The 57671-nt window shown below is 43.7% G+C and carries 46 protein-coding genes, 1 tRNA gene, 1 other RNA gene, 2 pseudogenes and 1 other annotated feature (2 of these 51 only partly in view); of the genes and pseudogenes, 34 read left to right on the top strand and 16 right to left on the bottom strand.

Annotation, left to right across the window (positions count from 1 at the left end; genetic code table 11):
* Together fabA and SDEN_RS12780 are read right to left on the bottom strand one after the other, a co-directional pair.
* Positions 1-49, bottom strand: partial view of a bifunctional 3-hydroxydecanoyl-ACP dehydratase/trans-2-decenoyl-ACP isomerase gene (gene fabA / locus SDEN_RS12785; RefSeq protein WP_011496896.1) — the start only. The gene continues 467 nt to the left of window position 1, outside the view; the window shows 49 of its 516 coding nt (coding positions 1-49); it begins with the start codon at positions 47-49; the stop codon falls past the left edge of the window.
* A 72-nt stretch (positions 50-121) separates the two neighbouring features.
* Entirely contained in the window at positions 122-1921 is a 1800-nt protein-coding gene (locus SDEN_RS12780) for an AAA family ATPase (protein ID WP_011496895.1), read from the bottom strand.
* A 265-nt stretch (positions 1922-2186) separates the two neighbouring features.
* Here SDEN_RS12780 and SDEN_RS12775 point away from each other — a divergent pair.
* Positions 2187-2277, top strand: a tRNA-Ser gene (locus SDEN_RS12775).
* A 389-nt stretch (positions 2278-2666) separates the two neighbouring features.
* On the opposite strand, the gene SDEN_RS12770 is transcribed toward SDEN_RS12775, so the two are convergent.
* Together SDEN_RS12770 and lepB are read right to left on the bottom strand one after the other, a co-directional pair.
* Positions 2667-3917 carry a hypothetical protein gene (locus SDEN_RS12770; protein WP_011496894.1) on the bottom strand — a complete coding sequence of 417 codons (1251 nt, stop codon included), beginning with the start codon at positions 3915-3917 and terminating at the stop codon, positions 2667-2669.
* Positions 3918-4112: 195 nt separating this feature from the next.
* A complete protein-coding gene (lepB, locus tag SDEN_RS12765) occupies positions 4113-5027 on the bottom strand; it encodes a signal peptidase I (RefSeq protein ID WP_011496893.1) in 915 nt (304 codons plus the stop codon).
* Between the two features lie 256 nt (positions 5028-5283).
* Between lepB and SDEN_RS12760 the strand changes: the two genes are divergently transcribed.
* The 7 genes and pseudogenes from SDEN_RS12760 to SDEN_RS12735 all read left to right on the top strand — a co-directional run bounded on the left by SDEN_RS12760 (position 5284) and on the right by SDEN_RS12735 (position 12863).
* Complete coding sequence (locus tag SDEN_RS12760; RefSeq protein WP_011496892.1) at positions 5284-6072, top strand: hypothetical protein; 789 nt, start codon at positions 5284-5286, stop codon at positions 6070-6072.
* Between the two features lie 47 nt (positions 6073-6119).
* The gene (locus SDEN_RS12755; RefSeq protein WP_041405807.1) at positions 6120-6737 is read left to right on the top strand and encodes a hypothetical protein; all 618 of its coding nucleotides are present in this window, start codon (positions 6120-6122) and stop codon (positions 6735-6737) included.
* Between the two features lie 620 nt (positions 6738-7357).
* Positions 7358-7518: pseudogene (locus tag SDEN_RS20865) on the top strand (transposase); the annotation flags it as partial.
* A 302-nt stretch (positions 7519-7820) separates the two neighbouring features.
* Positions 7821-9272, top strand: coding sequence for an SLC13 family permease (locus SDEN_RS12750; RefSeq protein WP_011496890.1), 1452 nt, complete (start codon positions 7821-7823; stop codon positions 9270-9272).
* A 322-nt stretch (positions 9273-9594) separates the two neighbouring features.
* On the top strand, positions 9595-9936 hold the full coding sequence (locus SDEN_RS12745) for a hypothetical protein (protein ID WP_041405806.1): 342 nt from the start codon (positions 9595-9597) through the stop codon (positions 9934-9936).
* 78 nt (positions 9937-10014) lie between these two features.
* Positions 10015-11061 carry an SEL1-like repeat protein gene (locus SDEN_RS12740; protein WP_011496888.1) on the top strand — a complete coding sequence of 349 codons (1047 nt, stop codon included), beginning with the start codon at positions 10015-10017 and terminating at the stop codon, positions 11059-11061.
* A 914-nt stretch (positions 11062-11975) separates the two neighbouring features.
* On the top strand, positions 11976-12863 hold the full coding sequence (locus SDEN_RS12735) for an IS982-like element ISSde7 family transposase (protein WP_011496887.1): 888 nt from the start codon (positions 11976-11978) through the stop codon (positions 12861-12863).
* A 155-nt stretch (positions 12864-13018) separates the two neighbouring features.
* Here the strand turns inward: SDEN_RS12735 and trpA are convergent, their stop codons facing one another.
* From trpA to SDEN_RS12705, 6 genes are all read right to left on the bottom strand, one after another.
* Positions 13019-13864: a tryptophan synthase subunit alpha gene (gene trpA / locus SDEN_RS12730; RefSeq protein WP_011496886.1), complete on the bottom strand. Its 846-nt coding sequence runs from the start codon at positions 13862-13864 to the stop codon at positions 13019-13021.
* The gene (trpB, locus tag SDEN_RS12725) at positions 13857-15062 is read right to left on the bottom strand and encodes a tryptophan synthase subunit beta (RefSeq protein WP_011496885.1); all 1206 of its coding nucleotides are present in this window, start codon (positions 15060-15062) and stop codon (positions 13857-13859) included. Before trpB ends, trpA begins: the two co-directional genes overlap by 8 nt.
* A 61-nt stretch (positions 15063-15123) precedes the next feature.
* Positions 15124-16659 (bottom strand): bifunctional indole-3-glycerol-phosphate synthase TrpC/phosphoribosylanthranilate isomerase TrpF, encoded by a 1536-nt coding sequence (trpCF, locus tag SDEN_RS12720; RefSeq protein ID WP_011496884.1) that lies wholly within the window; start codon positions 16657-16659, stop codon positions 15124-15126.
* Between the two features lie 2 nt (positions 16660-16661).
* Positions 16662-17747: an anthranilate phosphoribosyltransferase gene (trpD, locus tag SDEN_RS12715; protein WP_011496883.1), complete on the bottom strand. Its 1086-nt coding sequence runs from the start codon at positions 17745-17747 to the stop codon at positions 16662-16664.
* Positions 17741-18463 (bottom strand): aminodeoxychorismate/anthranilate synthase component II, encoded by a 723-nt coding sequence (locus SDEN_RS12710; protein ID WP_011496882.1) that lies wholly within the window; start codon positions 18461-18463, stop codon positions 17741-17743. The genes trpD and SDEN_RS12710 overlap by 7 nt, the downstream gene beginning before the upstream one ends.
* Positions 18460-20100: an anthranilate synthase component 1 gene (locus tag SDEN_RS12705; RefSeq protein ID WP_011496881.1), complete on the bottom strand. Its 1641-nt coding sequence runs from the start codon at positions 20098-20100 to the stop codon at positions 18460-18462. The genes SDEN_RS12710 and SDEN_RS12705 overlap by 4 nt, the downstream gene beginning before the upstream one ends.
* A 79-nt stretch (positions 20101-20179) precedes the next feature.
* Positions 20180-20283: a sequence feature (Trp leader region), on the bottom strand.
* A 298-nt stretch (positions 20284-20581) separates the two neighbouring features.
* Between SDEN_RS12705 and rnm the strand changes: the two genes are divergently transcribed.
* From rnm to SDEN_RS20550, 17 genes are all read left to right on the top strand, one after another.
* Positions 20582-21442, top strand: coding sequence for an RNase RNM (gene rnm / locus SDEN_RS12700; RefSeq protein ID WP_011496880.1), 861 nt, complete (start codon positions 20582-20584; stop codon positions 21440-21442).
* Entirely contained in the window at positions 21439-22059 is a 621-nt protein-coding gene (locus SDEN_RS12695) for an L-threonylcarbamoyladenylate synthase (protein ID WP_011496879.1), read from the top strand. The genes rnm and SDEN_RS12695 overlap by 4 nt, the downstream gene beginning before the upstream one ends.
* A gap of 222 nt (positions 22060-22281) precedes the next feature.
* Positions 22282-23070, top strand: coding sequence for a segregation and condensation protein A (locus tag SDEN_RS12690; protein ID WP_011496878.1), 789 nt, complete (start codon positions 22282-22284; stop codon positions 23068-23070).
* A gap of 15 nt (positions 23071-23085) precedes the next feature.
* A complete protein-coding gene (gene scpB, locus SDEN_RS12685) occupies positions 23086-23694 on the top strand; it encodes an SMC-Scp complex subunit ScpB (RefSeq protein ID WP_041405805.1) in 609 nt (202 codons plus the stop codon).
* 146 nt (positions 23695-23840) lie between these two features.
* Positions 23841-25736: a DUF6531 domain-containing protein gene (locus SDEN_RS12680; protein ID WP_157599859.1), complete on the top strand. Its 1896-nt coding sequence runs from the start codon at positions 23841-23843 to the stop codon at positions 25734-25736.
* Positions 25737-25777: 41 nt separating this feature from the next.
* Positions 25778-27763, top strand: a complete 1986-nt coding sequence (locus SDEN_RS19885) for a DUF6531 domain-containing protein (RefSeq protein ID WP_011496875.1) — start codon at positions 25778-25780, stop codon at positions 27761-27763.
* An 82-nt stretch (positions 27764-27845) separates the two neighbouring features.
* Entirely contained in the window at positions 27846-30632 is a 2787-nt protein-coding gene (locus tag SDEN_RS12670; RefSeq protein WP_083759655.1) for an RHS repeat domain-containing protein, read from the top strand.
* Positions 30619-30912 (top strand): hypothetical protein, encoded by a 294-nt coding sequence (locus tag SDEN_RS12665; protein ID WP_041405803.1) that lies wholly within the window; start codon positions 30619-30621, stop codon positions 30910-30912. The genes SDEN_RS12670 and SDEN_RS12665 overlap by 14 nt, the downstream gene beginning before the upstream one ends.
* Before the next feature lie 157 nt (positions 30913-31069).
* Positions 31070-31984, top strand: coding sequence for an RHS repeat-associated core domain-containing protein (locus tag SDEN_RS20950; RefSeq protein ID WP_083759654.1), 915 nt, complete (start codon positions 31070-31072; stop codon positions 31982-31984).
* 9 nt (positions 31985-31993) lie between these two features.
* The gene (locus SDEN_RS12660) at positions 31994-32461 is read left to right on the top strand and encodes a hypothetical protein (protein WP_011496871.1); all 468 of its coding nucleotides are present in this window, start codon (positions 31994-31996) and stop codon (positions 32459-32461) included.
* A 130-nt stretch (positions 32462-32591) separates the two neighbouring features.
* Positions 32592-32795 (top strand): RHS repeat-associated core domain-containing protein, encoded by a 204-nt coding sequence (locus SDEN_RS20265; protein WP_083759689.1) that lies wholly within the window; start codon positions 32592-32594, stop codon positions 32793-32795.
* Positions 32796-32838: 43 nt separating this feature from the next.
* The gene (locus SDEN_RS12655) at positions 32839-33963 is read left to right on the top strand and encodes an ISAs1-like element ISSde9 family transposase (protein ID WP_011496870.1); all 1125 of its coding nucleotides are present in this window, start codon (positions 32839-32841) and stop codon (positions 33961-33963) included.
* Entirely contained in the window at positions 33963-34451 is a 489-nt protein-coding gene (locus tag SDEN_RS20260; protein ID WP_011496869.1) for a serum amyloid A protein, read from the top strand. The genes SDEN_RS12655 and SDEN_RS20260 overlap by 1 nt, the downstream gene beginning before the upstream one ends.
* Positions 34452-34611: 160 nt before the next feature.
* A complete protein-coding gene (locus SDEN_RS12645) occupies positions 34612-36684 on the top strand; it encodes an RHS repeat-associated core domain-containing protein (protein WP_011496868.1) in 2073 nt (690 codons plus the stop codon).
* 18 nt (positions 36685-36702) lie between these two features.
* The gene (locus SDEN_RS12640; protein WP_041405801.1) at positions 36703-36978 is read left to right on the top strand and encodes a hypothetical protein; all 276 of its coding nucleotides are present in this window, start codon (positions 36703-36705) and stop codon (positions 36976-36978) included.
* A gap of 534 nt (positions 36979-37512) precedes the next feature.
* The gene (rluB, locus tag SDEN_RS12635) at positions 37513-38385 is read left to right on the top strand and encodes a 23S rRNA pseudouridine(2605) synthase RluB (protein WP_011496867.1); all 873 of its coding nucleotides are present in this window, start codon (positions 37513-37515) and stop codon (positions 38383-38385) included.
* Positions 38386-38663: 278 nt separating this feature from the next.
* Entirely contained in the window at positions 38664-39839 is a 1176-nt protein-coding gene (locus SDEN_RS20550) for a methyl-accepting chemotaxis protein (RefSeq protein WP_011496866.1), read from the top strand.
* A gap of 139 nt (positions 39840-39978) precedes the next feature.
* Here the strand turns inward: SDEN_RS20550 and panP are convergent, their stop codons facing one another.
* The gene (panP, locus tag SDEN_RS12625) at positions 39979-41628 is read right to left on the bottom strand and encodes a pyridoxal-dependent aspartate 1-decarboxylase PanP (protein ID WP_041405800.1); all 1650 of its coding nucleotides are present in this window, start codon (positions 41626-41628) and stop codon (positions 39979-39981) included.
* A gap of 464 nt (positions 41629-42092) precedes the next feature.
* Between panP and ffs the strand changes: the two genes are divergently transcribed.
* An RNA gene (ffs, locus tag SDEN_RS20000) (signal recognition particle sRNA small type) lies at positions 42093-42190 on the top strand.
* A gap of 98 nt (positions 42191-42288) precedes the next feature.
* Here ffs and SDEN_RS12620 read toward each other — a convergent pair.
* From SDEN_RS12620 to dinG, 5 genes are all read right to left on the bottom strand, one after another.
* Positions 42289-42633, bottom strand: a complete 345-nt coding sequence (locus SDEN_RS12620; RefSeq protein WP_011496864.1) for a late competence development ComFB family protein — start codon at positions 42631-42633, stop codon at positions 42289-42291.
* A gap of 292 nt (positions 42634-42925) precedes the next feature.
* The gene (locus SDEN_RS12615; protein ID WP_011496863.1) at positions 42926-43630 is read right to left on the bottom strand and encodes a DUF2057 domain-containing protein; all 705 of its coding nucleotides are present in this window, start codon (positions 43628-43630) and stop codon (positions 42926-42928) included.
* 9 nt (positions 43631-43639) lie between these two features.
* A complete protein-coding gene (locus SDEN_RS12610; RefSeq protein WP_011496862.1) occupies positions 43640-44302 on the bottom strand; it encodes a primosomal replication protein in 663 nt (220 codons plus the stop codon).
* On the bottom strand, positions 44299-45069 hold the full coding sequence (locus SDEN_RS12605; protein WP_011496861.1) for a TSUP family transporter: 771 nt from the start codon (positions 45067-45069) through the stop codon (positions 44299-44301). The genes SDEN_RS12610 and SDEN_RS12605 overlap by 4 nt, the downstream gene beginning before the upstream one ends.
* A 15-nt stretch (positions 45070-45084) precedes the next feature.
* A complete protein-coding gene (gene dinG, locus SDEN_RS12600; protein ID WP_011496860.1) occupies positions 45085-47160 on the bottom strand; it encodes an ATP-dependent DNA helicase DinG in 2076 nt (691 codons plus the stop codon).
* Between the two features lie 287 nt (positions 47161-47447).
* Here dinG and SDEN_RS12595 point away from each other — a divergent pair, with 287 nt between their 5' ends.
* The 8 genes and pseudogenes from SDEN_RS12595 to SDEN_RS12565 all read left to right on the top strand — a co-directional run.
* Positions 47448-49913 carry a DNA polymerase II gene (locus SDEN_RS12595; RefSeq protein ID WP_011496859.1) on the top strand — a complete coding sequence of 822 codons (2466 nt, stop codon included), beginning with the start codon at positions 47448-47450 and terminating at the stop codon, positions 49911-49913.
* A 316-nt stretch (positions 49914-50229) separates the two neighbouring features.
* Entirely contained in the window at positions 50230-53130 is a 2901-nt protein-coding gene (locus tag SDEN_RS12590) for a TonB-dependent receptor domain-containing protein (RefSeq protein WP_011496858.1), read from the top strand.
* A gap of 181 nt (positions 53131-53311) precedes the next feature.
* Positions 53312-53502 (top strand): annotated as a pseudogene (locus SDEN_RS21050) (ISAs1 family transposase); the annotation flags it as partial.
* Positions 53503-54117: 615 nt separating this feature from the next.
* Positions 54118-54900 (top strand): DUF3450 domain-containing protein, encoded by a 783-nt coding sequence (locus SDEN_RS12585; protein WP_011496856.1) that lies wholly within the window; start codon positions 54118-54120, stop codon positions 54898-54900.
* Positions 54900-56252, top strand: coding sequence for a MotA/TolQ/ExbB proton channel family protein (locus SDEN_RS12580; RefSeq protein ID WP_011496855.1), 1353 nt, complete (start codon positions 54900-54902; stop codon positions 56250-56252). Before SDEN_RS12585 ends, SDEN_RS12580 begins: the two co-directional genes overlap by 1 nt.
* On the top strand, positions 56252-56779 hold the full coding sequence (locus SDEN_RS12575; protein WP_011496854.1) for a MotA/TolQ/ExbB proton channel family protein: 528 nt from the start codon (positions 56252-56254) through the stop codon (positions 56777-56779). The genes SDEN_RS12580 and SDEN_RS12575 overlap by 1 nt, the downstream gene beginning before the upstream one ends.
* Before the next feature lie 13 nt (positions 56780-56792).
* Positions 56793-57197, top strand: coding sequence for an ExbD/TolR family protein (locus SDEN_RS12570; RefSeq protein WP_011496853.1), 405 nt, complete (start codon positions 56793-56795; stop codon positions 57195-57197).
* A gap of 1 nt (position 57198) precedes the next feature.
* Positions 57199-57671, top strand: partial view of an energy transducer TonB gene (locus tag SDEN_RS12565; protein ID WP_011496852.1) — the 5' portion only. 151 nt of this gene lie beyond the right edge of the window; only the first 473 of its 624 coding nucleotides appear in the window; it begins with the start codon at positions 57199-57201; its stop codon lies off the right edge, out of view.

Genomic DNA, 57671 nt, shown 5'->3' with positions numbered 1-57671 from the left:
GGCCGCAGGCAATAAGTTGTTCTTTGGTGAAACTGTTCGCTTTTTCCATTTAAATCATAACCACTAATAGCATTCTAAGTGACCACAAGATAGCGAACAGGTGTACGCTAAACAACTCCGATCACTGTGAAAGTCTGAGTTTCAACATTAATTTAGTCCAAAACCCGATTGAGATCTCATCGTGTCCGGCCATTTTATCTAGCCTTTGCTGAACCAAGCCATAGAGAGATTCGGCAGGGAAGTCATTATCTTCATCGGCAACACCTGCATAGACCTGCATTAACAATTCAACGGCTTCATCCATATGGCTGATGCCATAAATGTGGAATTGCCCCTTTTGCACCGCATTAATCACTTCGGGGGCGAGATTGAGTTGTAATATATTGGTCTTGGGGATGATGACCCCTTGCTCGCCCGTTAAGCCTCGACGTTGGCATAACGCAAAGAAGCCTTCGATTTTTTCATTGACACCGCCAATGGCTTGTACATTGCCAAATTGATCTAAGGCGCCTGTTACGGCTAAAGATTGAATAATAGGTTGCTCGGCGATGGCCGACATTAAGCAGCAATATTCGGCGAGCGAAGCGCTATCGCCATCAATTTCTTGATAAGACTGCTCGAACACTATGCTGGCATTAAGATGAAGCGGGGCGTCGCGACCAAAAATTCGGTATAGGCACGCAGAAAGGATCATCATACCTTTAGTGTGAATGTTGCCGCCAAGCTCTGACTTTCTTTCTATGTCAGCGACTTCACCGTCACCATAATGCACTGTGGTGGTGATCCTAGCAGGCTCTCCATAACTGTAATCACCACTATCAATAACAGTGAGAGCGTTAATCTGACCCACCATCGCACCTGTGGTGGGGAGATGGATAAAATTATCATCGAAACTTTGCGCCGAGAAAAACTCGGAGCTGTCATGGCGAAACTTAAGCTGAGTTAATGCCCTAGCCACACATTGAGCTGTGAGCCCTTTGGTGAGCTCAGAAGTCGTACTGGGTCGATAGGCCTTGGCCTGAGCCATAAGTTGAGACAGTTGCAGCATGGACAGGCTCAGACGCTGTTGATGCTCTGTCAGGCGGGCACTATACCAAAACAGGGGTAATAAACTCGATGCCTCTAAGGTGACTGCTTGATTTTGGGCAAGGGCCATCAAATATTGGCAATATTGGCTTTCGGTGTATTTAGTGAGATCCAGCTCATTACTGAGCTCAGCAAGCAAAGGAAAGTGCTCCATAAATTGCCTGTCTTCGCCTCTGAGTTGGCTATAGAAATGCCCTGAACCTATCAATACTATTTTACAATTCAGCGGAACGGGGGCGATGTCATGAGCAATACGATACTGCTTTTCTCTAAGGATTTGCATAAGCAGTTCCCAGAGGCCCTCACGTTTCCACAATGATTCAGCGCAGATAAATACATAATGATGTTTGCCTAAGGCACCCACCTTATATTGGCTATTTTTATCCGTCTTAAGCATTTTACCTAACAGATCGACACGGCGAATAGGCCCAGATAAATAGCAGGCCGAGGTGTCTTGGCTTGCCATTATGCCCACTTGTTCATGGGGAAGGGCGCTTTGCCAACGAAATTGCACTTCAGTGGGGTAATCAGTCGCTTTAGAGGCCACAAGATACTGAGTGATAGGCTCAGGCTTTTGTGTCATCAAGGCATCTATCAATAAGCTGCGGTCAACGCCAATGAAATCGGCCACAAATAAATGTTGGTTTGCAACCTTAGTCATTAACTTGAAGGCATTCACGGCTCGCTCTTGGCCTAATAAAATTGCACTAAGTGCCACACTTGTATTAAGGGTGCTGGGCAAGGAATATTGTGGCGCCAACTTAGCCGCAGCAAGTGCGGTTGGGAGAATAAGCTGAGTCGTTTCTGAAGTCGTTGAGAGTAAGGTTGAATTCATAGTGGCATTTATCTGAAATAATTAGCGCTATTTTAGCATAAACCTTGGCTATGTCGCTTATTTGATACTGTTTTTGCTAAGCAGTCTTCAAGGTGGTTAATAAAGAAAATTTTCAGAGGCGAATCACTAATTTTATTAAAAAGGCGCAATACTGGCTATAAGAGCAGATAAATGCATCGTTTTGGCTGTTTGCTGAGCACTTGTGCATTAATTTTAAAATTACGGTTTACAACGCATCCGGTTACTTATATTATTTGCGCCGTTCGGAGGGATGGCAGAGTGGTCGAATGCACCGGTCTTGAAAACCGGCAAGGGTTTATAGCCCTTCTAGGGTTCAAATCCCTATCCCTCCGCCACATTCAACGAAAAAGCCTTATCAGAAATGATAAGGCTTTTTTGTTGGGCGAACTGCTTGAAGAAAGAGTGGATTTGAACCCAAGGGTTCCTTTTTATGAAGAGCTAAGCTATCCCTCCCGCACATCAAAAGCTAAATGAAAAGAAAAATCTGAGCATAAATGCAGGGCTTTTTTGTTGGGCGAAGGAAGGGGGTTTGAACCCAAGGGTTCCTCTTACTTTTTGTTATCAAGTGCTTATAAGTTTATTGCCAATGAATCTGAGGATTTAATCAAGGTCTTGGAACGGCATGCTAAAACTTAAACAAAAGGTTAACTTTTGCGAGTTAACCTTTCAAATGTCTTGCAAGGTAAAAGCCGACCCAACAGATCAGGGCCGACTAATTAGACTATCAGTTTTGGGTATTTGCACAAATCTCGTAATACCATAAGTCAGAGTAGGGATGGGACACTTGTGCACCTATAGTGAAGACATTGCCTTCCGCATCAGTGATAGAGTTAGTGCCAATCGGTGCGTCACCTTTGGACTCTCCATTCCACATGAATCTATTGGTACCGTAGCTGGTGTTGTGATAAACAAAGGTTTGTCCTGTAAAGCCTGGATCATTACGACCCTGATTGTCTCCAGAAAAAGCGCATTGTGGTGCAATTTTTACATTGTCTGGCGTAAAGCTGAAATTGCTAAACGAAGCATAATAACTCGATGACTTTGTTGTGCCCCAAGTTAAGAGTTCAAACACATCGCCAGCATTCACTTTTATTCCTCGAGCAGAACCTGAAGCACTGCCTGCTGTAGAGAGATTGTAGTTAACGCCATTAATCACGTATCGGATGACATCGCCATATTGACCAGCGGAATTGACTGTCATGTTCCAATCAAAGTTAATGGTTCCATTTGCAGCAATAGTGTTCGAAGCCGTTACACCTCCTCCGCCGTAATTCACCGAGGCGGTCAATGCCGATTCAGACATGTTCGACGTCGCTACCCCTGAAATGTTCCAATTAACCGGTGCGAAATCGTCTTTGAATCCATATGTAGTACCTTCACTGTAAGCACCACATTTATAGTGATAGCGCATTGTGTTACCGCTTGGCCTTTCAAGCCTCAGGTAACTGAGTATTTCATTGTTTGGACAGCTGACATAATGCCTATCGAGATAGACAGCATTACCTCCTCCGTCCTCATTGGCTGGTGTGAAATAGTCATTGAGATTACTGAGGGCTTTATCACTACACTTATATCGATATTGCACTGTGGTGGCAGAGGTTCTCTCCAAATGCATGAATTGCATGCCTTTCCCTTCACAATTGAGAGTGTGGCGATCTAAGAAGATGACATTGCCCGCGCCATCATCATTCGCAGGTGTATACGCATCAGTGCTGCCAGCATTACTGAGTTGAGTACAGCTATACTCAAAAGCAATTTGAGTTGAGGTGGGTCTCAAAAGATGAAGTGAACTGAGGCCATTATTGCCACAATCGACATGATGCCTATCAAAGAAAACAAAGTTGCCTTGCCCATCATCATTGGCGGGCGTGGCCTGTTGATAAGTTGCAGCGTTGGCGAGCGGTATTGAAGACGCGAGTAACAAGAGTGCAGTAGATGTAAAAGCTCCAAGCTTTTTTTCTAAACGTAATTCCATGTCATTTCTCCAAATTAATGTTCCGTTACAAACATTAGCAGAGGCTTAAATTAATTTTATTACGTCTTATTACACCTCGTCACAATGGCACATTATGTTATTGTTTTATAATGGCTGAGCTGATTTTTGAAATTTTTTTGATAGTGGCAAACCCGATAAACGTTAGGCAGATTAACAAGACTTGCCAGCGGCTATTTAGCTAATCGCGCCAATTCGCTCAAAACGTACTCCACTGGGGATCCAGGCGGGGATCCAGCTATCAGCGCCATGTTGGTATTCAAAGCTCACCCAAATAGCCACGGCTTTACCCACTAGATTTTCTTCAGGGACAAATCCCCAAAAACGGCTGTCTGTGCTGTCATCTCTGTTGTCGCCCATGGCGAAATACATGCCTTGAGGGACTAAAAACTCGCCGGTGTTAAGACCAGGTTGCCTAAAGTAGTGCGAACTGGCTTCAGGCCTAGCTGGGTTGATTAACACATGGTGTTGAATATCACCGAGCTGCTCCCTTAAGCGAATTAACGGCACTCCTGATTTGCTAAATTCGCCGCGATTAACTTGCACCCTATCTATGACCATGGCTTCAGGGCAGTTTTCTTTATTATTACAAGCAGGCGTTATCACTAACTCTTTATTGTTGTAGATAACCTTATCACCAGGAAGTCCTATGACCCGCTTTATGTAGTCCATTTTAGGATCTTCAGGATACTTAAAGACGATGGCGTCGCCACGCTGAGGTTTGCCGGTTTCAACTAACTGAGTACGCCATACAGGATCTTTTAATCCGTAGCTGAATTTTTCCACCAAAATAAAATCATCCACCAGTAAGGTCGGCATCATAGAGCCAGATGGAATTTGGAATGGCTCATAAAGAAACGAGCGTAACACCAGTACAAAAGCAAAAACGGGGAACACCCCGTGAGCCATTTCAACCAAGATTGGCTCACGAGTCAGTTTATTGATGGCATCATGGGTTAAGGGCACATTCTTAGCTTGCAATAACGTCAATGCCGCGCGGCGTTTAGGCGCAAAAATTTGGGCATCGATTAACCAAATGATGCCTGTGATAGAGGTGATGATAACTAAAATAATAGAAAAATAGGCAGCCATTGCAGGTGATGCTCCAGTGGAATATGGTTCAGATTAACGCCGATGAAAAGTAACGTTTTTTAGAACAAGATAACAGCATTAAACTGTTACCAAATATAGCGAAGCTGTCGTTACTCGAAGTGTTTCCTCGTATTCCTATATATCAGAACACTTAGAAAGTTTGATTAACTTTCTCCTTGTTAATTCGACATTGAATGATTATTATGCCGACCCAGATAAATACAAATAGTCAAACATCGAATCGCAGGGAGATATCTTGAATTATCTAATCGTTATTATCATCAGTATTTTTACTTTTGGTTGTTCTTCGACGCCTTACAAAGTAAGTAAAAAAGTTATTCAAGATAATATTACAAGTATTGCTGTAATAAATTTTTATTCCCCGAATCCCTTGCACTATCGAAGAACTGAGCTAACGAGCATTATCACTCCAAAAGTCGTGAGCACCCTAAAATCAAAAGGTTACAAAGTCATAGGGACTGAAATTACAGAGCCTATATTCGAGCAAGTAAATCAGGACTTGGGGGGGTATACCGACTCAACGTCAGGAGTGTTTGATCAAGAAAAATATAACAAAGTGTTATTGGAAACATATGCCAGAATTCAACGTGATTACGGTGCTAACGGGTTTATTTCACAAGAAATTTCAATTAGAGTGATTAATTTTAATCATAATATTGCAATGTGGGATGGTGTTCGCGAAAACGTTTTGCTTCGGGAACCTAATATAGTAGAGCAGGTGCTGACAAGTATGTTTGTGAATCAGCATGGCACAATTAATGGGTTATCTTACTGTTCTGAACTTGTAGATATAAACAACCAACAGCTTTACATTGATTGTGGTGGGCTCGAGTTAATTACAAAAATAAAGGTTGAATCATTAGATGATGATAACTCGAAACGGCTCGTTCATAATAATGTTAAAAAAGTGCCCAAGACCAAATCAAGTTTCGTAGCTATTCCTGTCCCCGAGACATTGAATGATCACAGAAAAATTACCGACGCTGTAGAGATATCCTTAGATAAATTAGTTGGAGTCAAATGATAAGATTGTTAATACTATTTTTTAGCACATTTATATTTGGATGCAGTATGGATCATGGTATTCCTACTGTTGTTACTAAAAATAATTTAATTTTTAAAAAAACTTACCCTAACATAGTCGTCGTTAATCGTTCGATTAATAATTTAGTAAAACCTTCAGAATTTGAAAGATTAATCACAAGCGAAATAGAACGAAGCTTGAACCATTTAGGCCAAGGGATTACACCGAATCAAATAGCTGAGGCAACAAAAAGTAATCTATTAGGCAGCATGTCGCCGTTATTTGATTCTATATCAGGTCGTCCTATCACCAATAAACTGGAGCTTTACAATAAAAAGTTGCAACAGCTTTACTTAAATGAGCTTAAAATAGATCTAGCTATTATCATAAACTTGATACGCGGTTCTACGTCAGTAAAAAATAATGTCGCCAGTTGGGATAATGTTGAGCAACGCTGTGGTGGTGAGTTCTTGACTTTTTGCCAAGTAGTTAGCACTTACTCCATTAGTGTGCAATATGTTGATTTACGCACGAAGGAAAGTATGACCAAGCAAGTAGGGTTATCTATTACAAACGAAGATGATAAATATAATCATGAATTACTTTCCTATAGAGCGATTTTTGACGAAATAGTCAAGCCTCTGCGGGTTTCGAAAGGTTTATAATCAAACTGTCTTCAATTACAGTTTGATGGCAAAGATACTTCTGTCCATCGGCTGCTGAAATCGCTGAATATGTAAATCAATATATTGAGCCAATTAACACTAGGCGCAGTCGATATTTAGAAGGTTTGAACCCTGACCAACTTGAAAGTTTTATGAGCTCCAAAAACGCTATCCAGCTTTCGGAATGCTAATGTGGTTAATGGTTATGGGGGTAAGCGCCCACAATATGCAGTTATCGGACTTGTATGTATTGATGAATATAAACCGAAATCCATAGAAGCTGTGGGTGATGAGTTTACTTTAAATTCTGATGCTTATAGAAACTTTCTAAGTGAGCTTTGTGTAAAAAGAGTTTGAACTGGTCACTGGGAAGGCTTTTCGATAGCTAAAATCAGGTTGTTAATCTTTTTAAGATTAACAGTGCCAGCCACACTCATGGAAGGTCATTATCTTTTAAGCTAGGCTTAAGACTTGGGCAGACATTAACGAAGGTGAGTGTGGGATTTTCGTTTAAACATTAGACCCATGTATCATTGCAGTAGCCGCGTAGTGCCCTTTGTTGTAAAAGTAGCGTGCGGTGATAAAAATCCATATCAGCCGCAACAGCCAAATCAAATCTGCTCAATGTTTCTGCCGATAACTGGCTTAAAATCATCAATGAATTTGGCAAGTTATTCAAAGATCCAGTAGACACATTGCAAGAATTAACCGCATATTGTGAACACCTTGAAAAGGAAGGCGACATTACTGCAACGCTTGCCTGCACCTAGCTGCGAGCTGACTCGCTGGGACAAAAAACACCGATGAAATAACACCAATCCTTTATTGGATCATTTGTCACACCTGGACTGGAAGACTTTTGTATTTATTGGCCTAAAACACTCTTGATTTGAAAGTAAAACTTGATTTAGAGGTGCAATAATCTCCCCAAGGAGGCACTCTTAGTGTGAAGCTCCATTTTATACAGGTAAACTTGACCCTTTCTATCAATGGTTGGCAGGTTTAATCTCTCACTTAGCCCTTAACACTTCAGATGACAGTAACATTGGTTTTGGTTTGCAATACAACTTTTAGGATAAAATCATGAGTAATATTCAGGCAAAAACGACACCGATCATAATGTTATTGATGGGGCCATTGTTAATGGCGATCACCTTAATTTTCCCTGTGCCATTTGAAGGAATGAATGAACTGGCGTGGTACACCTTAGGTTTGACGTTATGGATGGCAACTTGGTGGGTGTCAGAGGCTGTACCTGTTGAAGTCACCGCCTTTTTGCCTTTAGTTGTAGTGCCTTTGGTTGGGATTGCTTCGATTGAGGCTGTGACTGCACCCTATGCTAATCCATTAATTTTCCTATTTTTAGGTGGCTTCTTAATTTCCATCGCGATGGAGCGTTGGAATTTACACAAGCGTATCGCATTGACGGCAATGACATTAGTGAGTTCGAAACAGAGTCATCAAATTGGCGGTATGATGGCAGTGACTGCTTTTTTATCAATGTGGATGTCCAATACTGCCACTACCGTGATGATGTTACCCATAGGGTTATCTGTGATTGAAATGGTCAAAAGCCATAGTGGGCAAGCAAATCAAGCATTTTCTAAAGCCATGTTATTGTCGATTGCTTTTTCTGCATCCATTGGTGGCTTAGCGACATTAATTGGAACGCCGCCAAACGCCTTGATGGCAGCTTATTTATCTGAGACCTATCAGATAAAAATTGGTTTTGCGCAGTGGATGATAATCGGTGTGCCATTATCCCTGGTGATGCTGGTACTTTGTTGGTTGATTTTGACTAAATTCTCTTTCAATTTAACCAATGACAGTGAAGTAGATACTCGCTCGATGTTTAAGCAAAAGCTTACGGAACTTGGGGGGATGAGTAAAGGAGAAAAGTATGTGTTAGCCTGTTTCGCACTCGCAGCAATGGGGTGGATATTTAGGCCCTTGATAACCAAAGCGACAGGTTTAGCCATTAGTGATACAGGTATTGCCATGTTTGTGGGCTTATTGCTGTTTATTGTGCCCATTGATCGTAACAGTGACACACGTATTTTAGTGTGGAGTGATACTAAAAAACTTCCTTGGGGCGTATTAATGCTTTTCGGTGGTGGATTATCACTAGCTGCCTTAATTAATCAATCAGGATTAGCGGCATATATTGGTAATCTATTAGCAGGTGCGGATAATTTCTCGATTTTAGTGGCTGTTTTATTGGTGACTATTACTATCATTTTCTTAACCGAAGTTACCAGCAATACCGCTACAGCGGCGAGTTTCTTACCATTATTAGGCCCTATCGCTGTAACGTTAACCGATGATCCTTTGACGTTAGTCATCCCTGCGGCATTAGCGGCAAGTTGCGCATTTATGATGCCAGTGGCAACACCACCGAATGCGATTATTTTTGGCTCCGGCCAGTTACGAATTGTTGATATGGCCAAAGCTGGTTTTTGGCTTAACATTGCCGCGGTTGTGTTGATTGTAGCCATGATGATGACCTTCATCCCCAGTGTGTTAGCAAGCGAGTAAAGGTGTTTACATCTATAAGGATAGGACAAGGTATCGATGGGCTCGCTGTTAGCATTTAGCGGTGGGCTAACGCACAGGCACAAAAAAATGATGAAATGACACCTATCCTTATGAGGATTATTTGCCACATCTGGACGGGGAGACTTTTGTATTCATTGGACTCATATAGCACTGATTAGAAAGTAAAACTCGATTTAGAGGTGCAATAATCTCCCCAAGGAGACGCAATTTAGCCTTAAGCCCTATTTGATAAAGTTAAACTTGACTCTTTTTGGCATGGATGGCAGGTTTAATCGATTTAATCATTTAAAAGGGTGTGAGTATGGAACCGTTGAGTGTGGCTAAGCCTAAAGAAGATGGAATGATATGCAGGCTGGTTACCGGAAAAATAGGGTTAGTTGATACATTTTGGGGCGCCTATATGTTAGGTGGGATGCTATTTAATATCACTATTGCTGCGGTGAATGATACCGACGTACTTTTCATTCTTAACATGCTTTATGCCGTTTATATTTTGATTGTGTGCATCGCGGTGTGGAAGGCTGCAAGTCTTTTTCAAGGAAAGATTTACTGGGCTATTCTCGCTAAAATAGTCGCAGCTCTTTCAATAGTTCATGGTTTAATCCTCTTGATAGCTTTGCCGATAGCAATGATGGGGCATTAAAGTTTAGTTCGTTTGAATGTTACTAGTTTTTAATTGGTTAATTATAGACTTTTTAAAAGATTAGATTACGGAAAAGCAATGAAAAAATTTATCTGTTTTATTTTGATGTGTATTGCATCATTTAACTGTTATTCCAGTGTTGAACATGCAGAGTTAGCAATGAATAATGGTGATTATGTGACTGCATTTGAAATCATTGAGTCTTTAGCTGGTGAAAAAAATCATGAACCCATTAATTATTTAGCTAATTTCTATGATGAAGGTCTGGTTGTTGATATGGACCAGCAAAAAGCCGTTATGTTATATAAACAGGCTGCAGAGCTTGGCAATATAAAGGCGCAGTTTAACTTGGGACTTTCTTATTATGGAGGTCAAGGAATTGACATTAATTATGAGTTAGCGTTCGAATGGCTGCTTAAGACGGCAAAGCAAGGATTTGAACCTGCTTATGATGTTGTTGGGTCAATGTATTCAAAAGGACAGGGTGTTGAAAAAAATATAAACGAAACTGTTAAATGGTATCGACTTGCGGCGGAAGGTGGTTCAGGTGCTGTGAGTTACGTCCTCGCATCAATGTACTATTACGGTACTGATATACCTAAAGACTTGGCGCAAGCAGTAAAGTATTTTTCTAATGCCGCGAACTTAAATTATGCTGATGCCCAGTACACCATGGCTTTGTTGTATGCCAGAGGTGAAGGTGTTGATGTAGATACTCAAAAGTCCATGGAATTATTGTTAGCCGCTGCCGAACAAGAACTTGTTGATGCACAATTTTTCCTAGGTGAGATATTTCGTACTGGAGAGTGGGGGGACAAGGACCCTAAAGCTTCATGTCGTTGGCATCAATTGGCTGCAGATCAAGGTAATTTCAATGCACAATTTAGAGTTGGACTTTGCTTCTATACTGGAAAGGGTAAGCCGCTAAATTATGAGGAAGCTGTTAAGTACTTTCAGCTTGCGGCTGAGCAAGGGCAAAATAATGCGCAGTATCTCTTAGGTTTAATGTATACAACAGGTATGGCTGGCTTATCGATAGATTATGTTGAAGCTAGGAAATGGCTTATTTTATCCGCAGAGCAGGGAAATGTTAAAGCTAAAGAAAAATTAGAAAATATGCGATAAACCCTTAACTGATAAATTTAATCAGCTGGCTCAGAGTATGAATAAGCAAGAATGAATATTGAATGAATATTGAACACCCAACACTAATCGCGTAATTTAGTTCCTTCTATTAAACTTAGAAAAATTACGGATAATTTAACGGTGGCACCCATTGTTAAATTTAGAAAGTAGCATTTAAGTCAACTGATAACACCAATGCTAAAAAGGTGAGTCATGAGTGTTTGCGAGACGACCGTCCATCCCAAGGACGGGATGTTCGAGCCCTCATGGATGGCTCTTGATCTCACAAGAAGTCGGCGTGTCGTAGAGACTCTTTATGTAAGACATGGGGCATGGCAAGCCTGTATGCAGAATTTTCAGTGCCTGACTTTGTGAACCCACATGGATGACTCTGGTTTTAATCCAAAGTGCGGCGTGTCGGTGAGATTCTTTATGTAAGAATTGGGCCATGGTAAGCCTTGAACGGTGAAATTAAATTAAACTCCTTGAAGTTAATATTTATAAATATTTTAAATCAACGGTTTGATTTCATGTTGGTTGCGTGGAAGATACAAGGTTAATACCAATTACGATTTAAGCCTTCCCAACGTCATGGTGGCTTTGGGCATCAAAATCACAGTCTGAAATTTGATATTCAATGATCGACTCATCATTGCATTTGCTCGTCGACACGCGTGGATATGTCCCTATAGCTCTCTTCGACGTCCTGTCTCAGAAGGTCGTCTCGCTAATTGCCATTATGAGCCTATTAAATTGAGTGTCACTAATGAGTTTTTAAAAGCTACTCCTCAACTAGATCACACTTCAATGCTAATTGGTATAATTAACCTCAACTCGGGATAAAAAACTGAACTAATCGCCCTCTTTGTGATCAGATCTTTCGACCAAGAAGGAACAAATCACGCAGAGGGCTTATGGATAATTTAGTGGATGTATTTTGTGATGTCGATGATTTTTGTGCTGTATTCATGCCGCAATGGAAAAAACAATGCGTAACAGATGGCACGCGTAAGCGCCAACGTTCAAGCAGAATGGACATGAGTGAAATAATGACGATTATCATACTCTTCCATACATCTCATCATCGTGACTTCAAAAATTACTACACTGGATATCTTGCTCGTTTTTTCAAATCTGATTTCCCCCACTTACTCAGCTATACCCGTTTTCTTGAGCTTATGCCGACAGCTGTCGTGCCACTATGCAGCTATTTCTCCAGCATCAGAAGTCTACCTACGGGGATTGAATTCGTCGATTCGACCAGTGTAAAGGTTTGCCACAATTTGCGAATTCCACGACATAAAACGTTATCTGGCCTTGCTCGCCGCGGAAAAGGGACCATGGGGTGGTTCTACGGGTTCAAGCTTCACCTCATCGTTAACCATAAGGGGGGGATTGTTGCCGCCAAAATTACTCCAGCCAATACCCATGACACTAAGCCTGTTTCAGGCATGGTGGTGAATGCTATGGACAAGCTGTATGCGGATAAAGGCTATATCAGTAAAGCGTTGGCAAGCGAGCTACTTGAGCAAGGCGTAACACTAGTAAACAATGTTCGCAAGAACATGAAAAAGAAGGTTTTATCACTGTGGGATAGGGCAATGCTTTCACGAAGATTTATTATAGAAACGATCAATGATCAGCTTAAGAATATCTCACAAATCGAGCATTCGAGGCATAGAAGTGTGCATGGTTTTATGCTGAATATGATTGGCGGTTTAATTGCCTATCAACTCAAAGAGAGTAAGCCACAACTTAATATCACAGATGTCGATTTCAATGCGATTTCTGTTATGGCTTAAACCGATCTCAGGTTAATTAGCAACTCCTAATTGCCTAAAAACAAAAAAGCCCCGAGTGATGATTCACTCGGGGCTTTGTTTTATGTATGGGAACTATGTGTCTCTTACGCCTATATCAAACTGCTTGAAAGCCTTCGATTTCTTCCTACTGCTCGCTACTTATAAGTTGCGGCTTTCATGGCTTTGATGAAGTCGCTTAAAGTAGATAGCAGCTTGGCTTCATCATCCTTATGGGCTTCGATAATTTTAACCACGGCGGAGCCTGAGATAGCACCTGCGGCGCCGGCTTTGATAGCGGCGGCCACTTGGGCAGGTTCGGCGATACCAAACCCAAGCAGGGGCGGGGGGGCGTGAAATTCGCTCAGCTTTGCCAAGATGGCTTCTATGGGCTCGCCCGCTTTTGATTCTGTGCCTGTGACGCCTGCGCGGGACAGTAAATAGGTGTAGCCTTCGCCTTTACTACTGACAGCGCGTAAGGTGTCGTCATCGGCGTTTGGCGGGGCGATAAAAATCGGGGCTATGCCATGCTTTTTGGCAGACTCAATAAAGGGCGCAGCCTCTTCCACGGGCACATCGGCGATAAGCACTGAATCGACCCCAGCTTCGCTTGCCTTGGCGTAGAAATTATCTATGCCGTTACCAAACACTAAGTTAGCGTATAAGAGCAACCCTATGGGTAAATCTGGGTGGGCGGCGCGAGTTTGGCGGATAAGCTCAAAGCAATCTTTGGTCTTCATGCCGGCCTCTAACGCCCTTAAGTTGGCACCTTGGATCACGGGGCCATCTGCGAGAGGATCTGAGAAGGGAAAGCCGAGCTCTAGGGCATCGGCGCCACTTTCTATCAAGGTATTAATGATTTTTTGTGACAATTCAAAGCTTGGGTCGCCCAAGGTCACAAACGGCACTAGCGCGCCTTGATTTTTGGCATTCAGGGCTGCAAAAGCTTGCTGATATCTGTTGCTCATTTCGTGAGTCATTGCGTTAGTTATTGTGTTAGTCATTGCCGCTCTCCTGTTCTTTGGCCGCTAAAATGTCAGACACAGTGAAGATGTCCTTGTCACCGCGCCCCGATAAATTAACCACGAGAATGGTTTCCTTGGTGGCAGTTTTGGCAAGTTTTACCGCATACGCTAACGCGTGGGCCGACTCCAACGCTGGGATGATGCCTTCACAGCGGGCAAGCTGCTGGAACATGGCTAAGGCTTCATCGTCTGTGGCTGACTCATAGCGGGCGCGGCCGATGGCGTTAAGGTGCGCATGTTGTGGCCCCACTGACGGGAAATCAAGACCTGCTGAGACAGAGTATGACTCTTCAATCTGGCCGTCTCTGTCTTGCATTAAGGGGGCCTTCATGCCGAAGAATATCCCGGTTTTACCATGCTTTAACGGCGCGCCGTGCATTGGGGTGTCTATACCTTTACCAGCGGGTTCCACGCCGATAAGCTCAACACTCGGCTCATCAATGAAATCCGCGAACATGCCGATGGCGTTTGAGCCGCCGCCCACACAGGCGATGACCGCATCGGGCAAACGGCCTTCTTTTTCTAATATTTGCTGCTTGGTTTCTTCACCTATCATGCGCTGAAATTCACGTACTATGGTAGGGAAAGGGTGCGGACCTGCGGCCGTGCCTAATAAATAATGGGCCTTATCATAACTTGCTGACCAGTCGCGCATGGCCTCATTACAGGCATCTTTTAAGGTGGCAGAGCCTGAGGTCACAGGAATAACTTCAGCGCCCATCAGCTTCATGCGAAACACGTTGGGGGATTGACGCTCAACATCTTTTGCGCCCATGTACACTTTACATTTAAGCCCCAACAGCGCGCAGGCAAGGGCGGTGGCAACGCCGTGCTGCCCCGCGCCAGTTTCTGCAATAATCTCTTTCTTACCCATACGCTTAGCGAGCAATGCCTGACCTAACACTTGGTTAGTCTTATGGGCGCCGCCGTGGAGTAAGTCTTCACGCTTTAGGTAAATTTTCACTAGCGGATTAGGGCTTAAGTTACGGGTTAAAGTTAGCGCCGTTGGGCGACCTGCGTAGTTTTTCAGTAAATCGGTAAATTCTGCCTGAAATGCTGGGTCTTGCTGGGCGTCCACAAAAGCGCTTTCCAATTGTTTAAGGGCGGGCACCAGAATTTGCGGTACGTACATGCCGCCATATTCACCAAAATAAGGGTCAAGCTTAAGCTCTGTCATGGGTATTCCTTGTATCAATATTCAAAATTCAATGCGTTAGGTGCCATTGAGACATCTTCGATTAATTTTTTCTGGGTTCACTTTGCTTAAGTACAGCAAAGGCCTTAGCTATCTTGCTGGCGTCTTTGATGCCTGGGCTTAGCTCAAGCCCAGAGTTAAAATCTAAGCCATAAAACCCTTGTTGTTTGGCATGGGCTGTGTTGTCTGCATTAAGTCCACCTGCCAGCATGGCGCGGGATTTTTCATCGGCAGTGAGCGACAATTGCTGCCAATCAAAGGTTTGCCCCGTTCCTCCAAACTGAGCACCGCCAAATTGAGAGTCTCCAAATTGAGCACCGTCAAATTGAGCGCCGCCCATGTTAGTGGCAGGTGCTGTTTTACTGTCGAACAAATAACGGCTGGCGCCAACAGGTCTTGGCCCTAGCTCGCCGCTTTGGCTGTCCACTGCGACGGCTTTCCAGATCTCGCATTCAATATTTTTGGCCTTTAATGTCTGGGCCAATTGAGCGATATCTGAAGCGGTTTCTGCGCCATGCAATTGCAGGGCGAAAAGCTTTAACTCCTTTGCAGCCTCGACCATCTCATTATGGCTTGCGTTAACAAACACCCCGACCATTTTCAGGCTGATGTTTTGCACTTTCATCTGCTTAATCAATTCTTTGGCGTTGGCTAATTCTACATAGCGCTTTGAGCTTGGATGAAAAATTAACCCGCCAAAAACGGCGCCACTTTGGGCTGCAGCGGTTATATCCTCAATGCGAGTGAGGCCGCAAACTTTGTTATTGCCAAAAATAAGCTGGCGACAGGCCAAATCTATGTCTTCTTGAGCCATTATTGAGCTGCCAACCAAGTAGCCATCCACCAAAGGATTTAAACGCTGCACTTGGTCGTGAGTATAAATGCCCGACTCGCTGATGACGACTCTGTCAGCAGGGATTTGAGGCGCAAGGAGCTCTGTAGTGGCCAAATCTGTAGATAAATCCCTAAGATTGCGATTGTTAATCCCGATAATGGTGGCATTAAGGTTAATGGCGCGGGTCATTTCCGCTTGATTACTGACCTCTGTCAAGACATCGAGTTGATACTTTTGCGCCTCAAGAGCCAGGATTTTATATTGCTCATCATCGAGCACCGACAGCATTAATAGCACCGCATCGGCGCCTTGGTGGGCGGCAAGTTTGATTTGGTAGGGGTCAACAAAAAAGTCTTTACATAATATAGGCTGACTGACGCGCGCGCGTACTTTAGGGATGTAATCCATGTCCCCTTGGAAAAATGCCTCGTCGGTTAACACAGAAATCCCCGCCGCATACTTGCCATAAATATCGGCAATGGCTACTACATCAAAGTCTGGGCGAATTAAGCCCTTGGAAGGGCTGGCCTTTTTACATTCAAAAATATACTGGGCATTGGGCTGCTTTAGGGCATCGAATAAGCTTCTATCAGATATTTTTGGCTGCAAGCTGTGTTCAGGGAAACGCTGCTTTAAGGCGGCTATGTGAGCCGCTTTGGTGTCAACTATTCGAGTCAGTACGTTGGACGCTTTGGTGCTTGAGTCAGTATTGATACGGTTTTTTTGTTCAGCATGAGTATTCATCGTTATCCCTGCGCCTCTGTTTGGCTGGCTTCGGCAAGTTGGGTTAATACATCAAAGGCTTTACCGGTTTTAAGTGTGGCTAACGCAAGCTTAGTCCCCGCCTGAACGGAATCACTGATGCCGCTAATATACAGGGCGCAGCCTGCATTTATCGCCACAGCATCACGCTGAGCGGCTTCTCCTTTACCTTGTAAAATAGCCTTTGTGATCAGCGCATTGTCACTGGGCTCGCCGCCTGTGAGTAAATTTAAGTCGGCGCGCTCAACCCCTAATTCTTCTGGGGTTAAATGATAGAAGCGAATGTCGCCATTATTTAGCTCGGCTACTTGGGTATCACCGTGGAGCGCCACCTCATCTAGGCCGCTGCCATAAACCACCATGGCGCGCTTGACCCCAAGGGCGTTAAGCACATTAACGATAGGGGCAAGTAGCTTAGGCGAGTAGACCCCAAGTAACATAAATTCAGGCTTTGCAGGGTTAATGAGTGGCCCTAGGATATTAAAAATCGTGCGGGTTTTTAGTGCTTGGCGCACAGGCACGGCATGGCGTACCCCTTCGTGGTAATGGGGGGCGAACAAAAAGCTTAACCCCAGGGTATCTAAGCAGGCGCTGGCGGCTTTTGGACTCATGGTGAGACCTATGCCGCAGTGGGTCAATAAATCGGATGAGCCAGATTTGCTCGACACCCCTCTATTGCCATGTTTGGCCACTTTTGCCCCAGCAGCTGCCGCAACAAAGGCTGCCGTGGTTGAGATATTTATGGTGTTAAAGCCATCGCCACCCGTGCCGACAATATCCAGCACGCCTGTGCTAATTGAGTCGGCGCTTCTTGGAAAAGGCTTGGCGGCAGAACGTAGGGCATCGGCGGCGCCGGTGATTTCGGCTGTGGTTTCGCCGCGCATCTTAAGGGCCACTAACATGCCTGCCATAGCGACAGGATCCATGTCCCCGGCCACTATGCTGGCAAATAAGGTTTCACTTTGGCTGCGGGTGAGGGCATGGCCTTGATACAAGGTATCCAGAAGTGCTTGACTCGCTTGACTCGCTTGATTGCTGTCAGCTTGAGTCGCGCTTACTTGAGTTAACATGGCTGGCCTCCTTGTGAGCTTTGAGCACTGGTTACTTTAGTTTGAGCCAGTGGCTCATTTGCTTGGGTTAAATAGTCCAGGGTTTGGGTCAGCAATTGGCTGCCCAGAGTCGTGAGTATGGATTCTGGATGAAACTGAAACCCCACCGCTTTGTGCTCAGGGTGCAAGATAGCCATGGGCATTTCGTCGGTTGTGGCGATAACCTGTAAGCAATCGGGCACGTTTGTTGCCACTAGGCTGTGATAGCGCGCCACAGGCAGCGGTGTGGGCAAGTTAGCAAAGATACCTTGGCCGCTATGAAAGGTGGGGCTGGCTTTGCCGTGCACCACAAAAGGGGCGCGCTCTACCTTGCCGCCATAATATTCCACCATGGCTTGATGGCCCAAACAAATGCCCAGCATAGGCACTTTGCCTGCCACCAGACGAATTAGGCTCATCATGCAGCCGGCATCAACGGGTGCACCTGGGCCTGGTGATAATACTAAGGCGGCATTGCCTGCTTCATTTAACAATTTATCGGCGAGGTATTGAGGATTAACATCGTTGCGATATATCACCACTTCAAAGCCTAGGCTTCTAAATTGGTCAACCAAGTTGTAGGTGAACGAATCAAAGTTATCCAACAGGTACAACTTGGTGGCTTGTTTTTGCGTGGTCGCTGATGTTGAAAATGAGCTCGCCGCTGTTAATGTACTCGCTGCTATTAATGTACTCATAGTGCACCTCCCAATTTAATCGCCGAGATAACGGCTTGGGCTTTTTGACGGGTTTCATCGGCTTCGGCTTGAGGGTCTGAATCAAATACCACCCCTGCGCCTGCTTGAATGTGGGCCACGCCATCTTTAACAAAGGCCGATCGAATAACGATGCAGGTATCCATGTCCCCTAGGGCATTTAAGTAACCTACTGCGCCGCCATAACTGCCGCGGCGGGCTTTTTCAGCCTCACGCACCAATTGTGAGGCACGCACTTTTGGTGCGCCCACTAAGGTGCCCATATTCATGCAGGCTTGATAGGCGTGCAAGGCGTCAAGATCTGTCCTTAATTGACCCGTGACTCGGCTCACTAAGTGCATCACGTGGGAATAACGGTCAACCTTAAGCAATTCTGGCACTTTTCGGCTGCCGCTTTGGCTGATGCGGGCGATATCATTGCGGGCTAAATCCACTAACATCAAATGCTCCGACAGCTCTTTTTTATCGAGGCGCAGCTCAAGTTCGATGCGGCTGTCCAAGTCAAAATCGATTTCACCTAAGGCATTTTTACCGCGCTTACGGGTACCCGCTATGGGGTAAACTTCTACTTGGTTGTTACTGGCCTGATATTTAAGGGCAGACTCAGGAGATGCGCCAAATAAGGTGAAATCCGGGCCTCTGAAATAAAACATATAGGGGCTAGGGTTGGTGAGCCTTAATGCACGATACGCGCCCAAGGTATTGGGGCAAGGCAAGCTAAAGCTTCTTGATGGCACCACTTGAAAAATATCGCCGGCCACTATGTGCTCTTTTAAATCCACGACAGTTTTTTTGAATTGTTCATCACTGATATTAACCCGCTCCTGTGCATCTAACGGCTTAAGTGCTGGGGTCATTAGTGGCTGTTGACAGGCTTGGGTCAGCATTGCTGCGCGTTCACTGAGTACCCGCATATAGCTTGAGTTATCAATAGCTTTATCATTATTTTCATCACGACTAGCATCATTATCTGCATCAATGAGATTGGGATTAAAAAGATGGGTGATAAGCTCAGATTGCTCAGTTTGGTGATCCGCAAGGATTAAGGTTTCAGCGAGGTAAAAAAGGTAATCTGGGCAATCGTTACTGGCATTAGGCACTGGGGGCAGTGGCTCTACGGTATCGATTAGATCGTAAGCTAACACCCCGCCTAAAAATAAGTCTTCAAATTCGGGCGCCTTGTCTGTCTTGATGGCATTAACCAATAAGCGCAGTCCATCCAGCGGTGAGGTGGCCTTAAGGCGCGCATCCTCGTCTTGCAGCTCAGCGCTCTTACAAAGCTGTACCACTAAGTGTTGTTCATCTTGTGTTGGCTTGGCATGGCTAAAAAATGCCGCAATGGGTGCAAGCAGGCTAGCACCATTAGGGGTCAGTGCGCTAAAGGTAATTTGGTATGCATCGCAGCGGATCATCATCGCCGCGTGGGTCATGATGATGCTTTTAAGGTTCTGCTTACTGGTGACTTCGGCCGATTCGAGTAACAAGGTATGGGGCAAGTCTTGAGTGATGCTGTGATACAAACTTAAGGGGTCGGCATGGTAAGTCAGGCGCCGTTTTTGAGTGCTGACCTTGGCTATGCTAGCCGTCGATGCCCTCTGGGTTGAAGTTGGTGCTGTCATCGTCTGTTGTTCCCCGTTATCTAGATTTATCATCGCAACTGCCTTTATTTTGCCTATTGAGCCAGCCTTGGGGCAGAAAACAAAAAAGCCCGCAAGGTGCGGGCTTTTTGGATAATTCTTGTGTCAATTAAGCACAACGCATCACACCGCCCGTTAAGTTGGGAAGTGCCACCACCAAGAAATGTGTTGAAATGCGTTTGAGTGTGTCATCGAAAATACTCTAATCAATAAGGCTTAATTGTTTGTCTAACGTTAGTTATCTATCGTAATTTTTCTATTAATTCTTCATAGCGTGAATGTCTCAGCTAGGCCTATAGGAAACCTTAGCTGGGGGGGAAAGTCAATTGAATATTACTCATTTTGGCCCTTTAAGGGCTATTTTTATCTTAAAGACTGAAAAGAGGCCGCTACTTAGGTTGTAAAACTGAAAAAATTACAGGTTAGATATGCTTTTTTGCTCAGTAACGAGTAGAATAAGCCTATGATAACAGAGACTCTCTTGGCCGATCTTCACAGCCACACCACAGCTTCCGATGGCCAGCTCAGCCCCACTGACTTGGTCGCACGCGCCCTAGATAAAGGGGTGCAGATGTTTGCCATTACCGATCACGATACCTTGGCAGGCTTAGATGAAGCGCACCAATTTAATAACAGTCAGGCACAGCCACTTAAACTTATTGACGGGGTAGAGATTTCTACTCGTTGGAACAGTTTTGATATCCATATTGTGGGACTCAATGTGGACAGGGGGAATTCAGTGTTGGCGGATTTTTTAGCCCATCAACGTGAGCTGCGTGAAATCCGCGCCATGGAAATCGGCGAGCGCCTTGCCAAAGCCGGTATTGAAGGCGCCTACGAAGGGGCCAAAGCCTTAGCGGGGGATGCGGCTCTGAGCCGTGGTCACTATGCTCGCTGGATGGCCGAAAACGGCCATGCAGTCGATATGCCCAGTGTATTTAAGCGCTATTTAGCCCGTGGCAAAACAGGTTATGTGCCTAATAATTGGGGTGATATGGCAAGCGCCATCGAGATTATCCATCAAGCGGGTGGGCTTGCTGTGCTGGCTCATCCTAGCGGCTACAAGTTATCGGCAAAGTGGCTTAAGCGCTTAGTGCGCGAATACAAGGAAGCGGGTGGCGATGCCATGGAAGTGGTCCTCGGGCAACAAACCTTAGATGACCGTAATAATCTCATTGCTTTAAGCCATCAAAATCAATTACTCGGCTCTATCGGCAGTGATTTTCACTTCCCTAGCAATTGGATAGAGCTTGGCAAAAATTTATTCCAGCCCCAAGGCGTTGACTGGGTCTGGCAATCACAATCTTGGGTAAACAGAGTATGAGTCAATTTTTTTATATTCATGATGAAAATCCACAGGCAAGGCTTATCAGCCAAGCCGTTGCTATTCTCAAAAAAGGGGGCGTTATCGTCTATCCTACAGATTCAGGCTACGCCTTGGGCTGTATGATAGGGGAAAAAGATGCCATGACCCGCATGGTGCGTATTCGTAAAATTGAGAACGATCATAATTTCTCCTTGATGTGCCGTGATTTATCCGAGCTTGCCAACTTCGCCAAGGTGGATAATCAGGCTTATCGACTGCTCAAAAGCAGCACCCCAGGTCCTTATACCTTTATTTTCAAGGCCACCAAGGAAGTGCCAAAGCGCTTACAGTGTGAAAAGAAGAAGACCATAGGTATTCGGGTGCCGGACAACTTGATTGCCCAAGCGCTCCTCACCGCTTTAGATGCGCCTATGATGTCGACCAGCTTAGTGATGCCTGATGAGTTGTTTGCTGAGTCTGATCCTGAGCACATTCGCGATATTCTTGAGCACCAAGTGGATGCCATTGTTCATGGCGGTTATTTGCCTGAGAAACAAACCACAGTGATAGACATGTCTGAAGACACCATAGACGTGCTTCGCCATGGTGCCGGCGACACTAGCGCATTTGAATAGTCAGCTTGACAGCCTCGGGATAAGTTGTTTAATCACTGCCCAATAGCGTATACTCGCGCGCTTGAGCGTTTTCAGTGGCTGTTTGCGGTTAATTTGAATGGCATTGGCAGGTTAACTTTGACCTCAAGTTGGATGAGTTTTTCTCGAGCGTTGCTTTTCTTGAGAGTGACTTTCACTTGGGAACCGACTTGTTCTTGAAAGAGGCAATACAGGATTGAACCTATGCTAGGCACGCAACAAAGTTTGCCATTAGTGCTAGTGCGTGGCCAAGTGTTAGACACTATGCCAACGGACTTGTTCATTCCGCCGGAGGCTCTTGAAGTCTTTTTAGAGACGTTCGAAGGGCCGCTGGATCTGTTGTTATACCTAATTCGTAAGCAAAAGCTTGAAGTGGTCGACTTAGCCATAGCGCAAATAACCAGCCAATATTTAGCGTATATTGAAGTGCTTACCGAGGCCCGTATCGAGCTTGCCGCCGATTACTTAGTGATGGCGGCGACCTTAGCTGAAATTAAATCTCGTTTGCTATTACCGCAAATGGTGAATAGTGAGGATGAAGAATACGATCCAAGATTGATGCTGCTGCGCCAATTAAAGGCCTATGAAGTCATCAAGCAGGCCGCAGTGGACATCGATGCCTTGCCTCGGCTTGAGCGAGATTTGTTTCAAGCCAGTGCAGCACCCGCGCCCGGGATTATTCCGATGTTAGTGCCGCCAGATGTGAGTTTATTAGACATTGCCAGTGCGTTTGCCCAGGTATTAAAGCGGGTGGATGCCTTTGAAGAGCATCATGTTAAGCGAGAATTACTCTCCACCCGAGAGCGCATGAGCCAGATTTTAGCTTTGCTGCAAGGCCAATTATTCGTGCCCTTCGAGCAATTATTTGATGTGAGTGAAGGCCGTGCTGGTGTGGTGGTCAGCTTTTTGGCCTTAATGGAGTTGGCAAAAGAGTGGCTGGTGGAAATTGTCCAGACCGAGCCCTTGGCGACTATTTATGTTAAAGCCAGTTAGTGGATGACGACATCGATGCAAATAAACACCACACAGTTGAAGCAATTGATAGAGGCAAGCCTGTTTGTATTGGCAAAGCCTATGACAATCAAAGCATTGAAAGAGACTGTCTTGGCGGATTTTGATGTGTCTCGTAAACGTATTCAAGAGGTGATTGATGAGCTGCAACAAGATTATCAAGAACGCGGAGTACAGCTAGTAAAAGTGGCCAGTGGTTATCGGTTTCAAACCCAAGAATTACTTAGCCCTTATTTACAGCCATTATGGCAAGAAAAGGCGCCTAAGTATTCACGGGCAACCCTGGAAACCTTAGCCGTCATCGCCTATCGTCAACCTGTGACGCGAGGCGATATAGAGCAGATCCGCGGTGTGGCTGTGAGTAGCCACATTATAAAGAATTTGGCTGATAGACATTGGATTAAAAGCGTGGGCCATAAAGATGTGCCAGGGCGACCCGCCCTTTACGCCACCACCAATGATTTTTTAGCTTATTTTGGCTTAACTAAACTTGCGGATCTTCCGCAGTTATCCGATGTTGAGTCACTACAGGCCATGTTTGAGAAAGCCCAAACCCACGACAGTGAGCAAGGTGATGATCAAACACAGGCTTTACGGTTTCAATAGCTTTCGTTATCTTTCGTTTTGTGTACATAACTGTCTACACAAAATGGCATCTGATCCAACCGTGGCCGATAAAATAACAAACCCTCGAGACTCAAATGAAAAGTAGCCAACATAGTCATTAAACCAATATAAGAATAGATAATCTTATGAAATTTTATAAAATACTACTGATCAGTTTGGCGAGCTTGCTGTGTTCTACAGTATTAGCTAATGATAAATATTGTTCATTCTCTGGCAAATACTACTGCGCACTTAGGGTAAGCGATCCCGCAACTAACACAGAGTACTGTGTGAAAGGAAGTGGAGATAATTCATTAGTTCAAGATGGCCCCAAGGTAATCATTCCTGGGATCAATACTTTTTTAGGGAATTATGTTGCACCAGGTTCTGGTTTTGTACCTGGAGATTGGTTACCTATTCATTCAAGTCTACCCTGGAAAGATCAACTCCAAGGGGTAAGTATGCGTCACACATTTTCTCGAAAATGGACTAACCCAGCTTACCATCCACCAAGTCTTCCACAAACTGCTTCATATGTGTACGAGTATGATTGCTTACCATGCATTGCGCCTTATTCTTTTGACCCTCAAGTTAAAAACTGCACTAAGTATTGCCCACCGTCAAAGCCATTACTAAACCTTGAAACAGGCCAATGTGAAGGAGAAGGGCCTAAACAGTGTGAGATGACAGCGGGGAATCCAGTTGTCATCTCAACAGGAGAGAAAGTACAGCAAGAATTGCCTGATTTTGTAGGTAATAAACAGTTCCCATTAAACTTTAATAGGAACTATCGCAGCTATAGAGCCCCTGAAGCTAATCCACAATTCAGTATCCAATTTAATCCACTTCCAGCCACATCATTTAGCAATTGGAAACGTTATCTGCAGCCAGTGGGATACACAGGGGTGGCGAGTAAATATAGTCACCTTATTGCGAAACCTTGGCGTGAATATACTGAAGAGGATGGCAGTGTGCGATATCAACCACCTGTAAGTGGCCATAGACAGTGGCGACACAGTTATGATTATCGCATGTATATCACAGGCAATAGGGCCATTTTACATCGCCCTACGGGAACCGACCTTCAATTTACTAAATCAGGGGCAGACTACCTGTCCTCACAGGCAACTGGTAAACGTATTTTGCAAGTGATTAAAGACAATGTACAAACGGGCTGGCTTTATGAGTTTAGCGGTGGGCTAAAAGAGCTATATGATTTGAACGGAAAATTGATTCAACTTCAGAAAACAGAATCGCTTTATCAGACACTTGCATATAACCAAATTGGTCAACTTGTATCGGTAGCTCACAGCTTTGGGGGCAGTATAGTACTTAGCTATAATCAGGATGGCCAGCTAACTAGATTATCATCAGAACTGGATGGGGCTCACGTTAACTATAGCTATGATCCCGTTGGTAATCTTATCAAGGTTGAACGGCAGCTAGAGAGCGTGCCAGGTACTTTTATTACGACAGAAACTCGACAATATCATTTTGAAGACAGCCGTTATCCGTATGCGTTAACGGGTATCACCAATGAACAGGGCAATCGTTATGTTAACTGGGAATATGACAACATGGGCCGAGTTATCGAAAATGTAAAAGGCGATAATCAGCAACTTGTTAGTTTTAATTATAATGGCGAACTCAGTACAACGGTGACAAACCCTTTAGGGAAAAGGACCACCTATAACTTTAGTAACAGCACTGGGGATAAACGTTTTACTTTCATCGAAGGTGAAGCATCGAATAACTGCATGGCTGCAAATAAAAGTTATAGCTATTACACGACTGGAACTTCGAAGGGACTAGTTCACAAGCAAACGAATTGGAAAGGTGTAACAACTTTATTTGCTTATAATCCCAGAGGTTTGGAGATTACACGTTATGACTCCTTTGGCACTCCTGAGCAGAAGTTAACCACCACTGAGTGGCATGCAACTCATCCATGGCCGATAAAAATAACAGCAGGCAATGAAGTGAAAGAATACCGATACGATGAGAGCGGGAATGTCGTTTTACAAAGAAGACAAAATAAATGAAACAGCACTCCAAGTGTCGTCTTGTACCTAAAGGATCTAAAGTGAAATTAATCAATACGTTTTTTTTTATATTTGCAGTGTGTTTTTCAAATAACACCTTGGCAATAAATGATCGTCCCATGGGGTACCCAGAAGGTGCGCACTGGGTTCTGCCTGGCTCGCATTCGACCACGAAGATTATGTGCAAAGGTGAAACCATTGCATGGCAAACACCGTTGAAAGACTATTATGGTGACAAGTCGACCTGCATAGAATTGTTATATGCGAACTTTTATTACAAAGCGCCTGATACTTACGGGCACCCCAACAGTCCTGCTACTTTACATAGTTGCGCTTATATTCATTCACAATATGAAATGGATTATATAGACTGCTCATTTTCTTACTATGGTTGGGTACAAAATTCTATATGGACTGGTGACGGCCAATATCAAGATAAAGGGGGGCGATGGATAAGATTAGCCCGTGGTGGAAATCTCAGAAACGTATCAACAAGGAAGTGTGCACCTGATGAGCATCCTGACTATCAAGAAGAATTTGATTTTGACGGTGATGGTCTTGTTGATCGCTGTTATAATCCCGCAGATAAAAAAGTCTGCACCTTCCCCTACCTTTTTGATATGAAAAGCAGCGAATGTACTGCATACTGTCCGCCCTCCAGCCCCAAGTTAAATCCTTTAACGGGACAATGTGAAAGCGAAGGTCCCAAGCAGTGTGAGATGAAAGCTGGCAATCCTGTAGTTATAGCCACTGGTGAAAAGGTTCAAGTTGAAGAACCGGATTATAAAAATAACAAAGCTTTTCCAATAGTTTTTACCCGTAACTATCGTAGCCTACGTTCTCCCGATGCCAAGCCGAATATTTCAGCACTGTACAACAAAGCCATTCAGCTAGATTTCAATTCATGGACAAAATATATTCAACCGCAAAATTATCAAGGGATCGATAGTCAATATAGTGATTTAACTAGCACAACATGGACTCACAATATTACAGGTTATATTCCACCAAATTCTGGGCACAAACAGTGGCGTCATAGTTATCAGAAAAGAATTTACTGGGCTGGAAATCAAGCAACTTTAATGCAGCCTACAGGAGCAGACTTACAGTTTGTAAAAATGGGGGAACATTACGTTTCCACACAAAGTACTGGCCTTGCCTTAACCCCAGTTAAGAGAGATGGAATACAAACTGGCTGGCAAATTAGATTTCAAAATAAGCCGAATGAAATTTATGATTTGAACGGAAGATTGGTCAAAATCCAGCAGTCTGCAACCTTGTATCAAACGCTAAGTTACGATGGTTCTAACAACTTGAGTCATATTATTCACAGTCTTGGGGGAGGTATTAGCTTGACCTATAATAGTGTCGGGCAATTAACCCAACTCGCGGCGTTTCCTGATGATGTTAAAATTAATTATCTTTATGATAATAAAGGAAATTTACTGTTTACAACGGCCGCGCCCCGACAATATCACTATGAAGATAAGCGTTACCCATATGCGTTAACGGGGATCACCAATGAGCGGGGTAAACGCTATGTCACTTGGAAGTATGACAACAGCGGTCGTGTGGTTGAAAATGTCAAAGCCGATAATCAACAGCGTTTTGTTTTTAGCTATAACGGTGAACTCAGTACAACGGTAACCAATCCATTAGGAAAAAAGACCACTTATCATTTCAGTACTGACACCGGTGATAAACGCTACACCCGCATAGTCGGTGAGGCATCCAACAACTGTGTCGCAACAAATCAAACCTACAGCTACTACGCCACCACAGATAAACAGGGACTAGTCCATCAACAAACCGACTGGAACGGGAATATCACCGAGTTTGACTACAACAGTCGCGGTTTAGTGACCAAAGAAATCAGAGGTGTTGGCACGGATGAGGCTGTAATTATCACCACAGAATGGCATCCGTTCCAACCATGGCCCATAAAAATAACAGCAGGCAATGAAGTGACTGAATACCGATACGATGAGAGCGGTAATGTCGTTTCGCAAACACATAGCGCTAAATAGCTGTGGTCGTTGAACAGAACTGCAGTAATAAATGTATTAAATTGACAACAAAATTGAACACTTCAAGTAGTGACAAGGATGAATGATGAAAGCAAATAAAAGCTTAATAAGTTGCGTGATATTAAGTCTATTGTCCAGCATGGTGTTAGCACAAACGGTCCAATATACTTATAATGATTTGGGATTAGTGCAAACTATTGATGGCCCTAGAATTGATGTCAGTGACGTAACACGGTTTGATTATAATTCCAATGGCCAGCTCAGTCGTATCACCAATGCTTTAGGCCATAAAGTGGAGTACCAAAACTACGATGCTTTTGGCTACCCACAAAAGATCATCAATGCTAACGGCGGTCAAGTTACACTGACCTATGATCGCCTCGGCAATATACTGACTAATACTGTGCATACTCGCTTAGGTGCTAATAAAACGACTTACACATATATAGTGGGTACTTCGTTAGTGCAATCCATTAAAAACTCAGCAAATTTTACTCTTACCTATAGCTATAATAACGCAAACCAATTAACTTCAATTAATGGAAGTAATAGAGAACGCATAGAATTTGAGCTCGATGCCGCTGGCAATATCCTTTCTAGCAAAATAAAAAATACTGCAACAAACACGTTAATGTATGAACATACTAGGCAATATGATGAGCTGAGTCGAATAATCAAAGATGTGGGTGCTGCAAACCAAACAACTCAAATCGCCTATGATGCAGAAGGAAACCCGCTGAGTTTAACCGATGCTAAGCTCAATCCAACCGAGCAAACTTTTGATGCCCTCAATCGGGTAAAGCAGCTGAAAGATGCCAAGTTAGGCCAAACCCAATATTCCTATAACGGTAAAGATCAAATTACCAGTGTCACTGATGCCCGCGGTAACACCACAAGCTATGAGTACGATGGACTTGGGCAGCTGCTTAAAACCACTAGCCCAGATACTGGCATCACTCAGTTTGTTTACGATGAAGCAGGAAATCTGACTCAAAAGACTGACAACAAAGGCAATATCGTCACTTATACCTTCGATGCCCTTAACCGTTTATTGTCAGCTGAGTTTGCCGCTGCGCCAGAGTTAAATGTGAACTATAGCTATGATTCGACAGACGATGACAATCATGGACTCGGGTTATTGACGCTAATGACAGACAGCAGCGGCACGACGGCGTATCGCTATAATCAGCAAGGCCAAGTCATCAGCGAAACCCGCAACATCCTGGGCGCAGATTACATCACAAGCTACCAATATGATGTCAACAGCGCCTTAAAACAGATGATCTACCCTAGTGGCAGAAGCTTAAGCTATCAATATGATAACCAGCAAAGGCTAATTGCGATTACTACCCAATCCGCAATTAGCTCTCAGGCGCAGCCCTTAATCAATAATCTCAGTTACAAGCCTTTTGGGCCAATCGCTTCACTTCGTTATGGTAATAACCTAACGAACACTTACAACTATGATCTTGATTATCAGCTTATTGATATCAATAGTGGCATCCAACAATTGAGTTATGCTTATGATGCCAACGGCAATATTGAAACCATCAACAATACCCTGTTTAGTCGCCAGAGCCAGCAATTTAATTACGATGAGCTTAACAGGCTAACTCAAGCTAGTGGCGATTATGGTAGCTTGAACTATGCCTATGATGCTGTACATAACCGCACGGCAAAGCATGCCCTGCAAGTCGGCCAAGCACCTGCCGAGGTTAGCATAGACAGTTACACTTATGCCGCCGACAGTAATCAGCTTCAACAAGTCAGCAAGTCGGCCCCCGGCATCACAACGCAGCGTGACTTTAGTTATGATGCCAATGGGCAAATAATCACAGATATAGATGATACGCGAGCATTAACACTGAATTACAACGCTCAAAATCGACTCGACACACTGACTAATAACGCCTTACCTGTGGCGCAATACAGCTATAACGCCTTAGGGCAGCGAGTACAGAAAAATGTCAACGGCAAAGTCACTCACTTTCATTACGACCTCAATGGGCAGCTTATTGCAGAAACCCTCGCCGACGGTACTTTACTGCGTGAGTACTTCTTTGCTGGCAGACAACAGATAGCGACAGCGATAACAAACGACAACCAAGGTTCCACCACAACCTATGTCTACTATGTCCACACCGACCACTTAGGCACGCCAACGGCGCTGACAGACTCGACAGGCACCGTACAGTGGCAAGCTCACTACACGCCATTTGGGCAAACCATAGTGGACATAGACAAGATCAAGCAAGCGATACGTTTTCCGGGTCAATATTATGATGAAGAATCTGGGTTACATTACAACTACTTTAGGGATTACGATCCCGAATTGGGTAGATACATTCAGTCAGACCCGATTGGTTTAGCGGGTGGGATTAATACCTATGGGTATGCATACCAGAATCCTGTCATGAATACTGATCCAACAGGGTTGTGGGTTCCACAAGCAATTGGTGCACTAGTAAATATGGGCTATGAAGGGTATACCCAATACCAATCTGGTAATTTTAATATGGGAAGGCTCTTTGTTGCAGGGGCTACAGGGGCATTAGGTGGTTTTGGTTCCAGTGCTATCAAAGCTATCGGGTTTGGTTCATTAGCTGGTGCTACTAATTCTGCATATCAAGAAATTGATAGTGTTAACATGGGATGTAAAGATGATATTGACTCTTCAAAAATACTTCGTAGCGCATATTTAGGTGGAATAGGTGGAGGTATTGGATACGGCATAGGACATGTAGGTAAAAACATTTATAAAGCACCGAATACTGCTATTTTTGATCCAGCCATTAAAGTGAGTGTAAATTATGGAACTTATGGAAGTGCCGCTGGTGCTGCATTAGGAGGTATAATTGGAAATCAATAACATTGTAGATTTGACTATTTATTTTACTTTCACGCTACTTGTGTTGGTTGCAGGTTTACCAATGGGGTTAATAAATACCATTGGTGGCATTAATTTACTTAGGAAGTATGGTTTCAAAGATGTTCCAAAGAATATGCTGGGAAGAGCTTATGGTAAGAAACCTATAGAAATCTTATTTGTAGGTGTTTTTATTTTAACAGGATCATTTTGGTACTTGTTTATTGATAATGGGGGCAACTTGTTTAACTTTTGGTCAGAATTAATGAAACTAATAAATTAACATAGACAGGATCTTTAGCGGTAACTCTATTTTTAGGTAGAAAAAAGACCTTATTTGTGATCTGATAATTGTCGCCAAGCACACTACCATGACCAATAAATGAGCCTGTAAATAATTTTGTGTAACTCACTTTCATTACGACCTCAATGGGCAGCTTATTGCAGAAACCCTCGCCGATGGTACATTACTGCGTGAGTACTTCTTTGCTGGCAGACAACAGATAGCGACTGCGATAATAAGCGATAATCAATCCAGTAAGACAACCGATGTTTACTATGTCCACACCGACCACTTAGGCACGCCAACGGCGCTCAGCGATACTGCTGGCACCGTACAGTGGCAAGTTCACTACACGCCATTTGGGCAAACCATAGTGGACATAGACAAGATCAAGCAAGCGATACGTTTTCCGAGACAATATTATGATGAAGAATCTGGGTTACATTACAACTACTTTAGGGATTACGATCCCGAATTGGGTAGATACATTCAGTCAGACCCGATTGGTTTAGCGGGTGGGATTAATACCTATGGGTATGTTGGTGGGAATCCAATAAGCTATGTTGACCCTTACGGACTGAACAGAGGGCGAACCAGAGCACAACAAGGTAACTTTTTTCAACCTATCATTAATGGTCAGGTCCAAGGGTTAATCAATCAAATCAGGCAGTTTGACTCGAACTTTAGTTACCGTACGGCTCGCCCTTCTAGAGGACCTAATTCAGCTTATGGTCGCAATGATGTGGCATACCTTCAAAACTTATTGCGAAACTCAAGAGAAAGTTCTCAATGTTCAATTAATGGTAATTACAACCCAACGGGACAAAGTGGTTCGCCATTAAATATTGTTTCAGAGTATGGACCTTTCAGCATCAGCGGCACTCCATTCTCGACTCATGCACTCTCTAGAATGCAAGGTAGAGGCATCCCTCCATCAGCAGTATTGAACGCTATTCAAAATGGAACATCTCGACCGGGCAACAGACCCAATACAACTGTACACAATTATGGAAATGTAACAGTCATTACCAACAGCACCACAGGAAATGTGATAAGTGTTATTCCTTATTAAGGTGAAGCTATGAATAGAAAAGAAGAAGCAACAATATTGAAAGTTCAGCTTCAGATTGGCTTGGTCAGTGTCGACCAAGCTGTGAAGTGGATTGATGAGCAGTTACTATATTGTGATGTTGATAATTCAGATTTTGAAGCGTTAGCATCAGCAGCATCAACCAGCAAGCATGATGAAATGGTAGATGCATTGGCTAACCTTGGCTCCAAGTACGATAATGATATTGCGCTTGGCTTGGTGGTCGGTTTGATTGCCAAAGCAAACAGCAGCGTACAAGATTTCATTAAAGTTGCACATAGTATTGAGCATCTTGAAATGATTGGCGTAACAACACTTGCTGATAAAGGTGCGTATTTCAAATGTAGTATCGAGGACATTGAAGCTGGTGTTTATGGTGATGTTGATTCGTTACGTGCAGAATTGATTGAATACCTTGAAGGTAAACGGGCAATGCTTGATAGGCTGGACAGCGATTAAGAAAAGCTGCTTGTGGTCGTTTGAACTGTTGTTCAATTGTTACCCACCGATCTCCGATCGGTGGGACAATCTTAAAAGACCCTATAACAGATTCTGTGTAACCCCGAATTTATATATAATCTGAAATCCGATCTTCAAATTCGATAATAAAGCGATACGTTTTCCGGGACAATATTATGATGAAGAATCTGGGTTACATTACAACTACTTTAGGGATTACGATCCCGAATTTGGAAGGTATATTCAGTCAGACCCCATTGGTTTAGCGGGGGGGATTAATACAAGGCCAGATCGTGAACGTTATTTGAGCGATTTAAGAAGAATATTGACCTGATCACGTGCTTGTGATCTTATACTCCTTTTTCAGGAGTCAGCTCATGTATATCGAATCATTCAAGCAGCATTTTAGTGCCATTGACGACCATCGCCAAAGTGCAAAAGTTACCTATCCCCTGTTCGATGTACTGTTCGGTTCGCTGTGCGCTGTTATTGCGAGTTCCAATGGCTGGTTCGAGATCCGAGAATACATTCTTGGTCACCATTCTTGGTTCAAAAAACAAAAAATGTTCATCGATGGGATCCCTGCTGACGATACCATTGCCAGGATAGTTTCTATGATTGATCCTGATAGCTTTAATGCCTGTTTTCTTGCATGGATGAAGTCAGTTCACCAGCTGACTAATGGAGAAGTCATTGCGATTGATGGAAAGACGCTACGTGGTTCATATAATCGTGATGATCGAAGCAGCACTATCCACATGATAAGTGCCTATGCTTCAGCGAATAAGCTGGTACTGGGTCAATTAAAAGCAGAGCAAAAAAGTAATGAAATCACAGCCATTCCAACCCTATTAAAAATGCTAGACCTGCGCGGAGCGCTAGTGACAATCGATGCTATGGGCTGTCAAACGGCTATTGCTACAACGATTATCGACAAAGGTGGTGACTACCTACTGGCGGTAAAAAACAATCAAGGCAACTTAGCTAAAGCGGTAAATAAAGCCTTTAGTCCGCATCGTTCAGCTGGCTTAAGTGATGACCATGTCAATATAGAAAAAAGCCATGATCGTATTGAAAACCGAACCTGCTATGTGCTGAGTTCTGCTGCACTTGACGGTGATTTTACACATTGGGAAGCACTCAAATCCATCGTTATGGTTGAAAGCTTTAGGGCTGTTAAAGGTAAGACGGCGAGCCTTGAATATCGTTACTATATCAGTTCGAAAGTGTTATCAGCAGAGCAAGCCTTAAGTGCGACTCGCGAACATTGGGGGATCGAGTCAATGCACTGGGTCTTGGATGTCAGCATGAACGAAGATGAATGCCAGATCTACAAAAATAACGGCGCTGAAAATCTCGCTTACTTAAGGCACATGTCGCTAAACATGCTGCAAAAAGAACCGACAAAGCTCAGTATTGTTGGTAAACGAAAGCGTTGTTTAATGAATCCAGCATTTCTGGAGAAGGTGTTAATCGCTGGATTATGCGCACCGACTAAATAATGAACACTCATGCGGTTGCCCTGGGGATTAATACCTATGGGTATGTTGGTGGAAATCCAATCATGAATACGGACAGGTACGGTCTTGCCAACGATAATTCACCATACACTGGCTTACCTCCTCACATTGCCGAAGCATTCAGAAAACTCGAAAGACAACGAGTACTTAATCAACGTCAATGGATAGGTGGTGCATATGATTTCTTTGGAAACTATCGCGACATGCGAGATGCAAATACCATTGGTGCTGATAAGTACTTTCACTGTAAAGCAAATTGTGAAGCCACAAAGCGAGGAAAAGGTGGAGAGTCTGCTGCTTGCACTATTAGCGACTCAAGAGAATGGTTTGACCAACATATTAAAGGTGACCCAGCATCAGCAGCAGACCAAGCGGCAAATATTTTTGGTAGAAGTAATGCCTCAAGTCCACAATCATGTAGCCTAGTATGCTCTGCATTCAGACCAAATGGATTACCACAAGGGTACTAATTTTATGAATAAACGTAAAATAATAATATCTACAATCATATCCATACTTGTCGTATTGGCTGCATTTTGGCTTGTAGATTTTCTTACTGTAGACTCCTGCCTAGACCAAGGCGGAAAGTGGGATTACAATCAAGATATGTGCATCCGAAAGTAATACCTGATGTACGAAGTATTAAAAAAAGATCAAATTACCAGTGTCACTGATGCCCGCGGTAACACCACAAGCTATGAGTACGATGGACTTGGGCAGCTGCTTAAAACCACTAGCCCAGATACTGGCATCACTCAGTTTGTTTACGATGAAGCAGGAAATCTGACTCAAAAGACTGACAACAAAGGCAATATCGTCACTTATACCTTCGATGCCCTTAACCGTTTATTGTCAGCTGAGTTTGCCGCTGCGCCAGAGTTAAATGTGAACTATAGCTATGATTCGACAGACGATGACAATCATGGACTCGGGTTATTGACGCTAATGACAGACAGCAGCGGCACGACGGCGTATCGCTATAATCAGCAAGGCCAAGTCATCAGCGAAACCCGCAACATCCTGGGCGCAGATTACATCACAAGCTACCAATATGATGTCAACAGCGCCTTAAAACAGATGATCTACCCTAGTGGCAGAAGCTTAAGCTATCAATATGATAACCAGCAAAGGCTAATTGCGATTACTACCCAATCCGCAATTAGCTCTCAGGCGCAGCCCTTAATCAATAATCTCAGTTACAAGCCTTTTGGGCCAATCGCTTCACTTCGTTATGGTAATAACCTAACGAACACTTACAACTATGATCTTGATTATCAGCTTATTGATATCAATAGTGGCATCCAACAATTGAGTTATGCTTATGATGCCAACGGCAATATTGAAACCATCAACAATACCCTGTTTAGTCGCCAGAGCCAGCAATTTAATTACGATGAGCTTAACAGGCTAACTCAAGCTAGTGGCGATTATGGTAGCTTGAACTATGCCTATGATGCTGTACATAACCGCACGGCAAAGCATGCCCTGCAAGTCGGCCAAGCACCTGCCGAGGTTAGCATAGACAGTTACACTTATGCCGCCGACAGTAATCAGCTTCAACAAGTCAGCAAGTCGGCCCCCGGCATCACAACGCAGCGTGACTTTAGTTATGATGCCAATGGGCAAATAATCACAGATATAGATGATACGCGAGCATTAACACTGAATTACAACGCTCAAAATCGACTCGACACACTGACTAATAACGCCTTACCTGTGGCGCAATACAGCTATAACGCCTTAGGGCAGCGAGTACAGAAAAATGTCAACGGCAAAGTCACTCACTTTCATTACGACCTCAATGGGCAGCTTATTGCAGAAACCCTCGCCGACGGTACTTTACTGCGTGAGTACTTCTTTGCTGGCAGACAACAGATAGCGACAGCGATAACAAACGACAACCAAGGTTCCACCACAACCTATGTCTACTATGTCCACACCGACCACTTAGGCACGCCAACGGCGCTGACAGACTCGACAGGCACCGTACAGTGGCAAGCTCACTACACGCCATTTGGGCAAACCATAGTGGACATAGACAAGATCAAGCAAGCGATACGTTTTCCGGGTCAATATTATGATGAAGAATCTGGGTTACATTACAACTACTTTAGGGATTACGATCCCGAATTGGGTAGATACATTCAGTCAGACCCGATTGGTTTAGCGGGTGGGATTAATACCTATGGGTATGTTGGTGGGAATCCAATAAATGCGATTGACCCTCTTGGATTAGATACTGTATTTATATGGAAACCGGGTAATTACACTGATAGCTCAGGAAATACCTATTCAAGTGCATACGGTCATGCGTCAATCATGAGTGACTATGGAACATATGTTAGTCATCACCCTGACAAATCTGGTGTAAACCCTTTTAACTCTTTGTTTAGAAATTATATGCGGGACAAAGCTCTTTATGGCAGGGATGCGGACTTTATCATTTATGTAGATAACCCAAACAAATTAGCTTCGGATAAGTTTGCGAAAGATTATTTGTCCTCTGAAGACTATTGGGGAGTTTTCGGAAATTGCACTGATGCAGCTCGTTCAACATTAAATGCTGGTGACTCAGTTATTCCCAACTTGAATATTGGCTTTGATAATGCAGTATCGTACCCCGCAGAGCTAGAAAGGGCTTTAAGAGGGGCATATTGGCTGAATAGAAGAATTATTAGGGATGTTAACCCTTTTAATCCATAAAATATAAGGTAAGTATCTATGAAAAGCAGTTTCTTAAAAATTAGCCTTATTTACCTTGCGGTATATATTTCGATTTTGGTCATGCCGGGAGTAGTGGTATACCCTATTGATTGGGTGGCCGAATTGATTACAGGGATACATTATGTTGATGGTTGGACTCATGGGTTAATGGTATACACAGCTCTAGCGTTTCTCATGCCTGTCATTTATATCATCGTATTAGTAACTTATTGGATTAAGAAATCCAAACAATCAAAAGAAAACGATGATCAAAAAGTAGATAGCAACTGCTAATCTATTTTTGAATTCAAAGCCTCGCTAGCCGGGGCTTTTTGTTGTGAAAAATCAAAGTTATTAGCATTAGAATGCATGTTGATTTACTTGCGTTTTCTAAACTGATAATTTTGATTGAAAGATGTACTAAGGACATTGTTGATAGGTTAAGGCAACACTAAATTTAATAGGCAAATTATGATAGTTTGAGAGACGACCTTCTGAGACAGGACGTCGAAGAGAGCTATAGGGATATATTTACGCGTGTCGACGAGCAAACTTCATGATGAGCCGAACATTAAGACAGTCTTGACTCTCTGGGAGCGTCCATATAAGCCTTTTATCGTAATTGGTATTTTATCCAAGAAGATAAGTCGGGCTGTACATACATAAAATTTTAGTGGCATAGGGATTTTTGCCTATAGGAAACATTACGAGTATAATCTGGACACTTTTCAAATTGTGTACATGACTGTGTACATTTTCAAAAAGAATATTGAAGCGAGACTCTTTAAGGTCTTGTTTTTTAATAGAATCCTTTAAAGAGTTGAACTAATGAGTGAAAAATTGCAGAAAGTCTTGGCCCGTGCAGGCCATGGCTCCCGTCGTGAGATGGAGGCATGGATTGCTGCAGGCCGAGTTAGTGTAGACGGTGAAATTGCAACCTTAGGTGATCGCGTTGAAGTTGACGCTAAAATTCGCATCGATGGTCGCACAACTTCCATTAAAACCGCGGATGATATGATCTGTCGTGTTTTGGCTTACCACAAGCCAGAAGGCGAGATCTGTAGCCGTAAAGATCCAGAAGGTCGTCCAACGGTATTTGAGCGTCTACCTAAAATTCGCGATTCTCGCTGGGTTGCAGTAGGCCGTTTGGACATTAACACCTCAGGCTTGTTGTTATTCACCTCTGATGGCGATCTTGCCAACCGTTTGATGCACCCATCCAACGAAGTTGAGCGTGAATATGCGGTGCGTACCTTTGGTCAAGTGACTGATGCCAACGTGCAGTCATTGCGCACAGGCGTGATGCTTGAAGATGGCCCAGCGCAGTTTGATACCATCAAGCCTGCGGGCGGTGAGGGGATTAACTCTTGGTGGCATGTGACCCTTAAAGAAGGCCGTAACCGCGAGGTTCGACGTCTGTGGGAATCTCAAGAAATCCAAGTGAGTCGTCTTATCCGAGTGCGCTATGGCATGGTTGAATTACCTAAGACATTGCCTCGTGGTGGCTGGATTGAGCTGCCATTAGATCAAGTTAACTACTTACGTCAGTTAGCGGGTCTAGAAGCGGAAACTCGCAGTATGCTAGGTTCTGATAAGCACAGTGTTGCTCGCTCTAAAGTGAAGAGTTCAAAAATTCGCCGTGCAGTGCAAAAGCATAAAGTGATTTCTAGCCGAGCTAAGCCAAGCCGTCAGCGGGACTAATATTCGTCTGTAATGCTTGTTAACAGGGCTTATCCGGCGCTGTTAAGCACATTTATTTAAGGTCACTCAAATGAGTGGCCTTTTTTATGGGTATAATTTGTAGACTTTTTGTTATTTAGTTTTTATTCTGTTCAGCTACTTGATAAAAGGAACTTATTGAGTCTTGAGTCACTGAGTGAACTCACCTTAAGTTGCAGGCAAAGTTTGCTTGCCTAAGGATGATTCAATTGGCAAATTTATGTTCCGCCCTACAATAAAAACAAATAACGGGAAGTCGAATGTCAGCCGTAAAAAGTCAATTGCAATATAAACTTATCTACCCTTTACTCGCCTTGTATCTTATTGGTTTCGGCTATTTAAGCCTGCTTCCTGCCCAAGTGGATAAATTTCAAATGTTCATTTTACTTGGCCTGATGGCTGCGGGGCAGTTGATCTTAGGTTTTTATCTTTTTGAGCGTTTTGTCGGGGCTCGCTTGAAGCGGCTGGTGCAGTATTTAGCCTTAGTGGTGAGCACAGAAGCTGCGCCTGAAAAACCACTACGAGATAAATACCCAGATGAACTTGGCACGATAATCAATCAATTAAGTGACTTTATCGATGGTCTTAAACAGATTTTGGATGAAGTTCGCCAAGATGCCAGCCGCTTTAAACTGGGGGCGACGGTATTAACCACCCAAATGTCTCAGGCCGAATCGTCGGTGATAAAAAGTAATCAAGCCAATGAGTCTATTACTTTTTCGCTACAGGAAATCTCCATGACGGCGGATCAATTATCGGCTAATGCCGGCGAGCTTAAGTCCACGTCACATAAAGTGAATGAATTGCTGCAAGCGGGCACGGCTGATGCACAAGAAAATCAAAGAGGAATGGCGGTATTTGCCAGTGGCATAGAGCAAATGGCGACATCTTTGGATTTACTTAATACCGACAGCCAGCAGATAGGCAATGTGCTGGCGGTGATTAAAGGTATCGCCGAGCAGACCAATCTATTGGCGCTTAACGCGGCTATTGAAGCCGCCCGTGCCGGTGAGCAAGGTCGAGGCTTTGCAGTGGTTGCCGATGAGGTCAGGGCACTGGCTTCCCGTACACAAGACTCTACCGTTGAAATTCAGCGTATTGTAGAGCAGTTACAGCATAAGACTGGCAATGCAGTGACTGGGATCAGTGACAGTCTGCGTATTAGTCAGCAAAGCTTGCAGCAGTGTGAGCGTGTGAGTCAGGCATTTAGCGAGATTGGCGCCACGTTTTCTCAGCTTGAGCAACTGGCTGGCAATATCACTGGCAGTATTCAAGAGCAGCAAACTGCCACCCGCAGCATCAATAGCCAAGCGATGGCAATCGATGGTTTAAGTCAAGAGGTGAGTGTTAACCTTAAGGCCATTGCCGAGAAAGCCGCCGAACAGAAACATACTTCATCGAATTTGGATTCAGTGCTGGCAAGGGTCTGCGTGTAGCGGATTGCCGCGTGTCTTAAGACACGAGCCTGTAGTGCCACAAAGTAAAAAGCCAAAGACAGTGTCTTTGGCTTTTTATTTATCTATCCATCATGTTATCGGCATCTATCAGCTGTTGATGTTCACACTAACGTGCGTCTCAGGCGCTGGCTAATGCTAATAACTGGGGCAAAAATTCGTTATCTAAAGCGGCAATTTCTTGCTGCTCTGCTAAGACGCCCTGCAAGATCTCAAGTCCAGTTAAGGGGTTGGCAAGCACGACCCTAAATACTGTGGTGTGCTGCCTGTTATAGCGGGCTGGCTGTATGCGAGTTCGTGACACGAAAGACTTGCCCTGTTCACGCTGATGCTTTTGAATAAATTGAGTCAAACCATCTAAGCATTCATTGAATTGGGCTAACGCATGCCAATCTTGGCGTTGACAGGCATCACTCATGGCTAATTGCACTGTACTGGGCACGTAGCGGTAGGTGAGAATGCACAGCTCAGGCTCAGTGATTAGTTCAAAGTCAGGGGATTTTTTAATGAGCTCACTGAAATAACGGGCTTTTTCTAGGCTGTTATTGATGAGGATTTCATACCCTTCAAGACCGATTATCTGCAAGCAAGCATGCACTATCATGGCCATGCCAGGGCGGGAGCCTTCTAAGGTTTGACTGCCTAAATCTTTTGAACCCACCCGTAAAATGTACTCAGCATGGTGGACTATGGCATTGGCAAGTTCAGGGTCTTTAAACAACACCATACCGGCCCCCATGGGCACATACATTTGTTTGTGGGCATCTATGGTGACAGAATCTGCAAGCTCTATGCCCTTAAGCAAGTGTCGATACTTTTTAGACAATAAACTCGCGCCGCCCCAAGCCGCATCCACATGAAAGTGACAATCAAGCTCCTGAGCTAAGGCGGCAAGCTCGGTGAGTGGGTCGATATTGCCGGTTTCTGTGGTACCCGCCACACCCACTACGGCCATGACTTTGATATTCTTGCTGGCAAGCGCTTTTGCAGCGAGGCGCATGGCCTCAACATCCACTTTGTTGTCTGCGGTTGTGGCTATGCTGATAATGTTATCGCGGCCAATGCCTAGTAGATCTACGGCCTTGCCAAGGGAATAATGACCTCGCTCTGAGACCAAAATGGCAATATCATCAAAGCCATAATGACGCAGGGCTTTTAGCATGCCTTCACGATTGACACCGTTAAAATTACCATCGGCTTTAAGCAAGCGGTTTCGCGCTATCCACAGCGCCGTGATGTTGGCGACTGTGCCGCCGGAGCAAAAGGCGCCGAGAGAATGATTGGCACTGTGCATCCACTGTTGATAAAAATCGCCATCTTGACTGAAAACAAGGTGGTGCATCATACCTAACACTTGGCGTTCTAAGGGGGTAAAGGCTTTGGAAGTTTCAATTTTTACCAAATTCTGATTGAGACCGACCATCATTTTTGACAAGGGCAGCACAAAATAGGGCAGCGCTGATGTCATATGGCCAATAAAACTTGGCGCCGCAGTATGGACCGAGTGAGCCACCAAGTTCTGCATAATTTCATCGGTATAGTCAGAGACAAAGCGAGGTGCTGTAGGGATTTGAAACGCTTGAAAATCGGTTTCTATTTCACTTAATGGTTTTTCTAACGCCGCTATGCTGTTACCAAGGAAGCCAGCAAGATCTTCAGATAACTTTTGTTCTATGATGCTTAACGTAGACTCGGCGTCTTCAGGGACGGTAAAAATACGTAACATGCTGTCTTCTGACGCTTGGGCCTTACGGGGAGTTATCGAGGTCATTAACTGTGCCATCATGATGAAAGAATTGCCGAAAATAGACAGCTTAGTGTCAATGGTATGCTTATGGCAATAATAAGGTTGCTAACTTTACTGCAAGCTAGATTTTGCATCAAGTGTTAATGGTAGTGCGGAGCCGTTCGGGGGCATATTGCTGTGAAAATGAGGGCAAGTTCCTTTTGCCCCTAAAATCACAAGCAAATTCACATTGTTAATGTAATGTTAATGCTTGGTGTTGGCAAGGTAAATCATCAATTGAGGCGAAATAATCCTCATAAGGTGCGGATTTGTGCATAGTTGAATAACGATTAAGCAGTTGAGTCATCCATTGCTAGGCTTTGAAGATAAAGGCTTGAACTAAGCAGCCCCTTGGGGGATAATCGCCCCGTTCTTAAGTAATAGCGTTTTACAAAGATAGACTAAGCGCAAGATATCAAAATATCTTTACTAAGAAATCTATGGTGACCCTAGGGTCCCCCCGCAATGATAACTTGTGAACTCGGCCAGGCCCGGAAGGGAGCAACCGCAGCAAGCGACTCGTGTGCCGGGGTGTCGGCTCTAGGGGAGCCTCCAAACTCCCCCCCAGTAGTAAATGTTCCAGCACTAGCTCAGCACTAGCACCATCAATACTTTACTCTTGCCTGTAAATCACTCGTTTTCGAATCAATCTGTGCTTTCACTGCTTTCGTTTTTTAGTTGTGTTTGTTCTACAGCTTGTCTTTGTTGCACTGCTTGTTCTTCTTGAACTCGCCTTAATGCATTGGCTTTTAAGAAGGTTCTTGCCCGTTCTAATGAATCTTGAATTTCTCGTTTCATGGTTTGCAGTTCACTGAAATCTTCGAAGAAATAGGTATCCACTAAGTGCCTAACATAGCGTACTGGGAGTTGATTGAGAGTGACACAGCAGAGATCGGCCAAATACTCTTCAGATAATTCATCCATCAAACCTTCATCTCTTAACATTTCCATTAATAGCACTTCATAATAATTTCGAATTTCTAGTTGCATCTTGTGCTCCAAAGACAAAGGTTTTAGTAAATGTAATCAATGAACGTAATTATCGCAACGTCAGCAGTGAAACAGCCTCAGGCTTCAGGTTAGTGATAGCTTGAGATACCCTTTGAGCTAAAGTGTGGAAAGACGATGGCGTTAATGTTCGTTTGATTGTCAGGATATTATCGAAATTAATACTAGTCGAATTTTTTCACAATCGCTTAAAAAAGAATGGTTTTGAGGCGGTTCCCTACTCAAGTCTGAGTAGGGAACACCAAGAATAGTGAGATTTAAAACTTAAGTACAGTTACAGCTGCTTGATTGCCCAGCCCATAAATTCTCTACGGGTTTTATCATCGGCTTGCAGCCACCAATACTGCAGCATTTTTTGTGCGTGTTGTTCTGGGGACGACTCAGGCACTGAAGCCGTTGGTTGAGCTTCGCTGGCTTTGACTGAGGAGGTGAGCTCTGCAGCGGCTTTAGGCGCAGTGGCAAGGCGTGTTTTTGTCTCTGGCGGCGCTATTGCAGCAAGATTTTGAGTCGAGCTTGCAATGACAGGTTCAGATTTATTAGCAAAAAGCTCGCCAAAAAAAGAGCGCTCCTCAATTTGAGTTTGAATCATTGAGAATTCAACCGGCTGTTTATCTTGACGTGTGATGCTGATTTTGGGGGCTTTAGCATACATTTTTGGATTATTAGCCGGGCTTTTTATGGGCACTAATTCATACTGCTGCCCCTCATCCACCATCAAGGTGATGATCATGGGGGCCGATTTGACAAAGCTTTGGCTGTCGCTGTAGTCATCTTCGATGATGTCATGGTAGCGAAGGGCGATTTTGTGACTGCCAGGGGTCAAAGCTAAATCTTTTTGATGGGTAAATTTATTTGTTGCTATGCTTTTACCGTCCAATGCCAAATATTCAAAGGACATAGGAATCGTTAAATTGGCCGCGAACACTGCCGATGACGTGGCTAAGATCAGCAAAGCACTGGCGGTTTGAAAAAGTTTCATTCTTGCTCCTTAACGTTTATGACTGTAGTTAGGTCGTTCTAAAAACTGGATCCTATCTTCGATATAGCTAATGGCTTGTCGGCATTTACCTAAGCGCTTGTGCATAGAAAGGATGTCATTTTGTGACTGAATTTTTTCATTTGGATGACAAGAAGGCAGATTAAGTTCCATTTGAGCAATTTTTTGCTCAATCTTTGTTGCCCAATTTAAGTGCTTATTTAGCTCGGCGTACATTTCATGGCTATTGTGCATCACATTGCCTGCAATCCAGCCAAAACCACTGCTGGCATGGGTCGACTGTTGTCGTTTAGCAAAAAAAGCGCGCTTACTGCTTTTTTGTTGCTGAGCCGTTTTGATATTGATATTTGTGGTGTTCAAGGCGCGCTTAACTGCGGTAAATCTGTCTTGAATACGCTCGCAGCTGAGGGTAATTAGCTGGGTATCGAGTTTAAGGGACAGCTGTTTTTCTAATTGATTAATACTTTTCTGCAATTGTTCGATACAAGGCGCCAATTTAGCGCCTTGTTGAATAAACAGCTGATTGTTAAAGCGCTCTACATCTTGCAGCATCTTGCCTTGGCTCACAGGGATATTGGCATCGTGCTGCAGGACTTCTTGCTCGAGCTGAGCAAGTTTATCCCTTAAATTCGCAATCACTTGGGTGTTGTTCATTGCCATGCCGTCCATGTAAGGTTTGCGCCCATGGCGAGTACCATAATAATAAACAAGGGTTTAATAAATGGCACCCCGAAGCGAATGGCTGAATGGGCGCCAATGTAAGCGCCTACCATCATGCAAATGCCTATCCAAAGGCCGAGCAACCAATGCACCTGACCTAACGCGGCAAACAATATTAGTGCGGTCGCATTACTGATGGACGTCATGGCTCGCGCTAGACCACAGCTATTGAGCAAAGGTAACTTGTGCAGTTTGATAGAGGATAAGGTCCAAAAAGCGCCAATGCCTGGGCCTGCGAAACCGTCATATGCCCCTAAGCCTAAACCTTGCGTCCACTGTTTTGCCGCTGAGCTTGGCATTTTAGGTGCCTGTTGACTTGCATCCATGACTTTAGGGCTGACTAAAGTGTAAAGGGCGATGCCTATGATAAGTATGGGCAAGATTTTCTCAAGCCATTGGGAGTCAACAAGAAATACTGCTAGCGTGCCAATGATGGCACCGATGAATGTCGCCCCAAGACTGTGATACCAGAATGAGGGTACAAACAGCTGCTGCTTATAATAGGTGAGGCTAGCGGTAAATGATCCAAAGCATGCGGCCAGTTTATTAGTGCCAAGGGCAATATGGGGCGGCATGCCTATGGTCAATAACGCGGGGATAGATAACAGTCCACCACCGCCAACCACGGCATCAATAAACCCTGCAAACAGGCCGACTAATGCCAACATGGCCCAATGGCTAGGTTCTAATAACAATTCCACGTCTATTTTACTCTATTATTCAATGACACGGCGAAAAGGAGGTAGCGCATCTATCAGTGATTGACCATATCGTTTGGTCACTAGGCGTCTATCTAAGATAGTGACTCGGCCATAGTCTTGCTCTTTGCGCAGTAATCTACCACAACTTTGGATCAATTTTCTTGAAGCATCCGGTATGGTGAGCTGCATGAAAGGATTACCGCCTTTAATTTTAATGTATTCGGCATGAGCTTGCTCCACCGGAGAGGTGGGCACGGCAAAGGGCAGTTTAGTGATGATCAAATTGGTTAAGTAGTCGCCTGGCAAGTCTAACCCTTCTGAGAAACTGCCGGTACCGAAAATAATACTGGGCAGGTTTTGATCGCAGCGGGCTTTATGTTGCTCGAGTATCTGCTGTCTTGGGGCGGTGCCTTGAATGAATAACTCATCCTTGGCGAGTTTTTTCTCGACGATTTCGGCCACTTTCTCCATCTGCCAATAAGAGGCAAACAACACTAAACTTGCCATCTCGCCTTCAATTAGCGCAAGAATTTGTTCGGCTAACTCTTGGGTGTAGTCATCATCCGTGGGCTCGTTGCGCATCTTAGGGATAAATAAAGTGGCGTTGTTTTCATAATCAAAGGGGGATTGCAAAGCCAAAAAACGGCTCCCATCATTGATACTTAAGCCCACTTGGTGGGCAAAATGGTTAAAATTATTCAATGCCCTTAAGGTTGCGCTGCAAAGTACCACACCGGCGGCTTTTTGCCACAACATGGACTCAAGCATAAAACCGACTTCGATGGGGGAGGCGCAAAATAAGTAATCTTGCTGCTTGCCTGTGATGAGCTCGGCCCATCTGGCCATGGGGGCGCCTTTGCTGCTGTCTTCTTTCGCCATCATCTTCCACAGCTTTTGCAGATTTTCTAAACGTTGCAAAATGAAACCCGTTTCTGACAACAAGGCTTCGGCTTGATGTTTGGGCACTTCCCCATCTTTAATGGCCTCACTGAGCACAGATTGGATTTTAGTGAATTGCTTTAGCCCTTGATTGGCCGCAATGGCTAAGTTTTCTGCTTGAATAAGTAAGGCTTGGGGTAATTTACCGTGCTCGAAACGCATTCTTACTTCAGGATTGGCAAATTGTTGCGGCTGAGTATCACAAAAATGCGCCACTTGATTGAGCAAAGCAATGAGCTCTGAAATATGATCCAGCATGGCTTGTACTGGCGCAATGATATGCGTGGTTTTGAGCTGGTTTTGCAGCTTGCTACAGGTCTTTGACGCTTTATCTAACCAATCGCTGGCGCCTCTTAAGGTAGCCTGTGCGCTGGAAAAGTCCCTTGCGACTATGGGTAAATGGTGGGCCTCATCGATGACATAAAACATGTCTTCGGGATCTGGCAAGATAACGCCGCCGCCTAACTCTAAGTCCGCAAACAATAGGCTGTGGTTGACGATAAGTACGTCCCAGGTTTCTACATCTTCCCGCGCCTTATGAAAAGGGCAGTTATGATGGCTTGCCACTTGGCGATGGCAGCTGTGTTTATCACAGCAAACTTGCTGCCATAAAAAGTCTGGGATAGGGGTTTTAAGGGTATCGAGCTCACCATTCCAGCGCTTCTTATGATAATCCTCGTGTAACTGGCCTAAAGCTTCCACTTGGCTTTTATCTGGCTTGGTTTGCCACATGGCCATTTGCGCGCCGTCTTGATTGCCTAGCATGGCCTCGAGTTTGGCCAAGCACACATAGCGTTGGCGACCCTTGACTAAGCCAAATTTAAAATCGATAGCTGAATTGGCTAAAAAGAACGGCAAGTCTTTATGAAGCAGCTGCTCTTGCAGTGCGACTGTGGCGGTGGCGATACAGACTTTCTTCTTGTTACCTACAGCCAGCGGTATGCTGCCAAGCAGATAAGATAACGACTTACCAATACCCGTACCGGCTTCAACCACTATAATGCGCCTGTCTTTATCATACTCACCGGCTAAGGTTTTAGAGATCTCGGCCACCATGAAGTTTTGCTCGCGTCGTGAGCGAAATTGAGGCATAGCCGTGGCTATGCCTTTATAAATGGTGCGGATCTGGGTCTTTATCTTATCCGATAGCATGCTTAAGTATTAATTCTTTATTAACTGACTTATGCTGTACATAATAACAGTGAATTGGCCGCCTAAGAACAATATAAGCACAATAAAGATTAAGACCTTGAGTTTTACCTTATCCACATGGCATACAAGAGCTGGCTCCATGGGCGTTTGCAGGTGAATAGTTTATTAACTGCCCACAGTAAATTGCCTATGCGAACGATTAGTGACAATTTCTGAAATATGAGCACTAAATCATCAATAAGGCACTAATTCATCAAAAAGAGCATTAACTCATCAATAAGAACACTATGTCATCTCAAGCACTCTCTAGCGTGAAAGGCCGTATTCTCACTCGCCATACCTTGTATCGTGAGGGGCGAACTGTGCTGCAGTATTTTATTAAGACGCAGCAAGGCCCTGCGCTTATTGAATTAGATAACGCCGAAGTGATTTGTTTTTGCCGGCAAACGGATCTACAAACATTAGAACAATTGTTAGCGGGGCAGCTCTATGGCCAGTATCGGTTAGCTAATATTAAGCTTAAAAGCTTTCATCATGAGCCACTTGCTTGCATTTACTTAAACACAGTCAAGCAGCTTAGGCTGGTTATTCGTATCGCACAGGATAGAGGCATACCGCTATTTGAAAGCGATATTAAAACTGAGCAGCGCTTTTTAATTGAACGTTTCATTGCATTAGACGCAGAGTTCTTAGGATATTGGCTAGATGGCAATGAAAATTCGAGCCTAGAGCAAAAATACGCAGAAGATATTTCAGGAGTGCCATTCTTGAAGACTCATAGGGTGAATGAACTGCCACAACTTGCATTAACGCGAGCGCGTAAGGCCGACGTTGACGTAACGCTATCTATGATTTCACTGGATTTTGAATGTGCCATGTCAGGGGAGCTGTATTCCGTTGGTCTTTATGGTGACAAAAATGGTGATGACAACGGGGCACCTTACCAAAAAGTGATTATGATAGGTGAGGCCCAAGCGGATGCTAATCCATGGATAGAGTGGGTCAATGATGAGCGTGCACTTATTTTGAGGCTCATTACTTGGTTTGCTGAGTACGATCCCGATGTGATCATCGGCTGGGCCGTGGTGACCTTCGATTTAGCGCTGTTATATCGGCGCTGCTTAGCGCTTGGCATTACCCCCGCCTTTGGTCGTCATGGTCAAGCTTTAAGTTGGAAGGTTGCCGATAAATTTAGGCCCGAGACCTTGTCGCTACCAGGAAGAGTGGTGCTGGATGGCATAGATTGGCTAAAAGCGGCTTTCTATCAGTTTGAACGTTATTCTCTAGAGTTTGTCTCCCAAGCGCTACTTAAAGAAGGTAAAGCGATAGATCATGTGGAGAACCGAGCAGGGGAGATAACCGATTTATTTCAAAACAATAAACAGGCATTGGCCCAATACAATATTACCGATTGCCGCTTAGTGTGGGATATTTTCGCCAAAACAGAGCTGTTAGCGTTTGCACTAGAGCGTGCTAAGTTAACAGGGCTTGAATTTGGCCGAGTCGGCGCCTCCATTGCCGCCTTTAATCATCTTTATTTACCTCATCTTCATCGTCACGGCTTTGTGGCGCCAAGCATTGCATCGAGTCAAGGTATTGAAAGCCCCGGCGGCTATGTGATGGATTCAGTACCAGGATTTTATAAAGATGTATTAGTACTGGATTTTAAAAGTCTTTACCCTTCGATTATTCGCACCTTTTTGATTGACCCTAAGGGGCTTGTTACTGGGATGCAGGAACGCCCAGAGCAAACCGTCCCCGGTTTTTTAGGGGCAAGCTTTAGCCGAGAGTCACCTATACTGCCGACATTAATTGCGTCCTTAGCGGCGCAGCGAGAGTTAGCAAAACTTGATAAGAATAACCCGTTATCCCATGCCATTAAAATCATCATGAATTCACTCTATGGGGTATTAGGATCGAAGGGCTGTGTATTTCACGACGCAAAACTTGCAAGCTCCATTACCATGCGCGGCCATGAAATAATGAAGCAAACACGGCGCTGGATAGAAGACTTGGGTTATCAAGTCATCTATGGTGACACAGATTCAACCTTTGTCTGGCTAGGTGAAAACCATGACATTAATAACATTAACGAATTTGGACTAAATATTGCCAGGCAAATCACCCAACAATGGCAACAAAAGTGCGCTGAGGAATTTAACATTGAAAGCTTCTTAGAGCTTGAGTTTGAAACCCATTACAGCCAATTTGTGATGCCAACCTTAAGAGGATCAGAGGAGGGCAGTAAAAAGCGTTACGTTGGTGCTAAAGTGAATGAGCAAGGTGAAATGAGCTTAGTATTTAAAGGTATGGAACAAGTAAGAAGTGACTGGAGCCCAATTGCCCGTCGTATTCAATACCTTCTTTATGAAAAATTATTTACAGGCGAAGACCCGGTCAATTTTATTGAACAAGAGCTCGATGCTTTAAAACAAGGGCTGCGAAATTCTGAGTTAGTATTTAGGAAACGCCTTAAACGTAACATCGAAGATTACACCGCTAAATCGTCTCCTCATGTTAAAGCGGCAGCATTACGATGTGCGGCGACGGGTGATGAGTCATTTGGCCGTAAAGGAGCCAATGTCGAATACGTGATGACTAAACAAGGTGCACGCGTCATACAAAGTGCAAAGCTTGATTATGATTATGACTATTATATAGAAAAACAAATTCAACCCATCGCAGAGCCCATCTTAGGTTTATTAAACCGCAGTTTTATTGAATTCACATCCAATCAACTACCGTTACTTTAGTGAGAAGGTTATTGTTCATGATTATTTACACTTATAGGCATATAAATTGAAAAGTTTATACAAAGATAACCTCGCGGCTCATTTTGTCATCATTATTTAACATAAAGATGCAGGTTACAGTGAAGAGTGGTGTTTTTTTGCTCTTTCGCAAATGGGTTGTGTCAAAAAAATAGCCTTGTTTGTTGAAAATGTGTTTAAAGTGTGTTTTTATTGCGTGAGATTGATGTTTGGCTTGAGCGGTTGCTTAGGCCATTATCGAACCAACCGAAAAAAGTTGGAATTATAATAAAGACTTAAATGTCCAGGGAGTTAAACAATGAACAAGAATTTACTCGCTAAATCAGTGCGCTTTGCATTGATCAGTGGTGCAACTGCTGCTGCTTTTACTGCTCCAACCGTTTTTGCTGCTGATGAAGGCGCAAAAGTTGAGCGTATTGAAGTGACAGGTTCACGCATTAAGCAAACCGATATCGAAGGTGCAAACCCAGTTACAGTCATCGATCGTGATGATATGATTAAAATGGGTATCACAGATGTTGGTAGCTTAATTCAACGTTTACCGGCAATGTCGGGTTCACCTATCGGTACTACGACCAACAACGGTGGTAATGGTTCTGTACAAGTTAACTTACGTGGCTTGGGTTCTGTCCGTACTTTAGTACTGGTCAATGGCCGTCGTACTGTTGATGGTGGTGATTTCCAGACTATTCCATCATCTATGATTAAGCGCGTTGAAATATTAAAAGATGGCGCTTCAGCAGTCTATGGTGCTGATGCTGTTTCTGGTGTTGTTAACATTATTACACGTAATGATTTTGAAGGCGTAGAAGTTACTGCACAGACTAAAGATTCGTTTGAGACTGATTCAGGTAAAGAAAACACAGTGTCTTTTGTTGCTGGTAAGAATTTTGATGGCGGTAACGTTGTTGCAGGTTTTGATTACAGTGATCAAGAGAAAATTTTACAAAGTGACACTCCTTGGTTCTTTATGCAAAACACCTATTACATCACAGATGCTGATGCAGTAGATTGTGCTTTCTGTGAAGGCAACTATTACGATGATATGGGCTTCCAAGTTGGTAAGACTGTCTCAGGCTTCGGTTCATCTCGTGTTCCAAATGGTAACTTCTATTTTAATAAAGATAGTGCTACTCGTTCAAAAGGCTCTTACACAAAATTAGATGGAGTAGCTGGAACTGATCCATCACACTTCAAACAATATAACGGTAGCTGGTCTGATCCTGCCAACGATTCTTATAACTATGCGCCAGTAAACTTTTTACAAACACCTTATAAGAAGTGGAATGCGTTCATTGAAACTCAGTATGAGATCAATGATTCTCTAGAATACTTCAATGAGCTACGTGTTAACTACCGTGAATCTTCACAAAAGTTAGCGCCAATGCCGTTTGATACCAATAATGATCCTGGTTACTCAGTCGCATTAAGAAATGCTGATGGTACTCCAGCGCTGAACAAAGAAACTGGCCTTCAAACTTATGCAAATGGCGTGTCAAAAGATAACGTGTATAACCCATTTGGTGAAGATCTTACTCGAGTTTCACGTCGTGTTGTTGAAGATAACCGTACATTCGAACAAGATGTATTACAATTCCAATTTGTTAACGGCCTAAAAGGTGAGATTAATGATAATTGGACATGGGATGCAAGCTACAACATGGGTTACAGAACCCGTACAGATACCGATAAAGGTCAATGGTTCGGTCCTAACGTAGCGAATGCTTTAGGTGCTTCATTTAAAGATTCTCAGGGTAATATGGTATGTGGTACTCCTGATAAGCCAATTGCAGGTTGTGTTCCTTTAAACTTGTTTGGCGGACCAGGTACTATTACTCAAGATATGCTTGATTATATCGGTGCGGATTTAGTCGATACAAGTCGTAGCCGTCAAGATGTGTTCACGGCTGCCGTCGCTGGTGATCTTTTTGAACTGGATGCCGGTACTGTAGGTGCCGCTATTGGTTATGAATATCGTCGTGAAGAATTCGTAAACACGCCTGATTCAGCTAAACAAAAAGATGAAGCTACCGGTAATACTGGTGCCGGAGTCTCTGGTGCATACCAGGTTAACTCTTTGTTCACTGAAATAAACATGCCATTACTTTCTGGTGTGACAGGTGCTGAGTTACTAGAGCTTAAAATGGGTGCTCGCTACGATAACTTTAGTTCATTCGGTGGCAATACTACGTTCCAGTCTGGAATTAAGTGGATGCCGATCGATGGTTTATTAGTCCGTGGTACTTACGGTGAAGTGTTCAGAGCTCCGTCAATTAATGAATTGTACGCCGGTATTGCTGATAGTTTCCCAACGACTCAAGATCCATGTAATACAGGTAAAATTGGTGGCTTAAGTGCCGCTGGTCAGGCAATTTGTGCCGCTCAAGGTGTTCCTACTGGCGGCGCTATTCAAGCTGACTCTCAGTTAAGAGCAAGAGTTGGTGGCGAACAAGACCTTAAGCCTGAAACAGGTGATACGGTTACTCTAGGTGTATCTTATTCACCTGAGTTTGTTGACGGTTTGAATGTCACAGTGGATTACTGGAAAATTCAGCTTGAAGACGTAATCGATTCTTTATCAGCAGCCAATGCTCTAGATTTATGTTACACAGCTTTGAATGCAACTGAGTGTAATAACATTACGCGTAAGTCAAATGGTTCTATAGAAGCGGTTTATACTATTAATCGTAACTTAGCTGAGCGTACAGCAGCTGGTATTGACACTGAAGTTAGCTATAAAATGTCAACTGAAATTGGTGATTTCAGTGCCTTCCTAGGCTGGACACACCTATTAGAAAGAGAAGACATTGATTATCTAGGTGCTGAACCACGTGATATGGTAGGCACTTATGATTTCAGCTTACAAGAAACATTCGCGGAAGATAAAATCAACTTCAGCTTAGATTATTACTGGAATGATCTTTCTGTAAGCTATTCTGCTGAATACATCGGTGATACTACTGCAGCGACAACGTTCTGGGAAGCTCAAGGTTATAAGCAAAAAATCGATGCTCAGCTTTATCATGATCTTGCTTTTGCATATAGCTTCGATACAGGAACTCGCGTTTCGTTAGGTCTAACTAACATTACAAACGAAGAGCCTGTTTATATCGATAATGGTGCCAATGCGAGTACAGATCCAACAACATATCGCTTGTTCGGCAGTTCTTACGTATTGCGTTTAACTCAAAAGTTCTAAATACGACATAACGCCATACTGCAGAATACTTAATGTTGTATGGTGTTAATGAGTTAAAAATTAAAATCGCTAGTGAAGCAATTCACTAGCGATTTTTTATGAATTTTAAATTAATGACACTCATAATGCCGATTAGATTAATTTATTGGTTAATATCGCCCATTGAGGGTAAAAAGCGACGGGATCATATAACCGAGAAGACAGGTACAGTACCATTCATATGATCAGCGTATACGCTTCAGACAACGGTCAGTTAAAAACAGAAAATAAAAGCAGTGAGATAACAGCTATTCCTGAGCTGATTAAGATGCTTGATATGCGAGGGCATTAGTCACCCTAGATGTGATGACTTGCCAGACCAAGATCGTCAAAGCCTCATAGAAAAGATCATGTTGACCAAGCTCTATGGCATACAGAAAAACACCACGGGATAGAGTTACGAACTTGTCACATGCTTAGTGCTGAGTTGTTAGCGGGCAACTTTTTTGGGCCGGACAGGGCTTAAACCGATCTCAGATTACATAAGAAAAGCTTAAAACGTTATCGAGTTACTAAGACTGAGTAAGTTGTTCATTATCTTCAAATGAATTTGGTCATGAATAAATTTTGACTTATATGCTAAAGCTATAGGGTTGCTTTTATGAAATAGCATTTCACATTAGTTTTTCAGGATATTTCTGTTCAAGTAAAAGTATAATTATTCGTCTAAAAAGAGATACTAAAATTGATGATAATAATTTCTACTCTGGCTGTAGTAACAAGTACGCATATTTCAGTGGTTCCCGATGTTTGAAATGTTGACACAGGTCAACATTTTGTGGAATGATGCCAGCGGGTCTGTGCCTCTTTAGGCGCAGAAAAGGGAAGAAAACAAACAATCACAAGATAAAGACATGCCAGACGATGTCATTGACGTTTCATATTCTATGGATATCAATGTTTTGTATTGGTTAAGCTTTTTAATTCACATCAAATTGGTTGGGAACTATGTCCAAGGTAAGCAATAGAACTAAAATCGCTACTGCACTGGTTGGCGCGCTGGCATTAGCTGGCAGCAACTTAGTAGTTGCAGATCCTCTTACCGACGTGCAAAAGGCTGATAGCAGAATTCATGCTGAAGCAGCGGCGTCGCAGCAGAAAGTTGACAAATACTATGATCAAGCGCAAGACATGCAGTTTGAATACGGCAGTGTTGCTGATGAGCGTGAGTCACTAAAATCTTATAATGATTACGTTGCAGGTTTGGTCGCTGACCAAGAAAATTCAATGCAACTAATCCAAGGTGACATCAACGGCGTTGATAAACTTCGTCAAGGCGTAGTGCCTTTAATGTTTAAGATGGTCGATGCGTTGGAGCAGTTTGTTAAATTGGATTTACCGTTTAACACCCAAGTGCGTACAGAACGCGTTGAGAATCTTAAAACAGTACTAAACACAGCTGAAGTGACATTGGCTGAAAAATACCGCCTGATCTTAGATGCCTACAGCATCGAGCGTGAATACGGTAACTTCGTTGCTGTTGAGACGGGTAAACTTGCATTAAATGGCAAGGAAGTCTTAGTTGATTTTTTCCATTTAGGCCGCATCGCATTATACGCGCAAAGCTTAGATCAAAAAACAGCTTGGATGTTTGATGCTGAATCTCAAACATGGAATGAGTTAGAAGATAGCTATTTACGTGATCTAACTAAAGGTATTCGTATTGCACGTAAGCAAGGCGCTCTAGATCTGTTCGCATTACCAATTCCAGCTGCGGAGACTGCACAATAATGAAGAAGTTAATTACTACAGCTGTGCTAGCTGCCAGTTTCTCTCTATCAGCCATGGTTTCAGCTGCTGATGCGCCAAAGAGCATTGATCAACTGCTTAAGCAGGTTCAAGTCGATCGCGCTAACGATAGTAAAACCAACGCTAAGCGTGAGAGGGAATTTCAAAATGAGCGCGGTGACAAAGCGGCATTATTAAAGCGTGAGAAAAATGCTTTAGCTGCAGAAAGACAACGCGGTAAAGATTTAAACCAAGCCTTCTTGGACAACGAGCGTAAATTAGCTCAGTTAGAAGAAGACTTAAAAACAGCTCAGGGTGACTTGGGTGAGATGTTTGGTGTTGTTAAAGGTGAAGCCGGTGATTTCGCAGGTAAACTAGCCGCTTCAAATACCAGTGCTCAGTTCCCCGGCCGTGATGCGTTCATCGCCGAACTGGGTGCACGTAAGCAATTACCGAAAATAGAAGAATTAGAGAAATTCTGGGAAGCTCAACTGTTCGAAATGGTTGAATCTGCGAAAGTGGTTAAATTCCAAGGTTCTGTAACTGACATCGACGGTAATGTTGTTGAAACGACTATTCACCGTGTCGGCCCGTTTAACTTAACAGCAAATGGTAAGTATGTTGTGTACAAACCTGAGTTGAATTTAGTTCAACAGCTATCACAACAACCTGATGGCTACCAAGTAAGTGCTGTGGGTTCATGGGAAGACATCTCTACTGGTGTAGCTCCATTCTATGTTGACCCTGCGCGTGGTGTGTTACTGAACATATTCACTAACAAGGCTAGCATCGAAGACCGTATCGAAGCCGGTGGACCAATTGGTTATATCATTATTGCCTTGTTGGCTCTAGGCGCATTAATTGCGTTAGAACGTCTTGTGACTTTGACCATCATTGGTGGCAAGGTGAACAGCCAACGTAAGAACATCGATAATCCAGGTAACAACGCCTTAGGCCGTATTCTTAAAGTTTATCAAAACAACAAAGATGTTGATGTTGAAACATTAGAGTTGAAACTTGATGAAGCTATCCTAAAAGAAACGCCTGCGCTAGAAGCTCGTATTTCTATCATTAAGGTATTAGCAGCTATCGCACCTATGATGGGTCTTCTTGGTACTGTGACCGGTATGATTGCGACATTCCAATCCATTCAGTTATTTGGTACTGGCGATCCTAAGTTGATGGCAGGTGGTATTTCTATGGCGCTTGTTACTACGGTACAGGGTCTAATCGCTGCTCTTCCATTAATGTTATTGCATGCTATTGTTGTTGCTCGTAGTAAATCAATCGTCCAAGTTCTCGAAGAGCAAAGTGCTGGTATTATTGCCGAGCATGCTGAGAAGAGGGCTAACTAATGATGCTAATCCTGATGGATATTTGGGATTCCGTCAGGGGCTTCATGGCCTCCGGAGGCGATGTCCTCTGGTTGGTTGCGGCAGTACTATTCCTTATGTGGGTGTTAATGCTCGAGCGTTATTGGTATCTCAATTGGATATCACCAACGCAACATAAAGCAATAGTCTCAGCGTGGGAGTCGAGAGAGGAAACAACCTCTTGGCACGCACACCGCATCCGTGAAGCTTGGGTGTCCCAGGCTAAGCAAGATTTAACTGCACGTATGTTGTTAGTCAAAACTTTAGTTGCTATATGTCCAATGATAGGTTTGTTGGGTACAGTAACGGGTATGATTTCAGTATTTGACGTGATGGCAGTTCAAGGGACGAGTAATGCTCGTTTGATGGCGGCTGGTATTTCAATGGCAACCATGCCGACAATGGCTGGAATGGTTGCGGCATTATCGGGTGTGTTCTTTAGCACCCGCCTTGATGCAAAAATGAAAATCAGTTTAGAAAAGCTTAAAGACAGCATGCCTCACCACTAGAGAGAGATTGAACATGGCACGTAAGAAGCACTCCAGTATGGATGAGGAAGCGCAAATTGATATGACCCCGATGTTAGACATCGTGTTTATCATGCTGATCTTCTTCATTGTAACGACATCATTTGTTAAGCCATCAGGCTTAGACTACAACAAGCCTAAAGCGTCACAGGCTACGTCTAAACCTTCGGCTAATATTTTCATCGGCGTCAGTAAAACTGGTGTCATTATGATGGAAAATCGTCAAGTTGATATTGAGCGTGTGACAGCAAACGTTGAACGTATGTTAGCTGAATCACCTGAAGCTGCGGTACTTATCCAGGCAGACAAAGAAGCGCAACATGGCTTAGTTGTTAAAGTGCTTGATGAAGTGAAAGCGGCGGGTATCGATAAAATTTCTGTATCGGCGGGGAACGATTAATATGCTAAGAGCACTAGTATCAATCTTAATTGGTGCTGCTGTGACTTTTGGTCTGTTCGCTTTTATGGCGTTCTTAGTAGGCGGCGGTGCGACTCGCAACGCCGACTCTACAGAGACCCCTGTTATCGAAATTACTATGGATAAACAGGATTCGAAAGCACAGAAGAAACCAAGGGTGACACCTAAGCCACCCCCACCGCCTGAGCAGCCACCAAAGCCGGATACCACTCCGCCTGAAACATCATCCAGTATAGACACTAACATGTCTTTCAATATGGGTGGTTTACAGTCTGGTGGTGTTAGCACTGGCTTTAAACTGGGTAATATGATGACTCGAGACGGCGATGCTACACCTATCGTGCGTATCGAACCTCAGTACCCGATTGCAGCCGCTCGTGATGGCAAAGAAGGTTGGGTGCAGTTGAGCTTTACGATTAACGAGTTAGGTGGTGTTGATGATGTGTCTGTCATTAA

Source organism: Shewanella denitrificans OS217, assembly GCF_000013765.1.
In the GTDB taxonomy this organism is placed as follows: domain Bacteria; phylum Pseudomonadota; class Gammaproteobacteria; order Enterobacterales; family Shewanellaceae; genus Shewanella; species Shewanella denitrificans.
The sequence above is the reverse complement of the archived record's forward strand: the minus strand, read 5'-3'. Positions and strand labels throughout refer to the sequence as shown.

Coding starts and splice junctions, on each gene's coding strand:
- rluB (WP_011496867.1), top strand. CDS start 37,513: ATGAGTGAAAAATTGCAGAAAGTCTTGGCCCGTGCAGGCCATGGCTCC.
- trpA (WP_011496886.1), bottom strand. CDS start 13,864: ATGACTAACACAATAACTAACGCAATGACTCACGAAATGAGCAACAGA.
- trpD (WP_011496883.1), bottom strand. CDS start 17,747: ATGTTAACTCAAGTAAGCGCGACTCAAGCTGACAGCAATCAAGCGAGT.
- rnm (WP_011496880.1), top strand. CDS start 20,582: ATGATAACAGAGACTCTCTTGGCCGATCTTCACAGCCACACCACAGCT.
- SDEN_RS12645 (WP_011496868.1), top strand. CDS start 34,612: ATGTACGAAGTATTAAAAAAAGATCAAATTACCAGTGTCACTGATGCC.
- scpB (WP_041405805.1), top strand. CDS start 23,086: ATGCAAATAAACACCACACAGTTGAAGCAATTGATAGAGGCAAGCCTG.
- SDEN_RS12745 (WP_041405806.1), top strand. CDS start 9,595: ATGGAACCGTTGAGTGTGGCTAAGCCTAAAGAAGATGGAATGATATGC.
- SDEN_RS12620 (WP_011496864.1), bottom strand. CDS start 42,633: ATGCAACTAGAAATTCGAAATTATTATGAAGTGCTATTAATGGAAATG.
- SDEN_RS20550 (WP_011496866.1), top strand. CDS start 38,664: ATGTCAGCCGTAAAAAGTCAATTGCAATATAAACTTATCTACCCTTTA.
- SDEN_RS12580 (WP_011496855.1), top strand. CDS start 54,900: ATGAAGAAGTTAATTACTACAGCTGTGCTAGCTGCCAGTTTCTCTCTA.
- lepB (WP_011496893.1), bottom strand. CDS start 5,027: ATGGCTGCCTATTTTTCTATTATTTTAGTTATCATCACCTCTATCACA.
- SDEN_RS12695 (WP_011496879.1), top strand. CDS start 21,439: ATGAGTCAATTTTTTTATATTCATGATGAAAATCCACAGGCAAGGCTT.
- SDEN_RS12640 (WP_041405801.1), top strand. CDS start 36,703: ATGAAAAGCAGTTTCTTAAAAATTAGCCTTATTTACCTTGCGGTATAT.
- SDEN_RS12740 (WP_011496888.1), top strand. CDS start 10,015: ATGAAAAAATTTATCTGTTTTATTTTGATGTGTATTGCATCATTTAAC.
- trpB (WP_011496885.1), bottom strand. CDS start 15,062: ATGACAGAGCTTAAGCTTGACCCTTATTTTGGTGAATATGGCGGCATG.
- SDEN_RS12610 (WP_011496862.1), bottom strand. CDS start 44,302: ATGAACAACACCCAAGTGATTGCGAATTTAAGGGATAAACTTGCTCAG.
- SDEN_RS12575 (WP_011496854.1), top strand. CDS start 56,252: ATGATGCTAATCCTGATGGATATTTGGGATTCCGTCAGGGGCTTCATG.
- SDEN_RS12660 (WP_011496871.1), top strand. CDS start 31,994: ATGAATAGAAAAGAAGAAGCAACAATATTGAAAGTTCAGCTTCAGATT.
- SDEN_RS12680 (WP_157599859.1), top strand. CDS start 23,841: ATGAAATTTTATAAAATACTACTGATCAGTTTGGCGAGCTTGCTGTGT.
- trpCF (WP_011496884.1), bottom strand. CDS start 16,659: ATGAATACTCATGCTGAACAAAAAAACCGTATCAATACTGACTCAAGC.
- SDEN_RS12735 (WP_011496887.1), top strand. CDS start 11,976: ATGGATAATTTAGTGGATGTATTTTGTGATGTCGATGATTTTTGTGCT.
- SDEN_RS12755 (WP_041405807.1), top strand. CDS start 6,120: ATGGATCATGGTATTCCTACTGTTGTTACTAAAAATAATTTAATTTTT.
- dinG (WP_011496860.1), bottom strand. CDS start 47,160: ATGCTATCGGATAAGATAAAGACCCAGATCCGCACCATTTATAAAGGC.
- SDEN_RS12595 (WP_011496859.1), top strand. CDS start 47,448: ATGTCATCTCAAGCACTCTCTAGCGTGAAAGGCCGTATTCTCACTCGC.
- SDEN_RS12655 (WP_011496870.1), top strand. CDS start 32,839: ATGTATATCGAATCATTCAAGCAGCATTTTAGTGCCATTGACGACCAT.
- SDEN_RS12710 (WP_011496882.1), bottom strand. CDS start 18,463: ATGAGTACATTAATAGCAGCGAGTACATTAACAGCGGCGAGCTCATTT.
- SDEN_RS12570 (WP_011496853.1), top strand. CDS start 56,793: ATGGCACGTAAGAAGCACTCCAGTATGGATGAGGAAGCGCAAATTGAT.
- SDEN_RS12585 (WP_011496856.1), top strand. CDS start 54,118: ATGTCCAAGGTAAGCAATAGAACTAAAATCGCTACTGCACTGGTTGGC.
- SDEN_RS12690 (WP_011496878.1), top strand. CDS start 22,282: ATGCTAGGCACGCAACAAAGTTTGCCATTAGTGCTAGTGCGTGGCCAA.
- SDEN_RS12770 (WP_011496894.1), bottom strand. CDS start 3,917: ATGGAATTACGTTTAGAAAAAAAGCTTGGAGCTTTTACATCTACTGCA.
- SDEN_RS12615 (WP_011496863.1), bottom strand. CDS start 43,630: ATGAAACTTTTTCAAACCGCCAGTGCTTTGCTGATCTTAGCCACGTCA.
- SDEN_RS12780 (WP_011496895.1), bottom strand. CDS start 1,921: ATGAATTCAACCTTACTCTCAACGACTTCAGAAACGACTCAGCTTATT.
- SDEN_RS20260 (WP_011496869.1), top strand. CDS start 33,963: ATGAACACTCATGCGGTTGCCCTGGGGATTAATACCTATGGGTATGTT.
- SDEN_RS12590 (WP_011496858.1), top strand. CDS start 50,230: ATGAACAAGAATTTACTCGCTAAATCAGTGCGCTTTGCATTGATCAGT.
- panP (WP_041405800.1), bottom strand. CDS start 41,628: ATGACCTCGATAACTCCCCGTAAGGCCCAAGCGTCAGAAGACAGCATG.
- SDEN_RS12750 (WP_011496890.1), top strand. CDS start 7,821: ATGAGTAATATTCAGGCAAAAACGACACCGATCATAATGTTATTGATG.
- SDEN_RS12670 (WP_083759655.1), top strand. CDS start 27,846: ATGATGAAAGCAAATAAAAGCTTAATAAGTTGCGTGATATTAAGTCTA.
- SDEN_RS12705 (WP_011496881.1), bottom strand. CDS start 20,100: ATGACAGCACCAACTTCAACCCAGAGGGCATCGACGGCTAGCATAGCC.